This window comes from Nocardia donostiensis (assembly GCF_002081715.1).
GTDB classification, from domain to species: domain Bacteria; phylum Actinomycetota; class Actinomycetes; order Mycobacteriales; family Mycobacteriaceae; genus Nocardia; species Nocardia donostiensis.
Genome location: NZ_MUKP01000010.1, coordinates 55,110 through 112,780, shown reverse-complemented (window position 1 = coordinate 112,780; position 57,671 = coordinate 55,110). Strand labels below are relative to the sequence as shown.

At 64.6% G+C, this 57,671-nt stretch carries 48 protein-coding genes (2 of these 48 cut by a window edge); 35 read left to right on the top strand and 13 right to left on the bottom strand.

Translation table 11 applies throughout. The annotated features are described in order from the left end of the window. A protein-coding gene (locus B0T44_RS28410) for an MFS transporter (RefSeq protein ID WP_081511841.1) crosses the window boundary here: on the top strand, positions 1–2,580 show its end. Its footprint begins 46,263 nt before the window's first position; the window shows 2,580 of its 48,843 coding nt (coding positions 46,264–48,843); its start codon lies off the left edge, out of view; its stop codon occupies positions 2,578–2,580. Between the two features lie 26 nt (positions 2,581–2,606). On the opposite strand, the gene B0T44_RS26475 is transcribed toward B0T44_RS28410, so the two are convergent. Beyond that, positions 2,607–3,425: a hypothetical protein gene (locus tag B0T44_RS26475; RefSeq protein WP_139347626.1), complete on the bottom strand. Its 819-nt coding sequence runs from the start codon at positions 3,423–3,425 to the stop codon at positions 2,607–2,609. 469 nt (positions 3,426–3,894) lie between these two features. Here B0T44_RS26475 and B0T44_RS27085 point away from each other — a divergent pair, with 469 nt between their 5' ends. From B0T44_RS27085 to B0T44_RS09370, 11 genes are all read left to right on the top strand, one after another. Continuing rightward, positions 3,895–5,820 carry a hypothetical protein gene (locus tag B0T44_RS27085; protein WP_175647904.1) on the top strand — a complete coding sequence of 642 codons (1,926 nt, stop codon included), beginning with the start codon at positions 3,895–3,897 and terminating at the stop codon, positions 5,818–5,820. After that, positions 5,817–6,605, top strand: coding sequence for an ESX secretion-associated protein EspG (locus B0T44_RS27080; protein WP_077114437.1), 789 nt, complete (start codon positions 5,817–5,819; stop codon positions 6,603–6,605). The genes B0T44_RS27085 and B0T44_RS27080 overlap by 4 nt, the downstream gene beginning before the upstream one ends. Before the next feature lie 142 nt (positions 6,606–6,747). Further along, complete coding sequence (locus tag B0T44_RS09410) at positions 6,748–7,062, top strand: hypothetical protein (RefSeq protein WP_077114439.1); 315 nt, start codon at positions 6,748–6,750, stop codon at positions 7,060–7,062. 8 nt (positions 7,063–7,070) lie between these two features. Then, the gene (locus B0T44_RS09405; protein ID WP_254854113.1) at positions 7,071–7,358 is read left to right on the top strand and encodes a YbaB/EbfC family nucleoid-associated protein; all 288 of its coding nucleotides are present in this window, start codon (positions 7,071–7,073) and stop codon (positions 7,356–7,358) included. Positions 7,359–7,539: 181 nt separating this feature from the next. Then, positions 7,540–7,797 (top strand): hypothetical protein, encoded by a 258-nt coding sequence (locus B0T44_RS09400; RefSeq protein WP_081511848.1) that lies wholly within the window; start codon positions 7,540–7,542, stop codon positions 7,795–7,797. After that, positions 7,794–9,116, top strand: a complete 1,323-nt coding sequence (locus B0T44_RS09395) for a hypothetical protein (protein WP_077114445.1) — start codon at positions 7,794–7,796, stop codon at positions 9,114–9,116. The genes B0T44_RS09400 and B0T44_RS09395 overlap by 4 nt, the downstream gene beginning before the upstream one ends. A gap of 13 nt (positions 9,117–9,129) precedes the next feature. After that, positions 9,130–9,429 (top strand): PE family protein, encoded by a 300-nt coding sequence (locus tag B0T44_RS09390; protein WP_077114446.1) that lies wholly within the window; start codon positions 9,130–9,132, stop codon positions 9,427–9,429. Between the two features lie 12 nt (positions 9,430–9,441). Beyond that, positions 9,442–10,416 carry a PPE domain-containing protein gene (locus tag B0T44_RS09385; RefSeq protein WP_077114448.1) on the top strand — a complete coding sequence of 325 codons (975 nt, stop codon included), beginning with the start codon at positions 9,442–9,444 and terminating at the stop codon, positions 10,414–10,416. Continuing rightward, positions 10,413–11,204: an ESX secretion-associated protein EspG gene (locus tag B0T44_RS09380; protein WP_077114451.1), complete on the top strand. Its 792-nt coding sequence runs from the start codon at positions 10,413–10,415 to the stop codon at positions 11,202–11,204. Before B0T44_RS09385 ends, B0T44_RS09380 begins: the two co-directional genes overlap by 4 nt. 80 nt (positions 11,205–11,284) lie before the next feature. Further along, complete coding sequence (locus B0T44_RS09375) at positions 11,285–11,584, top strand: WXG100 family type VII secretion target (RefSeq protein ID WP_077114453.1); 300 nt, start codon at positions 11,285–11,287, stop codon at positions 11,582–11,584. Positions 11,585–11,622: 38 nt separating this feature from the next. Continuing rightward, positions 11,623–11,937: a hypothetical protein gene (locus B0T44_RS09370; protein WP_077114454.1), complete on the top strand. Its 315-nt coding sequence runs from the start codon at positions 11,623–11,625 to the stop codon at positions 11,935–11,937. 72 nt (positions 11,938–12,009) lie between these two features. Here the strand turns inward: B0T44_RS09370 and eccE (B0T44_RS09365) are convergent, their stop codons facing one another. Beyond that, positions 12,010–13,728: a type VII secretion protein EccE gene (gene eccE / locus B0T44_RS09365; RefSeq protein WP_077114456.1), complete on the bottom strand. Its 1,719-nt coding sequence runs from the start codon at positions 13,726–13,728 to the stop codon at positions 12,010–12,012. Between the two features lie 138 nt (positions 13,729–13,866). Between eccE (B0T44_RS09365) and eccB (B0T44_RS09360) the strand changes: the two genes are divergently transcribed. Beyond that, entirely contained in the window at positions 13,867–15,303 is a 1,437-nt protein-coding gene (gene eccB, locus B0T44_RS09360; protein ID WP_342749189.1) for a type VII secretion protein EccB, read from the top strand. Between the two features lie 42 nt (positions 15,304–15,345). On the opposite strand, the gene eccA is transcribed toward eccB (B0T44_RS09360), so the two are convergent. After that, positions 15,346–17,163, bottom strand: coding sequence for a type VII secretion AAA-ATPase EccA (gene eccA, locus B0T44_RS09355; RefSeq protein WP_077114458.1), 1,818 nt, complete (start codon positions 17,161–17,163; stop codon positions 15,346–15,348). A 119-nt stretch (positions 17,164–17,282) separates the two neighbouring features. On the opposite strand from eccA, the gene eccD (B0T44_RS09350) reads away from it, so the two are divergent. Genes eccD (B0T44_RS09350) through eccCa (B0T44_RS09340) form a run of 3 tightly spaced genes read left to right on the top strand, consistent with a single transcriptional unit; the run spans position 17,283 to position 24,307 of the window. Beyond that, the gene (gene eccD / locus B0T44_RS09350) at positions 17,283–18,755 is read left to right on the top strand and encodes a type VII secretion integral membrane protein EccD (protein WP_077114460.1); all 1,473 of its coding nucleotides are present in this window, start codon (positions 17,283–17,285) and stop codon (positions 18,753–18,755) included. A 14-nt stretch (positions 18,756–18,769) separates the two neighbouring features. Next, positions 18,770–20,182 carry a type VII secretion-associated serine protease mycosin gene (gene mycP / locus B0T44_RS09345; protein WP_077114743.1) on the top strand — a complete coding sequence of 471 codons (1,413 nt, stop codon included), beginning with the start codon at positions 18,770–18,772 and terminating at the stop codon, positions 20,180–20,182. A gap of 3 nt (positions 20,183–20,185) precedes the next feature. Next, positions 20,186–24,307: a type VII secretion protein EccCa gene (gene eccCa, locus B0T44_RS09340; RefSeq protein WP_077114462.1), complete on the top strand. Its 4,122-nt coding sequence runs from the start codon at positions 20,186–20,188 to the stop codon at positions 24,305–24,307. A gap of 88 nt (positions 24,308–24,395) precedes the next feature. Here the strand turns inward: eccCa (B0T44_RS09340) and B0T44_RS09335 are convergent, their stop codons facing one another. Continuing rightward, positions 24,396–24,983, bottom strand: coding sequence for a GNAT family N-acetyltransferase (locus B0T44_RS09335; RefSeq protein WP_077114465.1), 588 nt, complete (start codon positions 24,981–24,983; stop codon positions 24,396–24,398). Further along, positions 24,980–25,789 carry a GntR family transcriptional regulator gene (locus B0T44_RS09330; RefSeq protein ID WP_077114467.1) on the bottom strand — a complete coding sequence of 270 codons (810 nt, stop codon included), beginning with the start codon at positions 25,787–25,789 and terminating at the stop codon, positions 24,980–24,982. Before B0T44_RS09330 ends, B0T44_RS09335 begins: the two co-directional genes overlap by 4 nt. A gap of 171 nt (positions 25,790–25,960) precedes the next feature. Here B0T44_RS09330 and B0T44_RS09325 point away from each other — a divergent pair, with 171 nt between their 5' ends. Further along, complete coding sequence (locus B0T44_RS09325) at positions 25,961–26,461, top strand: DUF4254 domain-containing protein (RefSeq protein WP_077114469.1); 501 nt, start codon at positions 25,961–25,963, stop codon at positions 26,459–26,461. 90 nt (positions 26,462–26,551) lie between these two features. Here B0T44_RS09325 and B0T44_RS27960 read toward each other — a convergent pair whose 3' ends face one another. After that, entirely contained in the window at positions 26,552–29,938 is a 3,387-nt protein-coding gene (locus B0T44_RS27960; protein WP_254854114.1) for a nucleotide-binding protein, read from the bottom strand. Positions 29,939–30,281: 343 nt separating this feature from the next. On the opposite strand from B0T44_RS27960, the gene infA reads away from it, so the two are divergent. The 9 genes from infA (at position 30,282) to B0T44_RS09270 (ending at position 36,068) form a co-directional block, all read left to right on the top strand. Further along, complete coding sequence (gene infA / locus B0T44_RS09310; protein ID WP_003886926.1) at positions 30,282–30,503, top strand: translation initiation factor IF-1; 222 nt, start codon at positions 30,282–30,284, stop codon at positions 30,501–30,503. Between the two features lie 104 nt (positions 30,504–30,607). Beyond that, positions 30,608–30,721, top strand: coding sequence for a 50S ribosomal protein L36 (gene rpmJ / locus B0T44_RS09305; RefSeq protein ID WP_025347279.1), 114 nt, complete (start codon positions 30,608–30,610; stop codon positions 30,719–30,721). 266 nt (positions 30,722–30,987) lie between these two features. Beyond that, positions 30,988–31,359 carry a 30S ribosomal protein S13 gene (gene rpsM / locus B0T44_RS09300; RefSeq protein WP_077114478.1) on the top strand — a complete coding sequence of 124 codons (372 nt, stop codon included), beginning with the start codon at positions 30,988–30,990 and terminating at the stop codon, positions 31,357–31,359. A gap of 10 nt (positions 31,360–31,369) precedes the next feature. Then, positions 31,370–31,783, top strand: a complete 414-nt coding sequence (gene rpsK / locus B0T44_RS09295) for a 30S ribosomal protein S11 (RefSeq protein ID WP_077114480.1) — start codon at positions 31,370–31,372, stop codon at positions 31,781–31,783. Positions 31,784–31,804: 21 nt separating this feature from the next. Further along, on the top strand, positions 31,805–32,410 hold the full coding sequence (gene rpsD / locus B0T44_RS09290) for a 30S ribosomal protein S4 (protein WP_077114482.1): 606 nt from the start codon (positions 31,805–31,807) through the stop codon (positions 32,408–32,410). A 102-nt stretch (positions 32,411–32,512) separates the two neighbouring features. After that, the gene (locus B0T44_RS09285) at positions 32,513–33,571 is read left to right on the top strand and encodes a DNA-directed RNA polymerase subunit alpha (protein ID WP_077114744.1); all 1,059 of its coding nucleotides are present in this window, start codon (positions 32,513–32,515) and stop codon (positions 33,569–33,571) included. 51 nt (positions 33,572–33,622) lie between these two features. Then, entirely contained in the window at positions 33,623–34,144 is a 522-nt protein-coding gene (rplQ, locus tag B0T44_RS09280) for a 50S ribosomal protein L17 (RefSeq protein ID WP_077114484.1), read from the top strand. Positions 34,145–34,233: 89 nt separating this feature from the next. Further along, positions 34,234–35,133, top strand: a complete 900-nt coding sequence (gene truA / locus B0T44_RS09275) for a tRNA pseudouridine(38-40) synthase TruA (RefSeq protein ID WP_077114486.1) — start codon at positions 34,234–34,236, stop codon at positions 35,131–35,133. A 104-nt stretch (positions 35,134–35,237) separates the two neighbouring features. After that, entirely contained in the window at positions 35,238–36,068 is an 831-nt protein-coding gene (locus tag B0T44_RS09270; RefSeq protein WP_077114488.1) for an LLM class F420-dependent oxidoreductase, read from the top strand. A gap of 69 nt (positions 36,069–36,137) precedes the next feature. Here B0T44_RS09270 and B0T44_RS09265 read toward each other — a convergent pair whose 3' ends face one another. After that, positions 36,138–36,440, bottom strand: coding sequence for a metal-sensitive transcriptional regulator (locus B0T44_RS09265; RefSeq protein ID WP_077114745.1), 303 nt, complete (start codon positions 36,438–36,440; stop codon positions 36,138–36,140). A 251-nt stretch (positions 36,441–36,691) separates the two neighbouring features. Between B0T44_RS09265 and B0T44_RS09260 the strand changes: the two genes are divergently transcribed. Next, complete coding sequence (locus B0T44_RS09260) at positions 36,692–37,501, top strand: S-methyl-5'-thioadenosine phosphorylase (protein ID WP_077114490.1); 810 nt, start codon at positions 36,692–36,694, stop codon at positions 37,499–37,501. 34 nt (positions 37,502–37,535) lie between these two features. Continuing rightward, positions 37,536–38,096 (top strand): NADPH-dependent FMN reductase, encoded by a 561-nt coding sequence (locus tag B0T44_RS09255; RefSeq protein WP_077114492.1) that lies wholly within the window; start codon positions 37,536–37,538, stop codon positions 38,094–38,096. 99 nt (positions 38,097–38,195) lie between these two features. Here the strand turns inward: B0T44_RS09255 and eccE (B0T44_RS09250) are convergent, their stop codons facing one another. Beyond that, positions 38,196–39,839 (bottom strand): type VII secretion protein EccE, encoded by a 1,644-nt coding sequence (eccE, locus tag B0T44_RS09250; protein WP_077114494.1) that lies wholly within the window; start codon positions 39,837–39,839, stop codon positions 38,196–38,198. A gap of 112 nt (positions 39,840–39,951) precedes the next feature. On the opposite strand from eccE (B0T44_RS09250), the gene eccB (B0T44_RS09245) reads away from it, so the two are divergent. Further along, positions 39,952–41,424 carry a type VII secretion protein EccB gene (eccB, locus tag B0T44_RS09245; RefSeq protein WP_077114746.1) on the top strand — a complete coding sequence of 491 codons (1,473 nt, stop codon included), beginning with the start codon at positions 39,952–39,954 and terminating at the stop codon, positions 41,422–41,424. Between the two features lie 434 nt (positions 41,425–41,858). Here the strand turns inward: eccB (B0T44_RS09245) and mycP (B0T44_RS09240) are convergent, their stop codons facing one another. Together mycP (B0T44_RS09240) and eccD (B0T44_RS09235) are read right to left on the bottom strand one after the other, a co-directional pair. Continuing rightward, positions 41,859–43,226 (bottom strand): type VII secretion-associated serine protease mycosin, encoded by a 1,368-nt coding sequence (gene mycP, locus B0T44_RS09240; protein ID WP_077114747.1) that lies wholly within the window; start codon positions 43,224–43,226, stop codon positions 41,859–41,861. A 41-nt stretch (positions 43,227–43,267) separates the two neighbouring features. Continuing rightward, positions 43,268–44,710, bottom strand: coding sequence for a type VII secretion integral membrane protein EccD (gene eccD, locus B0T44_RS09235; RefSeq protein WP_245839000.1), 1,443 nt, complete (start codon positions 44,708–44,710; stop codon positions 43,268–43,270). 192 nt (positions 44,711–44,902) lie between these two features. On the opposite strand from eccD (B0T44_RS09235), the gene eccCa (B0T44_RS09230) reads away from it, so the two are divergent. The 4 genes from eccCa (B0T44_RS09230) (at position 44,903) to B0T44_RS09215 (ending at position 51,174) form a co-directional block, all read left to right on the top strand. Beyond that, positions 44,903–48,937: a type VII secretion protein EccCa gene (gene eccCa, locus B0T44_RS09230; protein WP_077114498.1), complete on the top strand. Its 4,035-nt coding sequence runs from the start codon at positions 44,903–44,905 to the stop codon at positions 48,935–48,937. After that, entirely contained in the window at positions 48,937–50,397 is a 1,461-nt protein-coding gene (locus B0T44_RS09225) for a type VII secretion-associated protein (protein ID WP_077114500.1), read from the top strand. The genes eccCa (B0T44_RS09230) and B0T44_RS09225 overlap by 1 nt, the downstream gene beginning before the upstream one ends. A 128-nt stretch (positions 50,398–50,525) precedes the next feature. Then, the gene (locus tag B0T44_RS09220; protein ID WP_077114502.1) at positions 50,526–50,861 is read left to right on the top strand and encodes a WXG100 family type VII secretion target; all 336 of its coding nucleotides are present in this window, start codon (positions 50,526–50,528) and stop codon (positions 50,859–50,861) included. A 28-nt stretch (positions 50,862–50,889) separates the two neighbouring features. Further along, positions 50,890–51,174: a WXG100 family type VII secretion target gene (locus tag B0T44_RS09215; protein WP_077114503.1), complete on the top strand. Its 285-nt coding sequence runs from the start codon at positions 50,890–50,892 to the stop codon at positions 51,172–51,174. Between the two features lie 92 nt (positions 51,175–51,266). On the opposite strand, the gene B0T44_RS09210 is transcribed toward B0T44_RS09215, so the two are convergent. The 3 genes from B0T44_RS09210 to B0T44_RS09200 all read right to left on the bottom strand — a co-directional run bounded on the left by B0T44_RS09210 (position 51,267) and on the right by B0T44_RS09200 (position 55,366). Next, positions 51,267–52,814, bottom strand: coding sequence for a serine/threonine-protein kinase (locus tag B0T44_RS09210; RefSeq protein ID WP_077114505.1), 1,548 nt, complete (start codon positions 52,812–52,814; stop codon positions 51,267–51,269). Between the two features lie 81 nt (positions 52,815–52,895). Further along, entirely contained in the window at positions 52,896–54,101 is a 1,206-nt protein-coding gene (locus B0T44_RS09205; RefSeq protein ID WP_077114507.1) for a DUF7373 family lipoprotein, read from the bottom strand. Positions 54,102–54,157: 56 nt separating this feature from the next. After that, positions 54,158–55,366 carry a DUF7373 family lipoprotein gene (locus tag B0T44_RS09200; protein ID WP_245838998.1) on the bottom strand — a complete coding sequence of 403 codons (1,209 nt, stop codon included), beginning with the start codon at positions 55,364–55,366 and terminating at the stop codon, positions 54,158–54,160. A 297-nt stretch (positions 55,367–55,663) separates the two neighbouring features. Between B0T44_RS09200 and B0T44_RS09195 the strand changes: the two genes are divergently transcribed. After that, complete coding sequence (locus tag B0T44_RS09195; protein WP_077114748.1) at positions 55,664–56,365, top strand: lytic transglycosylase domain-containing protein; 702 nt, start codon at positions 55,664–55,666, stop codon at positions 56,363–56,365. A 140-nt stretch (positions 56,366–56,505) separates the two neighbouring features. Then, positions 56,506–57,671 carry the 5' portion of a phosphopyruvate hydratase gene (gene eno / locus B0T44_RS09190; RefSeq protein ID WP_077114511.1) on the top strand. Its footprint extends 121 nt past the window's final position, so 1,166 of the gene's 1,287 nt are visible here — the first part of the coding sequence; it begins with the start codon at positions 56,506–56,508; the stop codon falls past the right edge of the window.

The window sequence follows — 57,671 nt, the reverse complement described above, 5'->3', positions numbered from 1 at the left end:
AGCCCGGAACCGTTGCATGGCCACTGGGATCCGCAGCAACGACGCTGGTCCGAGGCTTCCCCTGCACCCATGGCTCTCGGTGGTCTCGAAGCGGGTAAGGCTATTACAAGGCCCCCGAGCGCGGAGACCGCCGGGACCGCAACGCCGGCGCCTCCGGGCGTGCGCCGCATCGAGGGCACTGGCGCGGCCCAACCATCGACGATCGCACCCGACCCGGAGTACATGGAGCAATGGGACCGGCTTGCGGTGGAGGTCTACGACGATCACAGCTTGGACGCTTATCTCACGCTATTGACCTATGATGATGAGATATCGGTTCCGGATAAATTGGCAATACTGCACCGCGATCTGGACAAGTTGGGGTACGAAGCTACCGTTATTTCCGGTGTAGACAACAAAACTCTGAGATTCTATTCCCATCAAACGGGTGAGGAGTCTGTTCATGCCGCCGCACTCATCCTTGATCCGGAAACGACTCTCGATCTGGCCTTCCAACCTCTGCGTGCCTACGAGTCGCATCGCTTGAACGCACATCAATCGCATTTCGCCTACCTGGGCGAACGACCAGAAGGGATGACTGCCGCGGAAGCCAACGCGGCGGCCTTTTGGTGGTGGACGTACGGTAAACCTCCGCAGGAGGTTTCACGCCACGATCTGGTGCGAGGTCTGCTCGAGATCCATTCCGAGCCGCTGCGCATGGCCCTGGATGTACGCCGCCGCCTCATCGAGGATTGTGGAATAGATCCTCGCCGCATTCGGCTGGTGCACGGCGGGGAAGGGCGAGACGCGTCCTACAGCAGAACCCAGTGGGTGCGCGCCAACCTGTTCGCCTTGAGTCGTATCCGCGATAACCCGCGACAGGCTCGCGACACGCTGGTCGCCGCCATGCTGGGCGAAGGACGCCAGCCGGAGTTCCGGAGTGCACGTGCCGGAGCCGAGTTGGAGCGACTGTTTAATGTGCACGAAGGTGATGGATCAGGACCCAAGAAGTACACACTGCTGTGGATCCGCGACTCGCGACCGTCCGGCACTCGTGGGCCCGAACTGGACACCCGGCCGGAGTACATCCGCCAAATCATCGAAACGTTGCGCGAGCGCCAGCCTGATCGAGAGATCGTGCTGATCGGGGATGATCTGTTCGAAAGACGGACCGGCTTGCACGAAACATGGCAGCGGGCGGGGGCCCTGGACGACGTCGACGTGCGAACCCTCACCAGATTCTGGGTCCCCCGCAGCCTCTCCCGAGCCGAGCAATGGCTATTCTTCCACCGTCTGGCCACCCAGCGCGATGTGGTACAGATCGGAATGGAGAGCGGAACGTTGGAAATGCCGATCATGCTCGGCGTTCCGACAGTGTATATATCGGCGCGAGAGTATACGGGCAACAAGGCCAACCGGTGGGCACATTACTTCGAACCGTGGGTATATGGTCGAACAGTTCAGGTCGTCGACGACTCGGGCAACTATATATACGACCCCGCGTCGGGACTGCCGAAGACCGAGTTCCGTCCGTATGGTGATCCGTTGCCTGCGCCACTGGCGACCATCGAACGCGTACCGGTCGGCCCCGATCTACCCGACCCGTCGAACCGTAACGAGCACCCGATCGCCGTTTACCACTATTCGAAGGTCTCACTGACCACCACTCGGATCATCGACCTCATCACGAGTGCCGCGCTGGCTCGCTGGTCCGGCCGACTTGGGCGGTCCGCGGGCCTCAGGAGTGCCGAGTGGGAGCCCTGGACCGAGCGAGACTGGCAGACCAGCAGGTTCTACGCCGACCAGTTGCACCGTTGGCTGCATACTGAGGCGGCCACCTCAGCGGAACATGCGAGAAAATGGGACGCTATCCGCTTGGCATTGAAAGGTGTTGTCGAACCGGGTTACACCGGCGACGAGACCCGGTTCATCTACCTTGGTACGTCTATTGTGCACCCGTATTTCGAGCTGTATTCCGATCACCCCGCGCCTGCTGATGGTGCTTTCCGAATTTCCGAGGCATACGCACAGGCCCCGCAGGCACGTCCCGCTGCCGTAGCGGAACTACTGAATGACATGTTCGCCTCCGCGGGGATTGGGGAGCAGGCCCTGAATGCCCTCTCCGCCTTCCGTCTGGAACCATCCGAGCTGGACCATCTCCATGAGGCCATCGACAGGGTTGTCTCCCGGAATTCGATCTTCCCGATTGCCCCCTTCGTTGCGCCGCCCGGCGGTTCCGCGTGGGATGCTCCTGGGGCCGTGCACCACTCGATGCGCCCCTCCATCGACAGCATCCAGCTGCCGGACTATTACCTCACATATATCCTGGACGGGCGGGGAGGCGGCGGCGGCCATCGCCACGGAGCCGGTGTTCCCGGGAAGACGGAGTTCCCCGCCCGTTGGGACGATGAGACTGTCGTCCGGTACCTGGTGGACATAGCCCGGGCACCGGACCGGGCGCTTTTTCAATCGAATGGCCGTTGGAATGTGGTCGGCGCGCGCGATGACGTGACTGTGAACGTGATCATCAGGACGGACGGCCGCATCTGGTCGGCTTTCCCCTTAAGGGGTCGGGGCGTCATACAAAATCCTCGGGAATAACAACGGGTCTGATCACCCGGCAGTGTTCATTGAGTTCGACCGACGATCTCGGCCGCTATTTCACTACTCACTCGGTTCTTGGCCGGCTCCGGAATATCTTCACCTAATTCCACCAGCAGATCAGCGATCCGCGCACGAACGTCGGAAACCTTTTCAGGAAACGACAATTCGGCGTAAGCGCGCAAATTTCGTGACGACAGATACCGCAGCGGAAGGCCGGGCATAAAGTAGTCGAAGAAATGATCACCATTGCGGGGGAGATCGTATGTTTCGGACATCGCGATCAAATCGTCGAAGAGCGCATGCAAATTAACCATATCGCGGCGAACCGCGTCGGTGAAAACCCGACTTATGTCGTCTTTCGATGCCCACTCCGCAACAAGGTCGACTATCACCCTGTGTGGGGTGGTGACCGGAACTCCCTCATATACTGTGACATCATCAGGAGTTAGAGGTGCTACGTCGATCCGCATTGCATGCGGAAAATCCCGTTCTTTTTCAGACGTGAAACGCACGACCGGCGATGAGACAGCTCCAATGCCCAATAGAGCGCATGCCGACTCGTGAGACAGGACCGCGTCCTCGGCAGGGGAAGTAGGCCGTTCCCAACTGAACAACTCCGGCTCGAGCGCGAGCCAGGCGGCATATGGATACGCGTATCTGGGCCCGTACGAGCTTCCGGAAAGCTGGTACACCGACCAATCCAGCTCGTGTATCAGGCGGAATCCCTTGAACCGATCGAGCATCGACTCGTCGAGGCCCGCGCGCTTCGCCTGTGCTGCTGTGATCAGGCCATGCTGCCGAATTGCCGCGACCGACAACTGTTGAAATCGCTCTTCCCACATGGATCCGCCCGCGCGCCGACAATGGATACATTCAAAGGTACTGTAGTCGACCGATTCGCTGTGTCACGAACGCACTGACCGCTCGGTGCGTAGGGACATCGCTGCCCGATCGGCTGGGTGGTGGTTGTGGTGAGCCATTCGCGTACTGCGTCGGCTCCCTGGCCGGCGAACTGTGGCATCTACAGGACTGGCCGCGCCCGTGAAGCTGCGTCACGTGCACATGCTGTCGGACACCCTGCAGCCAGTGCTGGGAAAGTGACGGGTAGGCCGGGTCGCCTGCTGTGGGATGCTGTGGGTCTGGCGGCTGCCGGGTTCATCCGGTTCCAGCGCGCGTTCGCGCGGTCCCCACGGATAGACAGCAGCATCCGTCGGCAGCGCTCACGCCGCGATCCCCTCGGATCCGTGACACTATGTAAAGCGGTGGCCCGAAGTGGGCTTCGCGATGATCTCGAGAGGTGAGGAGTCACCCGTGGCGCCGACAGACGTACCGTCGTGGGGGAATCTGAAGGACATGGCGTCCAGTGGCATGCTGCAGCTGGAGGACAGCGCTGTCGACGACTGTATCAAAGCGACCAATGCCGTGGTCGGTCGTCTTCTTGCGTTGCGGGCGCATATCGCTCGGCTGTCCGATATGGCCGCGTTCGCGCCCAGCCTCGGCTCGAGCAATACGCTTGCTCAGAAATTCGTCAAAAGCGCGGAAGTGCTCGACGATATTCTGAAGGATCATCTCGCAATACAACGAGACATGGCGGACACCTTCCTTGCCGCCGGGAAAGCGTACATCAGGGCCGAGGTCGACAGCGCGGAGCAGCTCGACCGAATCCGATCATTGAACGACATACCGCCGATAACAGATAAGCCGGGGACGTTCAAAAAAGATCCGAAATCGATTGAGGCGCAGTATGTCTCGCCAGGGTTTTTGGGCTGGAAGAAAAAAGAAGACGGAAAGATCAAAAACCCCAACGGATACGCCAACGGCGCGTTCGTGGGAGACCTTCCCAAGAAGTTGAAAGGCTATTCGGGAAGCAAATTCCTTGGGACGCCCGCGGAAGGTGAAAACCCACAGGCGTGGGATTACAACCGTTTCTACTCCATCGGTCAGGAGATCGATTGGGAAACAGCTGCGAACCGTGCGGGCCTGTGGAACTGGATGGCCGGGGAACTGGACGACGTGTTCACGACTTTCGTCAACGACGTCGGTGCGGTGACGAATGGGGGAAAATGGCACAGCGACGGTGCAGCTGCCGCGGGAAGCGCGACGAATCAGTATGTGAACGACACTCAGGACCTCAGAGAGAAAATGGGCCTGATCGGCGCAAACCTCTCGTACACCGCAGGGTGGCTGCAGCTCACGAAGTCCAGCATGCCGACCAGCCCCCAGGACATGTCCGGGCAAGAAATACAGCAGCCGTCGGGGACCGTGGTATCGGCACCGGGAGCCGGCGCTCCGGTGGGTACCGAATATCCTGACCAGACTCCTATTTATCGAGCGAATTTCAAGAACACGTATCTTGTCGGCCTTCCCGAATCCGATAGCTCCGTGCCGGATCTTCCCTTCCCGAAGAGTCCGGTGTCTGGAGGATTGAAGGGCGACTCCGGGCCATCGACCACATCGGGTGGTCCCGGCCTCGGTCCTGGCACCGGCCCTGGCACTGGTCCCGGCCTCGGCCCTGGCACTGGCCCCGGTATCGGTCCAGCGATCGGTGGGAATGCGACATGGCAGGGGCCGGTGTCCTCGATCGGTCAGCAAACTCCCTCGCAGGCAACTGGCCCGTCAGCGCAGGAGGTGGCACGGCAACGGGCTGCGGACGCTCAGTTTCAGCGCGATCAGCAGGCAGCGGCACAGCGACAGGCAGCAGCGCAGCGACAGGCCGCGGATCAGGCAGCTCAACAGGCGGCGCAACAGGCTGCTCAACAGGCCGGGCTCGCCGGACAACAGGGCCTACAGCAAGCGATGTCGGCTGCGCAACAGGCCGCGCAGCAGGCGATGTCGGGTATGCAACAGGCGGCGCGGCAAGCTGGAATGCCGGGCCTGCCCGCGGGTGTGGATCCCAAAACGGGCCTTCCCAAACTGGGTGGCACCGCGGGTGCAGGTGGCAACGTGAGCGGTGGGGTGGGGTCGAGCCCCGTGGCCAAAGAACTGAGTCAGACATCGAAACTGTTCCCACGAGCAAACATCGCCGCTGGTCCGGCCGGAACTACCTGGGGTGGGCGCGCAGGTATGACCCCGCTCACCGGTATGCCGGGCTCTCCGGGTGCCGCCGGTGCGCCAGGACGAGGCGCGGGACAGGGGGACAACGAACACAAGCGGCCCACCTACCTCGAATCCACCGAACACCTCGAAGAGGCGCTCGGGGAAGCACCGAGAGTCGTCAAACCAGTAGTGGAGAAATGAATCGGACCTGGGAACTCACCGATCTGGAATTCGTTGTCGCCTGGGAGGATGTGAAAGGAGATTTTTTACCTCATCCCTTCGTGTTCACCAGCCGCACGCCGCTGTGGAACGATTATCTGCGTGAGCAGCGCGAGGTCAGGGAAAACCTGAAAACGAAGCTGGACGGTTCTTTTTCCGAGGTGCTCGACATGCTCGCCCAGCCGGATATCCGCCTCGAAGTGGCCGGCTGGGACAGCCGCAACAGCGAGGATCCGAAGAGCTGTATCCGCATCATCGCCGCCCGGCTCGACGCTCGTGCGGTCCTGGCAACTCAATTGCCCGGAGAGACGGTGCGACACAGTGGTGGTTACACGTTCACCGAAATAGACCCGCTGTCGCTGGCCGATGCTGTCGTGAAGGCTCTACCCGAAGCCGGAGCAGGGCAACGCCCTGAAGTGGTGCTCGCAGCTGCCGCCACAACCGAAGCCGGTTTCGACTATTCCTACCAGGAGTCGGAAGTGTTCGATTCTTTCGATGACTCGATCGGGCGCCGCTCCGACGATTTCCTGGCCGCGCCGACCGCGTTGATGGGCGTGGTCAGGGTTGTCCAGGGCCGGTCGAGATTCGGCCCACGGGGCATTGTCAGCCGCACCCTTCGTTGGCGAGATCTCGTCGACGACGGCCGCTACCTGATCACCGAGGACAACCCGCCGGTTGCCCGCGGGGCCGACGCCAAGCGGATGACGGCAACACTGAACTCCGAGATCGCTACCGTGATATCGGCAATCAAGGATCAGCGAGTCTAGCTCCGATCACCGCGGTTTCTCTCGCGTCTTCATGGCAGGCGGGCTGACGATGTGAGATGTTGTCAGACCTCCCAAACATGGTGAGTACGGGTGCGTCTAGAGGCCTACACTTGTCGAGCAGCACGAGCGGATGAGAGATGACATGTGGTCGGTCACGTCCAAGAGTGGGTCGATCTCGATCGAGACCACCGAACAGGGTTTGCCCGTTGGTATCAGGGTCGAACAGGATGAGTTGCACCGCCCGCCGGCGGAGTTGGCGGCCGAAATCGTCAGATTGTGCAGACAGTCGGCGAACCGAGCGGGACTGGCGCGCCGAGCGGAGTTGGCGGCGGCGGGGCTGTCCAGCGACGTCCTGGCGCTGACCGGGCTGCCGAAACCGGAAGACGTCGCCCAGCAGGAACTGGCCGAGGAAGCGGAATACGAAGTCGAACCGCAGAGTTGGTTGAGGTCGGTATGAACCAGGCGATGGACGAGTTGGAGGCCCGCGCGAACCGGACATTGAACCGGTTGCGTGATCTTGCCGATCAAATGGCCGAGGTCCGGGTCCGTGAGACCTCGTCGGACGGCGCGATCACGGTGGTGGTCGACGGCAACGGCACGCTTCAGGATCTGACGTTGTCGACGGCGATTGCGAAATTGACGCCTGCGGAGTTCGAGCGAGTTCTGGTCGGCACGGCCGGACGGGCGGCGCAGCGTGCCTTCGCCGAACGTGGCGACCTGGTCAACGCATTCAACGAGGAACTCCGGGAGTAGTCGGTCGAGGCTCGTAACGGATGGTTAGACGAGTATTGGCCGGGCGTTCGCTGACCCAGTGGGCCGGACGGCCGGTAAACTCCACGATAGATCAATTATCTTCCAGCAACCGAGGATTCCGATGAACGAGCTCGTAGTTACATCCGATGCGATCCGCCGATACGCGGATGCATCGGCGACCATGGCTGCCGATGTTCTGGTTGCCGGAGCGACGAATCAAGCCGCTACCCTCGCTGCTGCGGTCCCGGTCTTCGGGCTGATCGGCCAGGATTTCCTGGCCGCCTTCGCGGTCGCCCAGGCGAACAATTTGTCATCGACCACCGAGCTGGCCTATGTGCATGCGATGACAGCGGTGGCAGCACATGAAAGTGCCGCCTTGTACGACAGTACTGAAGCCGCGTCGGTATCGGACTTCGAGACGATCAACAGAAGCATATGACAGCGCCTCTCGACCAGTCGGTGCTGGACGTTCTACGCCAGAGCGCGGTCGGGCCCATGCTCGATCGGCCGGTGAACGATGTGCTGAAGGATATGGGGCTACCGCCGCTGCCGGAGATCACGGGATTACCGCCCCTACCAGAACTTCCGCCGCTACCGGTCATCGATCTCAGTGTGCTTGCCAAGCCACTCACCGATTTGGCCAGTAGTTTCGGTACCGGGCAGCTTCCCGCCGCCGCCCCCGCCGATGCTGAAACCCCGGCGGCCCATCCGGCCGGGGCGCCGCCTCCGATCGACCCCGCGCTGGCGCTGTCGCAGGTGTCCACCGTGGTGCAGACAGCGATGTCGCTCGGTGCGTCGGCGCTGCAGATGGCCATGTCACTGTGGCAGGGCATGGGGGCTTCCGCGGCGGGTGAGAAGGCGGGACAGGCCGCCGCCGACGGCGCGGCGATTTCCGCGCAGAGCGCACAGACCTCGGCGGGTGTCACTGCCGCGGCGGGCAGTGTGTTCCAAGGCGCGACGATGATGTCTGCGATCATCGCGAAGTTCATGTCCTCGCTCGCGGCATCGGCACCTTTCCTCGGTACACCGCCCGGCCAGGTCTTCGTGGTCGCGCTGACCACTGAGACACTCGCGGAGGCGACCGCAGTTGTCGCAAAAACCCGTGGTGAATTGACAGTGCACAGCGGGGCCATGACCCAGACCGGAACCAAGGTGCCGGTCACCGGTGCGCCGAGGAATGTGGACCCTACGCAGACCATCCAGCAGTTGATGCAACTGGTTCAACCGTTGACCCAAATGGCGACAACGGGCGCGCAGGCGCTGCAGAAAGCGCAAACGGCTCTGAACCTCCCGAAATCGGTGACCGACCCCGAGGACAAGGAGCGGCTGGAGGCCGCGCGCGGCGGGCTCGGTGCCGCGGGCGGCGCTCCGGGGGGTGTTGGTGTCGGCAGCGCTGCCGCCCAGCCACGCCCGTTGACTCCGTGGGCAGGTGCGCGGGCAGGAGGCTCCCTCGGCTCCGCCGGAACCAGCGTGCCGGTCGGCACCGAGCCGGCTGTGTCTTCGTCGGCTTCTACCGCACGCAGTGTGACGTCCGGCCCGAGCATGATGCCGGTGGGCGGCGCCGCGAGTGCAGCGGGTATGGCGGCACGTTCTGGAGAACAGTCGACCGAAGGCCTGCGCGGGCTGCTGGTGACCGAGCAACACGGCAACGAGGTGGTCGGTGAGATCGAAGGTGCCTCGCTGCCGGTTGTCGGCGGGAACGAACGTGTCACGGCCCCCTCGGATTCCGACCCGCCGGACAAGGCGCTCACCCTCTGATTAGGAGCAGACCATGGAATTCGAACCCGCCGGGGCCCGGCGGTCGGCGACAGCGTTGGATGCGCTCGCAGCCCGGTTGGAAGCCGATCTGCAACGGCAATCGCCTGCACTGGCTGTCGTTCCCGCTGGCACAGACGAAGTGTCGGTGCGCGCTGCGCAAACACTGCGTGGCGTCGCCGCTTCCTACGACGAAGCGGCTGCCGCGGGCATTCTGGAGATCAGGAAACTGGCCGCTGCTCTGCGTTCCCATACCGACGGGCTGGTCCGGATGGACGACGACAACGCGAGCAGTTTCAGAGCAGCGACTCAATAGCGAGGTACGTTCGTGGTCGAACCTCCGGTAATCGGGTTCACCGGCGTGGTCTGGCCCGCCAGACCCACCGAGCAGTTGTCCCGCGATCTGACGACGGGACCGGGGGCAGCGCCGATGGCCGAAGCCAGTGTGGCGTGGACGCACCTGGCGGCAGCATTCGGAGCGGCGGTCGCAGAGTACGAACACATAGTGGCCACGCTCCGAGAATCATGGCGCTCGCCGGAGAGCGAGCCGGCACTGGAGCGGATCACGCAGCTGCGCGACTGGCTCGTCGAAGCGGCCGCAGCCGCCGGCCAGAACGCGGTAAGAGCGGGTAATCAGGCGGCGGCCTACGAGGTGGCCAGACTCGCGATGCCGCATATCGCGGAAATCGCTGCACTGGAAGAGCTGAAGCAAGGTATCGAGCAGGCAGGGGCGGCGCTCGGATCGCCTCTGGTCGCGGCTGCCGCCGAGATAGAGGGCGAGCAGGACATCGCGAAGGCCAGCGCCGCACGGGTTATGCAGAGTTATGAGTCGGCGACAACGCCCCTGGCCGACCCGTGGCAGCACAAGCAGCCTCCGGTCATCGCCACCAGCGCCGCACTGGAGGCGGAACAGGCCGCGGCCGAGCAGTCGACGAGTAAGCAGATGCGGCCGGGGACGCCGTCTTTCTCCTTGCCGGGGTCGGTCGTTGCGGGCGCGGTTCCCCGCGTACCCGGCGCCTTCCGCGCGCCGACGGTCGTCCATTCGGTGCCGGAGGCCTCGGTGCTGCCTGGTCAGTCCTCCGCGGTGCACACCGAGCCCGGTGGGCGGAGCACGATACCGGGAGCGAGTGTAGCGCCGGCCGCTGCCTCGACCGATGCACATTCGACGAGTCGTGCGGGCGCGGTATCTACCCGGCCAGGGCGGGAATTCGACGTCGAGGCCGGTGTCGACGCGGCACCACCGGTGGTGGGTGGTGTTGTGGAAGCGCCCTCGCGCGCAGCGGCCCCGGAGCAGACGTCATGACGGCCGCAGTGACCAACGATGGCCTGCTCGCGTTATCGGATCTGCTCGGTGTGCAGACGCTGCCGCTCGTCCTGGGAATAGGCCCGCAGCAGAGCACGGTCGATGCCTGGGAAGCGGCGCGCGCAGACGCCCTGACCGAGCTGCGTCGTTCCGGTCTGCTCGACCAGCACGGCGACGTCGCGATCGATCTCGCCGATGCGCTGCGCATTCTCGCCCAGCCCGACTGTGAGCTCGCCGCGCGTATCTACACCGAATCGGGTGTACTGCGGCTCTGCTTGGTGCGACGGGGAACTCAGCACGCGGTGGCGACGCGTACCGGCGATACGCTCATGGTTGGTACCACCTGGGCCGACTCCAACGGCACCACATTGGTTCGGCCGTTACTCGACCTGCTCGGCCCCTGCCCGGCGGCGCCGGTGCCGACCGTCAGCGCACCCGCCCACGAACTACGGCAACGCCTGGACGAAGCCGATGGTTCCAGCGACTACACCCGGATCTTTCATGGGCTCGGTGTAGACGAACGGGATGCCATCGAATTCGGTCTGGCACTGTCGAGTTGCCGCGCGCACGCCGAGATCGTGGCGATTGCCTACGACGGCGGAGTGACCACGCGAGCACCAGGAGCGGTGGCTGTTTACGACACCTCACGAGGGCGTATCGTCGCCAGCCCCGGTACTGCCCCGGACCGGCAGGTCTGGTCTACCTTCGGCTCGGGCACCGATCACCGGGTCGCGCAGGCTGTTGCCGCGCTCACCGAATCGTTGCCCGGAGGAAGGTGGTTGCCCTAGTCGACACCATCGGAATGACGAATCGATCGACGCGAAGAAGCCAAGAACACCACTGCGAGAAGACATGGAGAAAGTGAACAATGGCTGACCAGCAGAGCTATAGCGACAAGGAAGCTTCCGACGTAATCAACGAATTCCTGGACGCCATCAATGGTATCCAGACGACGATCGGCAGAGTGCAGGAGTCCTTCGACGCCGCCCGCGCGGGCTGGCAGGGTGAGGCTGCCATTGCCGGTCAGCGGGCTTCGGAGAGCTGGCAGGAAGAAACCGGACGAATCAATCAGAAGATCGAAGCGGTGAAGGAAAAAGTGTTCGAAGGTAATACGACCTACAAACAGGTCGACCCGACAAACGTCGAAGCGTTGACCAACCTCATCTGACGAACAAATTTTCAGGACAATCTGCAAGAGAGGACGACATGGTCGACGATAGGATGCTGTACACCAATGCTGTTCATCAGCGGTTGATCAGCGAGATGGATGGTTACTACAAGGACCTGAACGGTTTCAAGGACGCGCTGGTGGCGGCCAGAGACAAGCTGATCAGGGTTGCTTGGGAAGACAACGATGCGGGCGAAGCGTTCAAGACCCGGATGGACCTGCTGATCGGTGCGGATGGTAACGGCGGCGAACTCGGCGACACCCATACGCATCTGGAGAAACTTCGTGACGCCATCGATGTTGCGTTCAATAACGCCAAGGCCGCAGACATGAAGGTGTACAACGCTTTCTGAATTCTGGCGGTCAATTACCGACAAATCCCGGTCTCAGCGGGCCGGGGTTTGTCGTATCGAGCGCAGTGACTCTCAGGCGGCTGCGATTTCTGTGTACAAATAGCGCATCTCATCCGGGGTCGCGACCATATGCACCGTCGTGGTGTCGTCGGCTGTGTGCACGGTGACCAGGCTCGCGGTCTGGGGGTCCTCGACCAGCACGACGTCCGGGTTGAAGGTGTCGTCGCCCCGCGTGGCGCGCAGCACCATAACGGTGGCATCGGAGTGATGCATAGTCGGTGGAATGCCGTCGAACAAGACCACGGTCGCGGATCGATACGAACTGGCCTGCTGAGACCCGGCCGACCACGACGCCAGCGACAACGCGTGTGGCGCGCCCACCCTGTCCACCATGGAGCGCCAGGCTTCATGACGATTGGTGTGCACCACGACGGTGGCGCCGAGCGCGATCGCGCGCAGAATCACCTGTTTGGCGATGAGCAGCTCGCCGACGATCTCGACCCGACGCACATACTGACCCACCAGTGGCAGTGCCACGCCCTGCCCGGACGAATCGGCGCCGATCACCTGTCCGCAGCCGATGACCGGGGTGAGCAGATCGGACAGTGAATCCGGCGTGCCCAGATAGTCCTCGCTCGGTAGTCCAGGCCCCCGGCTGCTGATCGGTAGCTGATCCAGCAGGGCGCGGCGTTGCTTGCCGGATATCGGCAGCAGACCTGGGACCGATATCCGGGGAGGCTCGTCGCGTGCGTCGAATCGTACGGACGCGGACACCGAGATGGTGGCGGGGCCGGTGCGTGGCTGATGGGCCGGTGCGCCGGTCGCCCGGCGCAGCCGCAGGGTTACCGTTGTCGACAGGCTCGGGGTAGCCCAGACCTCGGCGAGCCCGCGGGGGCCGAGCGCCTCCGGTGTCATCCGGTAGGTCACGAAATGTATTCCGTTGTACTCGACGCCGTGCGGTGTTTCGGTCAGCTGAGTGAGGTCGGCGTTGTGGGTGAGCTGGTGTACTGCAGCGGTGATCTCGGCAGCGGACAGCACCGACACGGTCAGATCGTGGGCGGCGAGACGGTTTGCCACGCGTTGGGTGGCCACGATCGCGGAGCGCAGGGTCCCGGTCGAACCGCCGCCACGCCGGTCTACCGCTGGCGCGTTGGCCAGCGGATCCAGCCGTAGCACCACCCAGGCTGTCCGATGTGCGACAGCGGGCAGCGGGCCGAGGATCTGCTCGTAGATGCGCGCGACCGGCCCCGCATCCGAGGTGCGCGCGCCCGTGCTGATCACATCGATCGAGGCCAGTTCGATATCGAATTGATCCAGGCAGCGAGCAATCTCCGGTAGCGGAACCATATCGCCGGTGTTCAGGCCGCTCGGACTGAGCAGCGTCACGGTGTGTGGCGCAGCGTCGATGCGCAGCATGGTGATCAACCGCTCTCCGTCCCAGCGCATGCCGTAACTGCCGCCACCGGGCACCGGCACATCGAACGGGGCATGGTTGTCGCCGGTCGACCGGTGTCGTAACCCGTGCCACCGGAAGGCGAACTCGTCGGCGATGAAGGCAGCCAGACAGGTTCCGCGGAAGGGTACGAGCGCGATCGGCACGATGAGAGCACCGCCGACCGCGGCGGCGTAAATCGGCGCCCCCGACGCGATCGCGATCAACGCTATCGCGTTCGCGACCAGCAGGACAGGAACCACGTGGCGTAGCGGAAGCATCCGGAACAACCAGTGCTGGGGTGAACTCAGCGGCAGGGCCGAAATCTGCGCCACCGGGTCGGCTGTCGTTGTCGCCATGGCCTCATCATGGACTGAACTTCCCTGGCTTCGCTACTGTAGTCCCCTGAGTTGGTGGCGCTCTCGAAGAACGAGCGCGTGCACCGGCACCATCTCGATTCATCATGTGTTTCGTTCGGAGGTTACGTGCCGGCCCAGTTGACAACACGTGCCCAGGTCAACGGGTACCGGTTTCTGCTGCGTCGCTATGAGCACGCGCTGGTTCGTCGTGATGTGCGGATGCTGCACGACCCGATGCGATCGCAGTCCCGGTCGCTGCTCGTCGGTGCGGTGCTGGGTATCTTGGTCGTAGCCGGCGCGGCGATCATGGCCTTCCTGCGGCCGCAGGGCGCCGTCGGCGACTCGAAGATCGTGATGGCCAAGGAGAGCGGCGCGCTGTACGCCGTTATCGATAGCACCCTCTATCCTGTGCTGAACCTGGCATCGGCCCGGTTGGTCACCCAGAGCGCTGAGTCCCCGACATCGGTGAAAGAATCCAAGCTCGGTGATCTGGCGCGCGGGCCGCTGGTCGGTATCCCCGGCGCGCCTGCCGCACTTCCCGGATCCTCGGCGGGCGCCCGCTCGATCTGGACATTGTGCGATACCGTCGAGTTGTCGACCGCGGGCAGCGTGATCGGTTCGGCGGGGGCAACTTCCACGGTGATCGCAGGCAGGCTGGGCGACGAGGAGGGCGCGGCCAGGCCGATACATTCCGCGGAAGCGCTGCTGGTGACGCGGGAAGACAAGACGTTTCTGCTGTTCGACGGTAAACGCGCGGAGGTGGATCCCAAGGATTCGGTGATGGCCAAGTCACTCGGATTGCACAACGCGCAGCCCAGACCGATCAGCGCCGGACTGTTGAATGCCGCAACACAGGTGCCCGCGTTGTCGCCGCCGCGTATCGAACACGTCGGCGAACCCGGGCCGGGCCGGCTGTCCGATATTCCGGTCGGTGGCGTCGTTCGAGTGCGCGGTGTGAGCTCCGAGGAGCTGTACGTGGTGCTACGCGAGGGCGTGCAGCGGGTATCGCCGTTTGCTGCCGAGGTGATCCGCAGCGCTAATTCGCAGGGCATGAGTGAGATCACCACGGTCCCGCCGGACCGGCTCATCGATGTCCCGGTGCGCGATTCGCTTGCGGTCGAGCATTTCCCCTGGGAAACCCCGACAGTCACCGCTGCGGAGGATGCTCCGGTTGGATGTATCTCCTGGGCCGCGGAGACCGAAGGACCCGCGCCTACCGTGTCGATCCTGGCGGGGCGTGAGCTGCCGCTGCCGACCTCGACGGTGCCGGTCGAACTCGCGACAGCGGACGGCGGCGGTGACCGCCTCGATGCCGCCTACATCCCGCCGAGCACTGGCGAGTATGTCCAGACCACTGCTATGGACCCGGACAGCCCACGCCGCGGAAGCCTGTTCTATGTGGGCGACAACGGTGTTCGTTACGGGGTTCCTGACACGGAAACCGCGGCGATACTGGGGTTGGAGGAGAAGCCGCGACTTGCCCCCTGGCCGATCGTCGGTCAGCTCGTTCCGGGACCGACGCTGTCGGTGCTGGACGCCAGGGTGCGTCACGACACGCTTCCAATGGGGAGCTGACCACCACCGAACTGCCGCGACAGCGAGATCCGCCCGCCGGGCTCAACGCAAGGTCGACAGAACGCTGGACAGGGCGTTGCGCATGTCATCGGCTTCGATACGCATGAGCATGGCTTCGTCGATATTGTTCAGGTCCACGTTCTCATCGTTGGCAAGTCGGAACTCACGTTCTTCCTCGGCTGTCTCGATGACGTTGCGGATGAAACGCCCGTTCCCTGCTATATCGATCCCGCGCCGTGCTTGGCCGGTCTGGTCGGCACTTTCCTGGTTGTAGAGTTCTGCGCAGGCCTGGGTGAGCAGGGCCAATGCGTCGTCGGCGAGTTCGGAATCTCGTTTGCGCGCCATGAACTGCCCGATCGCGCCCAGTTCGTCGGGGGTGTAGGAATCGAATTTGATCCGCTTGGCGAATCGGGAGGCGAGACCGTCGTTGGCGGCGAGTAGCCGATCGATCTCGCCGTCGTACCCGGCGATGATGACCACAAGCCGGTCGCGGTCGTCCTCCATCCGAGCGAGCAGGGTATCCACTGCTTCACGCCCGAACGCGTCACCACCCTGCAGGCCCGTCTGGATCAGGGTGTAGGCCTCATCGATGAACAGCACGCCGTCCATGGCGCTGTCGATCAGTTTGGACGTCTTGATCGCGGTACTGCCCAGGTGCTGACCGACGAAGTCGGCGCGCTTGGCCTCGACCAGCGAGTCCGTCTTCAACAGGCCCAATCCGCAGTAGATCTTGGCGACGACCCGGGCGACCGTGGTCTTGCCGGTGCCGGGTGGCCCGGTGAAGGCCAGATGCTGACCGCGCGGCACGCTGGCCATGCCCTTGGTGGCACGGATCTTCGCCAGTTGAGCGGTGGCCTGTAGCTTGGCCACCTGCGTCTTGACCGCCGCCAGCCCGATCTGGGCGTCGAGTTCGGCCCGCGCGGCCGCGAGAACCAGCTTGGCCTTGTCGTCGCGTTCCTCACGGTCGAGCTGCTCGGTCGAGGGCGCCGACGCCGGGTCCCAACGGTCGGTGCGTGCGTCTATCTGCTCCTGGGTGGTGATGGTGAGGCGATACTTGCGGTCCCGCATGGCCTTGGTGTTGGCCTCGAAATCCGGCGCTTCCGAATACACCTTCTCGAAGATCGCTTGCGCTTCGGTCTCGTTGCCGGTTTCGCGCAGACACAGGCCCCGGCAGAACCGGGCGGTGAGAGCGGCCGAGGGGATGGGCCCCTGTTCGGCCTGTTCCATGCGGCGGATCGCCTCACCGAACAGACCGAGCTGGGCACATGCGGTACCGACCATCACGTGTGCGGCCGCGGCCATGAACGGATCGTCCCATTCCGCCGAGCCAGCCAGCACCGTCATCACATCGGACCAGCGTTGGGTTCGGTAATGCATCGTCGCGCGAACATAGGCGCAGATGCGGTCATCGATATCGCGTTCGGGATGGGAGAGCTGGGATTTCCGATGGTCGGCCAATTCGTCGAGTACACGCTCGGCCTCGTCGTAGGCGCCCTCGGAGATCAGTAAGGAAGCCTGGGCCAGCCAGATCTCGGTATAGCTCGCCAGCGGGTAATCGATGTACTGATCGACTACGAATCGCCCTCCCAGCTCGCGGGGGCGTAGTCCGAGGCGCCGCTGTTCCCGGAGCAGGGAAGTGGAGCTCGTCCGGTGCAAATTGAACAGGACTTCGCGGGTCACCTCGCCCGCCGTGGCCCGGCCGAGCCAAGCGTCGCACATATCGGGGTCCCACTCGGTTGCCCGGGTGAACGCCAACTTGGCGTATTCGAGGTCTCGGACGGATTCCTGTCCGTCGACGGAGAGACCCAATGACAACACGCCGGCATCGAAGGCGCGTTGTGCTTGGCGGTTGCCGGTCATGCGGGTAGCCCCCAAAGCCTACGGAAATTGCCAGTTCTCGCTTAGCATACCGGGTGCGTTGGGTATAGATTGATGGCGTTACCAGCTCGACAGCATGAACCTAGGGAGTCAGAGAGCTCGTGAGCGAGTCGTCGACCAGCGGCATGGAGGCGGCTGATCCGGATCTGTGTCGAGTCTCGATAATCGGCGGCAACACCCAGGTGGATTTGGGGTTGCCTGCAACGATACCGATCGCCACGTTCATTACAGATGTGGTCGATCTCATCGAATCCCGTACTCCGGACCTCACCGAACACGATGGTGGCGCACCACCGCGCATGGCGCATTGGTCGCTTGCCCGTATCGGTCGCGATCCGATACCGCCGAACCAAACCTTGATCGATGCCGAGGTATTCGACGGCGAGCTGCTCGTGCTTCGTTCGGTGACAGCAAAGGAATCGCCCGCACTGTTCGATGACGTCATCGACGCCGTCTCCAAGCTGACGACGGAATCGTTCCGCGGTTGGTCACCGGCCGCGGCGCGCTGGACGGGCCTGATCACAGCACTCGTCGGGGTGCTCGCGGCTATCGGACTACTCACGGCGGCGAAGCAGGACGGTGCGGGAGTGTACCTGGGCTTCATCCCGCTGGGTGCCGGTATCGCGGCCTTGGCCACAGCCGTGATCGCGGTCCGGAGATATGCCGCCGTACTTGTCTCGGTCATGTTGTCGCTGTATACGGTACTGCTGTTTTTCGCGGCTGCGATGTTGTTCGTGCCAGGAGATCCGGGCACCCCACACCTGCTGTTCGCCTGCGCCGCGGCGTTGGTCGTCGCTGCGGTTGCCTACAGTGTCACCGGTGTCGGCGCCATGCTGTGTGCCGCGACCATCACCACGGTATCGCTCGGGGGGATCGCGGCTTTTGTGCGCATGGTGTGGGGCATCGAGGTGCCGAAGATCGCCGCGGGAATTCTCGTCGTCGCGTTGATCGTCATCACCCTGGCGCCGCGGATCGCGGTGGCGGCCGCGCGGCTGCCGATACCGCCGGTGCCTACCGCTGGTGCCGCCATCGACCCCGCCGACCACGAGCCGCGGCCGACTATCGAAGACATCGGCGCGATCGGCGCGACCGCACTACCGTCTGCGGCGGGTCTGGAATTACGGGCGAACGCGGCAAACCGATACCAAACCGGCCTGTTACTCGGTTGCGTCCTCGCGGCAGGCTTCGGCGCAGTCCTCGCGGCCGACCCGATGGGGTCGGCGCGTTGGCAGGGCATCGCGCTCGCGGTGGTCGTCGGTGTCATTCTGTGCCTGCGCGGGCGTTCGTTCGCGGATCTGGTCCAGGCATGTGTGCTGATCGGTGGTGGCGCGGCAACCCTGCTCGCGGTGCTGATCGGGTTGGCTCTCGGCCAACCGGCCGACCTGGTGCCGATCGCCGGGATAGTACTCGGTATGACGGTGGTGGCGCTGGGCTTCGGTGTGATTGCGCCGCACACCGAAATGTCGCCGGTGATGCGCAGGACGGGCGAGATCATCGAATACCTCCTGATCGTCACCGTCATTCCGCTGGTGTTGTGGATCATGGATATCTACTCGGCGGCAAGGAACCTGTGATCAGGGCAGGTTTCATGAACATTCCGTTACGGCTGGGCGCTGCGGTGCTGGTGTTCGGTCTCAGCGCGATCGGATTGCCTGCCCCCGCTTCCGCATCCGGGCCCCCCGCAATCGACGAAGCGGCTCTCGGGGCAGCGATAGCCGCTGAAGCCAAGAGCGGGCCGCCCGAGGCGACCGAGCAGAGATCGGTATGCGCCGAGCCGATACTCAGTGGCGCCCCGCCGAAGGATCCGCCACTGCCGCAACGGCTTCTCGACCTTCCTGCCGCATGGCAGTTCAGTCGCGGTGCCGGCCAGAAGGTCGCGGTGATCGACACGGGCGTGAACCGGCATCCACGGCTGCCCACGCTGGTGCCGGGCGGAGATTTCGTATCGAATTCGGACGGCACCTCCGACTGCGACGGACACGGCACGTTGGTCGCGGGTGTGATCGCTGCGCAGCCGAGCCCGGACGATGGGTTCGCAGGTGTCGCGCCGGACGCCCAGATCATCGCCATCCGGCAGCTCAGTCTCGCCTTCGAGGCGAAGGAACGAGCGAGCAACGACGAGCCAGGGCGAATCGCCTCAGCCGGATACGGGAATGTGCTCACCCTGGCCGCCTCGGTCATCCGTGCGGTCAACCTGGGGGCAACCGTGATCAACATATCCGAAGTCGCCTGTGCGCCTGCGGGTTCGGATACCGCGGACGCGGCGCTCGGTGCCGCGGTGAAATACGCTTACGATCGAAATGTGGTCGTGGTAGCCGCCGCCGGTAACCTTCAGCAGGGTGGCAGCTGCGGCGAGCAGAACAGCGGGGTGGGATGGGGTGCGGTCCGGACCGTGGTGAGCCCAGCTCGGTTCAGCCCCTACGTGCTTTCGGTGGCCTCGGTGGAAGCCGATGGAAAGCCGTCGGAATTCTCTATCCACGGCCCATGGTTGGGGGTCGCAGCCCCGGGCCGCGGCATCGTCTCGCTGGACAGTAAACCCGGCGGCACCGGTCTGGTTGATTCCGTCCAGACCCGTGAAGGTATCGGAACCATTGACGGGACGAGTTTTTCCAGTGCTTTCGTTTCCGGCCTTGCCGCGCTGGTCCGAGCCCGATTTCCCGAGCTGTCGGCCCAGCAGGTGATCGACCGGATAACGCGGACGGCGATGCAACCGGGGACCGGCCGAAACGACCGAGTCGGTGCCGGTTTGGTCGACCCACTTGCGGCCCTCACCGCACAGCTACCCCCACAGCCGATCGGAGAGGGCGCCGACGTGCCCCGTGCCCTGCCTGCACCTGCGCCCACACCGTACATCGATCCTGCCCCGCGCAGAGTGGCCACTATCGGGACGATCGTCTTGCTCGCGCTACTCGGCATCGGATACGCGTTGTCCATTCCGTTCCGCACCCAACGCGGCAGTGTCGACCCAGCGGAGGCTACCGAAGCCGGAGAAGGATTGTAGGGCATGGCTACCGAAGGATTTGTGCGTCGTCCGCGGATTGCGCCGCCCCGTGCACCCGGCGGTGAGGTGGCGCTCAGTGCGCCGCCGGAGATTCCTCGAGCTGTACCCACCGGGCTGCTCATGAAGCTGATGCCCGTCGTGATGGTCTTCGCCGTGGTCGGCATGATCGCGATGATGGTCGTGATGGGCCGGAGCCTGCTGACCAACCCGTTCATGATGATGTTCCCGATGATGATGATCATGTCGATGGTCGGCATGATGGCGGGCTACCGGGGCGGTGGTGGCACGAAGATGGCCGCCGAACTCAACGAGGAGCGCAAGGACTACTTCCGTTACCTGCACCAGGTGCGTAAAGACGTCGGCAAAACCGGTCGTTCCCAGCTGGAAGCGCTGACGTGGAGTCATCCCGAGCCCGCCGACCTGCAATCGCTCGTAGGCACCCGGCGGATGTGGGAACGGCGACCGAACGACCCGGATTTCGGGCATGTGCGGGTCGGAGTCGGTAGTCATCGCCTGGCGACCAAGCTGGCTCGGCCCGAAACCGGTCCACTGGAAGACCTGGAGCCGGTGTCCACGGTGGCGCTGCGTCGGTTCGTCCGTACCCATTCGGTAGTACACAACCTGCCTACCGCGATCTCGCTGCGCGCTTTTCCCGCGATCAACATCGAAGGCGACGCTGCCGAGGCCAGGACTCTGGTCCGGACGATGTTGATGGAATTCACCACGTTGCACGGGCCGGACCACACCGCGGTCGCCATCATCTGCGCCGACCCGGACGATGCGACATGGGAATGGGCGAAATGGCTGCCGCATCTGCAGCACCCGGTCGACCGGGACGGGCTGGGGTCTCGGCGGATGATGTACCAATCGCTGGCCGAACTCGAAACCGCCATGGCCGCCGAGCTACTGGAACGTGGTCGCTTCATGCGCAATGCGCAACCGACCGCGGGCCGGGTGCACCTGCTGGTAGTAATCGATGACGGGTACGTCAGCGGCACCGAGCGCATCGTCAGCGACGCGGGGCTCGACTCGGTCACCGTCCTCGACCTGACCGCACCACAAACCGGGCTGGCAGTCCGCCGCGGACTGCAACTGGTGGTCAAGGGCGGAATGGTCGCGGCAAAATCGGCGGCGGGCACCGAGGAGTTCGCCACCGCGGATACGGTTACCACCGCGGAGGCGACAGCCCTGGCCAGGAAGCTGGCACGCTATCGGGTCGCGACAGCGGCTCAGATCGTCAGCCTCGGCGACGAAACCCGCACTGTCACGGGCCTGATGTCGCTACTGAAGGTGCCCGATGCGGCACAGATCGATCCCGCTGTTGTCTGGCGTCCCCGCAGCGACCGTGAGCGGCTGCGCGTACCGATCGGGGTAACGCCGGACGGCACACCGGTCGAGCTGGACATCAAGGAGTCCGCCGAGAACGGTATGGGACCACACGGGTTGTGCATCGGCGCGACCGGATCCGGCAAATCGGAATTCCTGCGGACGCTGGTGCTTTCGCTGGTGACATCGCATTCGCCCGACCTGTTGAATTTGGTACTCGTCGATTTCAAGGGCGGCGCCACCTTCCTCGGTCTGGATTCGTTGCCTCATGTGGCAGCGGTCATCACCAACCTCGAGGAAGAACTCTCGATGGTCGACCGGATGCGAGATGCGCTGGCGGGTGAGTTGAATCGCCGACAGGAACTGCTGCGCTCCGCGGGAAATTTCGCCAATGTCACCGAGTACGAGAAGGCACGCGCTGCGGGCGCACAGCTGGATCCGCTTCCCGCACTGTTCATCGTGGTCGACGAGTTCTCCGAACTGCTGTCCCAGAAGCCCGATTTCGCCGACCTATTCGTGATGATCGGACGACTCGGCCGGTCGCTGCGGGTGCATCTGCTGCTCGCCTCCCAGCGCTTGGAGGAGAACAAACTGCGTGGGCTGGACAGCCACCTGTCCTACCGCATCGGCTTGCGTACGTTCTCGGCCAATGAATCGCGCGCGGTGCTTGGCATTACCGACGCCTACCATCTGCCGAGTGTGCCCGGTTCGGCGTATCTGAAGAGCGATGCCGATGACCCGCTGCGGTTCAACGCGGCGTATGTCTCCGGGCCGTATGTCTCTCCACGCGGCAGTCAGCGAATCGACGGACGTACCGTCGGCGGCCAGTCTCCACTGGTCTTCCGCGCGGGGGAGGTGGCAGCCCCGGTATCCGCGGGTACCCCCGGTGCCGGTGCCGGTGCCGGTGCCGGTGCCGGTGCCACTAGCCGTGGCCTGCCCGAACTGCCGCCTGCCCCGAACGGTTTGGAGCTACCGCCGCCGCCGGGCGTTGCCGAGCCGGACGCATCCACGGCTCCGGCCGAAGGTGTGCCCGCGACGCTGCTACAGGTGGTCGTCGGGAGGCTCACCGGGCACGGACGGCCGGCACATGAGGTATGGCTACCGCCGCTGGACGAATCGCCGTCGGTGGATATGTTGCTCCCTGATCCCGACTGGAAGTCCCCGACGAACCGTCATGGGCAGCTATGGATGCCGATCGGCGTCATCGACAAACCCTACGAGCAGCGCCGCGACGTACTGATCATCGACCTGTCCGGTGCCCAGGGAAACCTGGCCGTGGTGGGCGGACCGCAGTCCGGCAAATCGACGGCTCTGCGTACCGTCATCATGGCCGCGGCGGCCACCCACACACCCGAGCAGGTCCAGTTCTACTGTCTGGACTTCGGCGGCGGCACGCTGGCCGGCTTGGCCGATCTACCGCATGTGGGTTCGGTAGCGGGGCGCATGGAAGTGGATCGGGTGCGCCGCACCATCGCCGAGATGACGACACTGCTGCATCAGCGCGAGGAACGTTTCCGCGACCTCGGTATCGAATCGATCACCGAATTCCGCAGGCGTAAGGCACGCCTCGGTCAACTGTCCGAGGCCGAACGGTCCGCCGACCCGCTCTCGGAGGATCTGTTCGGCGATGTTTTCCTCGTCGTAGACGGGTGGCCGACCATTCGCGCCGAATTCGACGCGCTAGAGCCTGCGCTCAACGCACTGGCTTCCCAAGGCCTGTCCTACGGCATTCATCTGATGCTGTCGGCTAATCGCTGGGCCGAAATCCGTCCTGCTGTCAAGGATCTCATCGGCACCAGGCTGGAGTTGCGTCTGGGCGACCCGTCGGAGTCCGAGATGGATCGGCGTACTGCGGTGCTGGTCCCCTTGGGACGGCCGGGGCGTGGGTTGACGCCCGATCGCCTGCATATGCTCGTCGCGCTGCCTCGACTGGACTCCGACTCCGACCCGGATACGCTCCCGGAGGGAGTCGGTGCCGCGAAGCGGCAGCTCAATGAGCTCTACGGTGCTGGGAGGCGAGCACCGCAGGTGCGTATGCTTCCGCTGGAAATACCACGCGAACAGGTGCTGGCAGCTGTTCGTGGGCACGGGATCCAGCTCGGGCCGACCCGTGTGGCAGTCGGGATCGGCGAGTCCGAACTGCAGCCGCTCGTGCTGGATTTCGATGCCCAACCGCATTTGATGGCGTTCGCCGACGTCGAGTGCGGTAAAACGACGCTGCTGCGCAATATCGTCATGGGTTTGGTCGAGAATTCCAACGCCGACCAAGCGCGGGTCATCCTCATCGACTACCGGCGTACGATGCTCGGCGTCATCGAGGGTGATCAGCTCGCCGGTTACTCGACCTCATCGCAGACATCGGTCCCCATGATCAAGGAGGTTGCGGGCTACCTGACCAAGCGGATGCCCGGCTCGGATATCACTCCGAAGCAGTTGCGTGAGCGCAGTTGGTGGAGCGGCCCGGAAATCTACATCATTGTCGATGACTACGATATGGTCGCGGTGGGTCAGAACCCATTGGAGCCGCTACTCGAATTCTTGCCGCAAGCACGTGATGTCGGTATGCACCTGATCGTCGCCCGTCGCTCTGGCGGAGCGGCGCGTGCGCTGTACGACAAGGTGCTCGGCCGGATGAAGGACCTTTCGGTCGATGCGCTGCTCATGAGTGCCCCCAAGGACGAAGGCAAGTTCCTCGGCGATATTCGTGCAACGAAACTCCCTCCTGGGAGAGGTAACCTCGTTTCCCGCAGCAGGGCTGAGCCGGAAATGGTCCAGGTGGCTTACCTGCCGCCGGTGTAGCGAGCAATGTGAACATCGCTCTGACGTGGCGGGTGGTCCGGACGTAACGAGTGGCTCGTCTCTGGCGGCGGAAGGACGGTAGGCGCGGCTACCCGACGACGGGCGAGTAAGCGATTCGTGGCGGCGACAGCCTTCGCCGATGCGGTAACGGCGGCCAACTGTCGGCTCGGCGTTCGAACAGTGCGCGGGAAGGTCCGTGGTGGGCCGGGCCCGCAATCCTGACGAGTTGGAAGCCAGCCCGCCGGTAGTAGGCGTGCAGCTCGCTGTTGGTGGTCCAGGCGTCCAGCCGTACCCAGTTTCGGTTCCGCTCTCGGGCGAGTGTCGCGGCGTGGCGCAGTAGGCGGCCACCGATATCGAGTCCGGCGAACCGCAGGTCGACGATCATGAAATGGACGATCACCGCGTCGTCGAGCTCGTCGAGCGTCCAAAGGCCTTGATCAGCACGGTGGTTCACCGTGATCGTGCCCGCAGGCCTGCCGTGCACCTCCGCGATCCAGGTTTCGCGGCGGTCGAGGGACTGGCCCACGGCTTGGGCGAACTGTTCGATGGGTAGTCCGCGGCCCTTGACGGTCCACTGATCCGAGCCGCGCGCCGACAACCACGCCGTGCGCTGGATGCGCAGATGACAGATCAGGGCGAGGTCGCCGAGTAGCGCTGGACGGATGACCACCGTCATGGGCGCGCGATACCCGGACGATAGGCGCCACCGAGGACCCGCCGGATCACCGCGGTGCCCTCCTCGTCGCCCAGTTCGTATGCCAGCCGATTGCTGGCGGCGATGGAGCGATGCCTGGTGGCGCGGGTGACGCGGTTGTGGTTGGCGCCGATGCGCAGATGGTCGAGCAGTACGGTGCCGGTCGCTACCCCGAGTACCGCGGCTTCTTCGGCGGAGGCGGGGCGGGCGACGACGGTATCGCGGTGCGCGGTTTCGCCGTGACCGCGATCGGCTAGCCTGCGGGTGGTTCCTTCGGCGATATCGTGCGGCGAGTCGATCCCGGTGGCCTCGGCCAGATCCCGCGGATAGAAGCTCACCTCCCACGACCAGGGCTCATTGTCGAGATATTGCACCACGGTCCGGGCCAATACCCACGAATCAACCGGGATGTCGAGCCACTGCGCCACCTGTGGGTCGGCCGGTTCCATCCGGGCGCTGAACTCCTTGGACGGCTCCCTGTCGGCGGCGCGGGCGATCTCTTCGAAGATGTCGTGCGCGGCACGCGGGCGGTTGGGCCGGATATGGTCGGTGACCACCGATTCCAGCACTTCCTGGTTTCGGACCAGCGTTCCCCGGGAAGTAGCTGTATAGACCAGATTTTCGGTGACGAGCACTTGAATCGCATTGCGAGCGGTGGTGATGGAGACCTGCATCTGCTCGGCCAGTTCGGCATGGCTGGGCAGTCGATCCCCCGGCTTCCATCTGCCTGCGCGGATCTCCTCGCGGAGGAGGTCTGCGATCCGGAGATACGTCGGACCGTCCGCCATCTTGCTCCTCGGTTGGTCTGCAGGTACTGAAGTGTACCCGTTTCGGCTTTCTTCGGTCCGATAACGCTTGACAGGTGTCTTCGGAGGTTTATTGTAATGAACGTACTGATCCGGTGTTGTGCGGCTACTGACGGCGAGGCAACCGTGGCAGGTTCGGATACAACAGTCGTAATGGCTATTCCCGGCGCCCAGGGGGGTGTCGAACCGGTAACGGAAGCCGGATTTCCCGGTCCGTTACCGAACTCAGATCTACTGGTCAGAGCGTGCAGAGGCCATCGAGTCATCGGCGGCCAACTGCTCTGGTATGCACGCGACCTAGCGGTGCTACACGAGCGGCGGCTCGTCGGCCGCGGCGGATCGATCGTTACCGATCCCGCCCGGCTGATCGAAATCGAGCGCCGCCGAATGGAATTGGTGATGGCGATCGACGACTGGGTGGTGCGCAACGTACCGCAGCACCGGCTCGGCGCCACGTTGCACACCGAAACCATCGGCGCGGTCATCGACCGCTTGGCGGAGGCATCGGTGCGCGCTCATCACGCATTGATGACTCTGGACGCCGATGACGAACTCCTACACGGCGCCTGGCATCATCTGGCCGAATTGACCGACGCCTACGACGATCTGGTTCGCGACGTGCTCGCAGGCAGGCGGCGTCTTCCCGAATGGTGAGCGCATTGCAGTGCTGCTGACGAAGACCGGTCCCCGCTGATCCTGGCGGGGGCCGGTCTTTCGGATGCCGAGGCGAACCGAGCTCGGACCTCAACCCTGGTAGCGCCGGTGATCAGTGGCGAAATCGTCGGCCACCGTCGCCGCGAGTTCCACATATGCCCGTTTGGTCTGCTTCTGCAAGCGGGCGAGGTCGATTTCCGCCCCCTCAGACATATGCGGGTCGAATGGGATGATGTGTACCGCCCGGCAACGCGTCAAGAAGTACTCACGTAACTGCTGGATACCGACATTCGGCGAGCCTGCACGCGGGGAATTGATCACCACCACGGCATTGCGCACCAGATGGTCGTGGCCGTGTAGCGACAACCAGTCCAGGGTGGCCGCGGCACTGCGCGCGCCATCGATCGCGGGGGAGGAGATCAGCACCAGCGAATGTGCCAGATCGAGCACACCCGCCATCGCCGAATGCATCAGGCCGGTACCGCAGTCGGTGAGGATGATGTTGTAGAACCGCTGCAGAATACGCGCGACCGAGCGGTACTCCTCTTCGCTGAACGCTTCCGATGCCGCCGGGTCGCGTTCGCTGGCAAGCACCTCCAGCCTGCTTCCCGATTGCGAGGTATGCCTGCGCACATCCGAGTAACGCTGGATCGCCGGATCGAGCAGCAGATCGCGCACAGTGGACCTGGTCTGCAACGGCACCCGCTGCGACAGGGTGCCGAAGTCGGGGTTGGCGTCCACAGCGATCACCCGGTCACCGCGGATCGACGCGAAGGTCGAACCGAGACCCATGGTGGTGGTGGTCTTGCCGACACCGCCCTTCAACGACAGCACCGCTATGCGGTAGTCGCCACGAACCGGCTGCCTGATGCGCGCCACCAGTTCCTGCAGGCGACGCTCCTCGGCGGAAAGCCCAGGGTTGATGGCGCCGCGGGATGCATGATGCACCGCCTTGCGCCACCCCGAATTCGGCGCCTTCTTCGCCCGCCGCAGGGGAACATTGTCCAGCGAGGGCGGCCCGCCCCATGCCGAAGGCGGTCCCGCTTGTCCGTGTGGTCCTGGGGTCTGCCATTGGCCGCCGACCGGGGACGATTGCTGACCCTGCCCCGCCTGACCACCTGGCCCCGCGTGCCCCTGCGCGGTTCGATCGGGTCCGTAGCCCTGCTGGCCGGCCTGGCCTTGCCACTGCTGTTGCTGGGCGGGCGCACTGCTGTTCCACTGCTGGACCGGCGGTGCCGTATTCGGCTGCTGCGTGCCCTGATGCTGCGACACCGCGCGCTGGTCCGGCGCGGAACGCTGGTCGCCGGGCATACCCCACTGCGCGGCCTGCGGCACGCCGCTTTCCGGAGCTCGAGCCGGGAACTGCTGCCCCTGGCCGGGGGGCTGTCCCGGTGGCATGGGCGCGACCCGATGGTCACCGGAGTGCGGCGGACCGCCCCACCGCTCCCCGCCGGTACCCGGACCAGGATCGCTACCTGCCCGTGGGACGCCGACCCAGTCGTCGCTGCTGATCGGCCGACCGATCGGAGCAGGCGTGCCGTCCGGGCCGGGGGTGGATGCCTGCGGAATCTGCTCCTGGGGTCGGCCCTGCTGCTGCGGTGCGACCGGGTGCTGAGGCGAGCTGTGATGCTGAGCGAGGTTCGGCTGGGCCGAGCCCTGCTGCGGGAACGGCCGCGGCTGTGTTGTGCCCTGCTGGGGTTGCGACGGTCCCTGGTGAGTCGGGCTCGGCTGGACTGAGCCCTGTGGTTGGGGCGTGCTCGGCTGTTGGGATGGGCCCGGCTGTTGTGGCGGGGCCGGTATCGGCGGTGGAGTCCACCCACGGTCGTTATCCGAGGGAGCCGGGGCTGGGCCGGGCGCCACGGGGGGAATCTGCTGGGCGTGCTGTTCCGGTGCTGCCGCAGTAGTGGAATCACGCGGCGGCACCGGCGGGTTCACTGCCGGCGCGGCCGCTTGCTGATCAGCAAGCGGTGTGCGAACCGGGGGTGTGCTCGTTTCATCGTGGACGACACCCGAATCGGTCTCGTCTGTACGCGCGGACGGGCTGTCCGGTCCGGGGGCGGGGGTCGCTGCGCCGACCTGGTTCGCGGGTGATTCGGTACCCGCAGCGTCAGCTGTTGTGTTGTCCTCCGGATCCGGAAGCGCGGCCGACTCCTGCGGCAGCGGAAGATCGGGCAGCCGCTGCAGCGGCTGTTGCACCACGGGTTGGGCGGGGGCCGCCGATGCGTTGTCGGTCTCCGTTCGCGCCGTTCCGCTCTCGGATATCGCCTGCCCCTCGGCTGCGGAGCCATCCGGGGCCGTGAGCCAGGGCGGCGGTGCGTCCGATCCGTGCGCCGGAGCGGGCTCGGGTGGTGTCGCCGGGGCCGTGTCGCTCTGCCCGCGGGGGCCGTCCTCATGGGACGCCGATTGTTGCGGTATCGACGCCGGGCCGGTTACGCCAACACCGTGGTCGCCGTCGGTGGCCGGTGTGCTCGGCGGGCGCATGCCCTGCTCCGAGTGTTCGCTCGTGGCCGCCGGGCCGCCTACCGCGGGCCTGCCTTGGAGCCCCGACGCTTCCGCGTGGCCACCCTGGGAGGACGCCGACCAGCCCTGGGTCTGGCCCGCGGGTGCGACATGGTCGCCGTGCGCGGTGGGAGGTCCGGTGTGCTCGCCCTGGAGCGCGGGATCGCTCGTGACCTGGCCTTGGTTCGCGGCCTGGCTGGTCGGAGGCTGGTCGGGCAGCGGCGGTGGTGGCGGGAGGTCGGGGCGCTGAGCGAAGCGGGACGCTGCTTCCTGTGGCGGTTCCGGCTCGGTGGAGCGTCGCGCGCCGAGCGGACGGAAACCGTCGGCCGGTTGGCTCGGCTGCCGTATCGGCAGGTCCGGCAGCGCGTGTTCGCCGCTGTGCTGCGGTCCGGAGGTTGGGGCCGGTGCCTGGAAGCCGCCTCGTGGCCCACCTCCGCCCGCACCGCTCTGATACGGATCGTGCTGGAACTGGTCGGGCGCGACCGGCGGGTGCGCCTGCTGGGGCGGAGCTGGCGGAAGCGTTTCCGCGGGGCCGGATTGCCATCGACCGCCCTGACCGAGCCTCCCGTCGGGGGTCGGGCCGCCCGGGTACTGCTGCGCCGCATCAGGGGTTTCGGGCCGCGGCGCACCCCAATGATCGTCGGGACGCGCGCGACCGCTCTGGTGCTGGTTCGGCAGCAGTTCGCCGACGCGATCCTGCAGGGACAGTTCGTTGCCCTTGTCGCCCTTGTCACGGCGTCGGCCCTTGCGGCGCTTCTCCTGGCGAGAGCCGGGGTCGGGGCGGTCGTTTTCGGCGCCACGCCGTTTGAAAAGGCCCTTCTTGGCTGCGGGAGCTGCGGGAGTTTCCTCGATGAGTTCTTCGTGGGGAAGGTTCTGTACCGGAGCTTCGTAACCGACGTGGACCTGGCCGGTCTGGGTGACGTCACTCTCGGACAACCATGGTGGCAGCATGGGGAGGCCGTCGTTGTTACGGCTCACACGTCCCCCTCCTGGTCTGCTTGGCCTCGGGCATGATCAGTTTACGCGACCGTGCCGCCCCTTCAGGGGGGGCAGGGAGTGACGCGGCGAACAGGCTGTTGCAGTGGGGTCTTTTTGCCCCATCCGATACCTGCCGGTAAGCTTGAGCGGCGGTGCATCCAGGCGCCGCCTGTTCGCGTGCTACCGGTCAGGATTTCGGCTCCGAGCTTTTGGGGGTCGTCTCGGAGGTTTCAATCCTCGGAGGCTGAGGAGCTCTCAGGAGTACTCAGGAGTTCTGAGAGGTTTCACTCGGGCAGTCCCAGGTAGTCAAACCAGGTTGAGTGTAACCGGGATCGCGGAGGACATGGCGAAGAAAGACGGGGCCATCGAGGTCGAGGGTCGGGTTATCGAGCCGTTGCCGAATGCGATGTTCCGTATCGAGCTCGAGAACGGGCACAAGGTTCTCGCGCACATCAGCGGCAAGATGCGGCAGCACTACATCCGCATCCTTCCGGAGGACCGCGTGGTCGTCGAGCTTTCGCCCTACGACCTGTCCCGCGGCCGTATCGTTTACCGCTACAAGTGAGCGAGTGAGCCAAGTGCTCACTCACCGAAACTTCCCCGGTCGCACCCGACCGGGGACAACTGTGTTCGTACCCGGGTACGAACCACAACAAAGATTGGACGGACGTGAAGGTTCAGCCGAGCGTCAAGAAGATCTGCGAGAAGTGCAAGGTGATCCGGCGTAACGGCCGGGTCATGGTGATCTGCGACAACCTGCGGCACAAGCAGCGTCAGGGCTGAGTTACCCAGGCCAGTCGGGCTCGACCAGTCGGGTGAGTCCCGGTCACCAAGCCAAGCACCGAACGCGGTTCGGATTGGCAACTACAGAAGAACTCCCAGCTCCAGCCGCACACTGTGGTTTTTCGGCAACGAGGTTTTCGGCAACGATGCCGTACGGCTTCGACGCCGAAGGTGTGTGTGCCCACCCCCGGAACGGAGGCCGGGGCCCCACCAGACGAGGGGACGGACAGGGAGCAGACCTCCGCCACGATTAAGGAAACTGCCACATGGCACGTCTCATGGGCGTCGACCTCCCGCGCGAGAAGCGCATGGAGATCGCGCTGACCTACATCTACGGCGTCGGCCGTACCCGCTCCAAGGAGATCCTGGACGCCACCGGCGTCAGCCCGGACCTGCGGTCCAAGGATCTCAGCGATGACGACCTGACCAGGCTCCGTGACTACATCGAGGCTTCGGAATTCAAGGTCGAAGGTGACCTGCGCCGCGAGGTCCAGGCCGATATTCGCCGCAAGATCGAGATCGGCTGCTACCAGGGCCTGCGGCACCGCCGCGGGCTACCCGTGCGTGGCCAGCGCACCAAGACCAACGCGCGCACCCGTAAGGGTCCCAAGCGCACCGTCGCAGGCAAGAAGAAGTAGGGGATAACCGATGCCTCCCAAGTCCAGGACCTCCGGTCCGAAGAAGAGCCAGAAAACGCGTCGCCGGGAAAAGAAGAACGTTCCCCACGGCCACGCGCACATCAAGAGCACGTTCAACAACACGATCGTGTCGATCACCGACCCGACCGGCAACGTCATCTCCTGGGCGTCGTCCGGCCATGTCGGCTTCAAGGGCTCGCGCAAGTCGACCCCGTTCGCCGCACAGCTCGCCGCCGAGAACGCTGCCCGCAAGGCGCAGGAGAACGGCGTGAAGAAGGTCGACGTGTTCGTCAAGGGCCCCGGTTCGGGCCGCGAGACCGCGATCCGTTCACTGCAGGCCGCGGGCCTGGAAGTGGGCACGATCTCCGATGTCACCCCGCAGCCGCACAACGGCTGCCGTCCGCCCAAGCGGCGTCGCGTCTAGCGGGAAGGAAGGTAGAGCACAATGGCCCGTTACACCGGACCCATCACCCGCAAGTCGCGTCGCCTGCGCGTCGACCTGGTCGGCGGTGACCAGGCTTTCGAGCGTCGCCCCTACCCGCCCGGCCAGCACGGCCGCGCGCGGATCAAGGAGAGCGAATACCTGCTGCAGCTGCAGGAGAAGCAGAAGGCTCGCTTCTCCTACGGCGTCATGGAGAAGCAGTTCCGCCGGTACTACGAAGAGGCCAACCGCCTCAAGGGCAAGACCGGTGACAACCTGCTCCGTCTGCTCGAGACGCGTCTCGACAACGTCGTCTACCGTGCCGGCCTGGCGCGCACTCGGCGGCAGGCCCGTCAGCTGGTGAGCCACGGCCACTTCCTGGTGAACAACAAGAAGGTGAATGTCCCCTCCTTCCGTGTGACCCAGTACGACATCATCGATGTCAAGGAGAAGTCGCTGAACACGCTGCCGTTCCAGGTGGCGCGCGAGACCCATGGCGACCGCCCGGTCCCCGGATGGCTGCAGGTCATTCCGGGCCGGCTGCGGATCCTGGTGCACTCCGAGCCCGAGCGTGCTCAGATCGATGTTCCGCTGCAGGAACAGCTGATCGTCGAGTTCTACTCGAAGTAACGGCTGGTGCCGCTGGTGCGTGGTCGCCCATCCCGGGCGATCACGCACAACCCCCAGAACGAGGGCGTCAAATAGCGGGCGCCCACAAGGAGGATGATCCACATGCTGATTTCCCAGCGTCCGACGCTGACCGAAGAGGTCGTCGCCGAGAACCGCTCCAGGTTCACCATCGAACCGCTGGAGCCCGGCTTCGGTTACACCCTCGGCAACTCACTGCGGCGCACCCTGCTGTCCTCGATTCCGGGGGCCGCGGTGACCAGCATCCGCATCGACGGAGTTCTGCACGAGTTCACCACCGTTCCCGGTGTGAAGGAAGATGTCACCGACATCATCTTGAACCTCAAGGGCCTGGTCGTGTCCTCGGAGGAGGACGAGCCGGTCACCATGTACCTGCGCAAGCAGGGCCCGGGGACCGTGACGGCCGATGACATCGTGCCGCCGTCGGGTGTTGTCGTGCACAACCCGGATATGCATATCGCCACCCTGAACGACAAGGGCAGGCTGGAGATCGAGCTCGTCGTCGAGCGCGGTCGCGGTTACGTCCCTGCGGTGCAGAACAAGGCTTCCGGTGCGGAGATCGGCCGGATCCCGGTGGACTCGATCTACTCACCGGTCCTCAAGGTGACCTACAAGGTCGAGGCCACCCGTGTCGAGCAGCGCACCGACTTCGACCGGCTCATCCTGGACGTGGAGACCAAGAACTCCATCAGCGCGCGGGATGCGCTCGCTTCGGCGGGCAAGACCCTGGTCGAGCTGTTCGGCCTGGCCCGTGAGCTGAACGTCGAAGCCGAAGGCATCGAGATCGGTCCTTCGCCTGCCGAGGCGGATCACATCGCCTCGTTCGGGCTGCCGATCGAGGATCTGGATCTGACGGTCCGGTCCTACAACTGCCTCAAGCGCGAGGGTGTGCACACCGTCGGCGAGCTGGTGGCACGCACCGAATCGGATCTGCTGGACATCCGCAACTTCGGCCAGAAATCCATCGACGAGGTCAAGGTCAAGCTGCACGCGCTCGGCCTGTCCCTCAAGGACAGCCCGGCTTCGTTCGATCCGTCCAGCGTGGTCGGCTACGACGCGAACACCGGAACCTGGTCCGACAGCGGCACTTTCAGCGATAACGACGGCGGCGAGCAGGACTACGCCGAAACCGAACAGCTCTAGGCCCGACCCGGGGTAGGCGCCCCGGGGGGTCTTATACAAGGAGAACCCACAATGCCCAAGCCCAAGAAGGGTGCTCGCTTCGGCGGGTCGGCGTCGCACCAGAAGGCGATTTTCGCCAACCTGGCCACGGCGCTCTTCGAGCACGGTCGGATCACGACCACCGAGGCCAAGGCGAAGGCGCTGCGCCCCTACGCCGAGCGGCTCGTCACCAAGGCCAAGGCCGGTACCCTCGCCGACCGGCGCGAGGTGCTCAAGGTGATCCGGAACAAGGACGTCGTGCACGATCTCTTCGCCGAGATCGGCCCGTCGTTCGCCGGCCGCAACGGCGGCTACACCCGGATCATCAAGACGCTGCCCCGCAAGGGTGACAACGCGCCGATGGCGATCATCGAGCTGGTCCGGGAGCAGACCGTGACCAACGAGGCCGATCGTGCCCGCCGTGTTGCCGCGTCGCAGAAGACTGAGCAGCCTCAGGAAGCGCCTGCCGCCGAGGACAAGACCGACGAGGCGGCCGAGGCTCCTGCCGCCGAGGCCGAGACCGCCGACGGCGAGAAGGCCGACGACAAGGCGTGAGTCGGTCATCCGACTTGCGTCGGTAATCGCCGTACGAGCCCGCCGCCCGAACACCGGGTCGGCGGGCTCGTTCGTTTCCAGGAGGCGTGATGAATGTTGCGGATCGTTCGCCGGCGGATACGCCTGAGCCGGCCCAGGGCGCCGGCAGCCCCGGCGCGCCGTCACCAGTACGGGTTCGACTTGACATCAGCTACGACGGCACCGATTTTCTCGGCTGGGCGCGTCAACCCGGGCTGCGGACCGTACAGGGTGTCCTGGAGGAGTCGCTGAGCAAGGTGCTGCGCGAGCCGTTGCAGCTGACCGTGGCCGGGCGAACCGATGCGGGTGTGCACGCCGAAGGGCAAGTCGCGCATTTCGATACTTCCGCTGATATCGACGCCGACAAGCTGCTGCACCGGATGGCGCGGTTCCTGCCGAAGGATGTTCGTATCACCGGTATCAGTCAGGTGAGCACTGATTTCGATGCCAGGTTCTCCGCGATCCGGCGCCATTACGTGTACCGCCTGACCACCGCGCCCTACGGGGCCTCGCCGTTGTCGGCACGCAGCGTGGTGCCCTGCCGTCCGGTGGATCTGGAGGCGATGCGTGCCGCGTCGCGGACACTGCTTGGGTTGCACGATTTCGCCGCCTTCTGCCGCCGCCGCGAGGGCGCGACCACGATCCGCGAACTACAGCGTTTCGACTGGGTCCGTGCGGGTGAACAGCTTTGCGCGTATGTCAGCGCCGACGCGTTCTGCTGGTCGATGGTCCGCAGTTTGGTCGGCGCGGTTCTCGCGGTGGGGGAGGGTCGCCGCACGCCCGGCTGGGTGGCCGGTCTGCTCGAAGAACGGCAGCGTTCCAGTTCGGTGACCGTAGCCCCCGCCCACGGACTCAGCCTCATCGCCGTCGACTATCCCGAGGAGGGGGAGTTGGCGGCACGGAACGCGCAGACCAGAGAGATGCGTTCGGTACCGGTGTCCGCAGGAGGATGCTGCGGCGGAGCGGAGTAGCCGCACGGCTGGTTGGCGAGATCGCCGAACGGGTATCCGGCCGTTCGGTAGCCTGCGGGGCGGCGAGCGTGGAATAGCGAACACTGCGAGGAGGTTCAGCGGGTATGGCATTCAACGGTCTGGGACGCTTTGGAGTGTGGCGCTTCTACCGGGGGTTCACCCCGGAGGAAGCAGCTGAACTGGAGAAACTCGGTTACAGCGCGCTGTGGCTCGGCGGCTCGCCGCCCGCGGATCTGCCGGTTGTCGAATCGCTGCTGGAAGCGACCGACACGTTGCAGGTCGGCACCAGCATCGTCAACATCTGGACCGTTCCGGCGAAGGATGTCGCCGAATCGTTCCATCGGATCGAGCAGCGGTTCCCCGGTCGTTTCCTGCTCGGAGTCGGCGTCGGTCACCCCGAAGCCAACGCACCGTACCGCAAACCCTATGACGCGCTCGTCGAATACCTCGACGAACTCGACGCGGCCGGGGTGCCGAAGAACAGCCGCGCGCTGGCCGCGCTCGGTCCCCGGGTACTGGAGCTGTCCCGCGACCGCAGCGCGGGCGCCCTGCCTTACCTGGCCCCACCGGAGCACACCGCGAAAGCCCGTGAGGTGGTCGGTTCCGCGCTGCTGGTCGCCGAGCAGAAGCTGGTGCTCGACAACGACCCCGAACGCGCCCGCGAAGTCGGCAGGCAGGCCGTGCACATGTATCTCGGCCTGCGCAACTACCTGAACAACCTGCGCCGCTTCGGTTTCACCGAGGAGGACCTCGCCGAACCCGGCAGCGACCGCCTGATCGACACCCTCGCCGTGCACGGCACGCCGGAACAGATCGCCGCCCGGCTCATTGCGCACCTGGATGCCGGCGCGGACCATATCGCCCTGCAGCCGCTCGGCGACGATTATCTCGGCGCCCTGCGTACCCTGGCGCCTTTGCTCACCAAGACTTCCTGACCCGCCTCCGCGAGAACCGCACTGGCCCCGATCAGCCGTATGACCGATCAGGGCCATGGTGGGCGTCCGCTACCCGCTGATGCGAACCAGGCGGGCGATGGCGTCGGTGGCCTCTTTGATCTTGGCCTCGGCCTCGGGACCGCCCGCGACCGCCGCGTCGAGGACGCAATGGCTCAGGTGGTCTTCCAGCAGGCCCATCGAGACCGCCTGCAGGGCCTTCGTCATCGCAGCGACCTGGGTGAGGATATCGATACAGTATTTCTCTTCCTCGACCATGCGCTGCAGGCCGCGGGCTTGGCCCTCGATGCGGCGCAGGCGTTTGAGGTAGTCGTCCTTGGCGGTGATGTAACCATGCCCGGCGTGCTCGGTCATGTCGACGGTATGCTCGCCGGCCGAGGAAGTATCGGCGTGGGTGGATCGGGTTGAGGTCACCGACTGTCTCCTTGCTGCCGGTTCGGTCGGCATCGGTTTCTTATACCCCCCCAGGGTACAGGGGGTGGGGTGGGTTGTCACGAGACGCCCGCAGGTCGAAGGGTAGCCGCGTCCGGCCCTGCTGTGCAGCTGCAGGACCCGCAAGGCGCCCCGGCGGCGAGCACTGCCCGCGCGGCGAGAGAATCAGCGATATGACTTCGCAGCCGCGCCCCGCGCTCGCCGTCATCGGCGGCAGCGGTTTCTACGACTTCTTCGATGACGAGGCCCACACCGTCGAAGTGGACACCCCATACGGTGCCCCGAGTGCCCCCATCGCGATCGGGACGGTCGAGGGACGCGCGGTCGCCTTCCTGCCGCGCCACGGCCGCCGCCACGAATACTCGCCGCACACGCTGCCGTACCAGGCGAATATGTGGGCGTTGCGTTCGGTGGGCGTACGCCGGGTGCTTGCCCCGTGCGCGGTGGGCAGCCTGCGCCCCGATTGGGGGCCGGGCACGGTGGTTGTGCCCGACCAGTTGGTCGATCGCACCTCGGGGCGCGCCCAGACATATTTCGACGGCGGCGGGGTGCACGTCTATTTCGCCGACCCGTACTGCGCGCAACTGCGCGGGGTTGTGGCGTCCGCGGCGAGCGACCGGATGCCGGTGCGTGAATCCGGGACCATGGTCGTGGTCGAGGGACCGCGGTTCTCCACCCGCGCCGAAAGCCGCTGGTTCGCCGCCCAGGGCTGGGAGCTGGTGAACATGACAGGTCATCCGGAGGCTGTGCTGGCCCGCGAACTGGAAATGTGTTATGCGCCGGTCGCTTTGGTGACCGATCTGGACGCCGGTGTGGCGGACGGCGACGGGGTGCGCGCAGCGGATGTGTTCGCCGAATTCGAACGCAATATCGGCCCGTTCAAACAGTTGATTCGGCAAGCGATATCGGCTGTCGAGGACAACGACACCTGCGAGAGCTGCCGGGTACACGCGGGAGTGTCGCTGCCGTTCGAGCTGCCCTGAACCGCAGCGGGTGCGGCGGAGGTAGGCTCGCGCCGTGGACACCCCGCTGCGACTCGAGGTCATCGTGGCCAGTGTGCGGCCGCAACGGTTCGCTCCGATCGTCGCCGACTGGTTCCTGCGCACCACGCGCGCCCACACCGAGTTCGACACCGGGGTCATCGATCTGATCGACACTCCGCTACCGCTCGATCTCACCGACACCCCCGACGTGCTGCGCTTCCGTGAGCGTCTCGCCTGCGCCGACGCGTTCGCTGTCGTCACCTCCGAGTACAACCACGGCTACCCTGCCTCGCTGAAAACCGCGTTCGACAGCGCCAAACACGAATGGCGCGCGAAACCGATCGGTTTCATCTCCTACGGCGGACTGTCCGGCGGTCTGCGCGCGGTCGAACAGTTGCGGCAGGTGGTTGCGGAAATCCATATGGTGTCGGTCCGTGAAACCGTGAGCTTCCATCAGGCCAAGAAGAAGTTCGATGCGGCGGGCGATACCGACGACGGTGCAGCCATCGATGCGGCGGAACGCATGCTGCGCCAATTGAACTGGTGGGGAAGGGTATTGCGTTCCGCCCGGTCCGAGGATCCTTACCCGGGCTGAACCGAAGAAATGGCTGTGCGTCTCGTGATGATGCTGGTCGATCGGGGCTTCTCGGACTAGAAGGCTTGCACGGATCGGCGGCCGAAAGACCCGTGCTCGTTACTGGTGCGCCATCGTGCGCTGCCCGCGCGGTTGGCCGATATAGGTCGACTCACGCGGAATCGACACCAGGTTGAGGTCGACCTGCGTGGTTCCGGTCCGCAACACCACATGGTTGCCGATGGCCCCGGGTTGATGGATCGCCAGGTCCGGTTTGGTCGCAGGCCAGCCCATCGGGTCGCCGGTGAGGTAGATGGTGGTGACACCGGCGTGCGGGGCTGGCGCGAGCACCCCGTCGACCACAGCGGCGGTGAAACCGGCATCCGACTGGTGGGTTTCCACGGCGATGGTCAACCGCTCCGGGTTGCCGATGGTGCTGACCAGGTTTTCCCAGGCGTGCGCGCGGTCGGTGCGGATCAGCACCCGTTCGCCGACGGCGAGCGCACGGAACACCAGCTGCTGCGCCAGGTACAGCTCACCGGCCACATACACGGTGGAGATACCGGCGCCGATGATGCGCACCGCGACGCCGTTGCCCTCCGCGTCGGAGCCGATCAGCTGGCCACAGCCCGACGACGGCAGATGCAGCGCGCCGATGGTGTCGATCGGATACTCGCTCATCGGGACGGTGTCGTCAACACCGGGTACCGCGATCGGCAGATGGGCGAGCAAACTGTCGCGGTGGCGTCCGTTCATCGACACCATGCCGTCGATATCGAGCTGGTCGGGCAGATCGCGCGCGGTGAGCCGCCAGGCCGCACCGATTTTCACCGATTCCGCCGACCGGCCCGGCCGCAGCCGCACCGCGACCGTGGTACCGCGCGACGGGGCGACCCAGAGTTGAGCGAGCACATCCGAGCCGAGATGTTTCGGATCGATCGCGCTACCGACGTTGACATTGTTGCCGAGTTCGGCGTACCGCCAGCGATGAGTAAGTTCGCGCGGGTCGAAGCCCTCGGTCAGCTGCAGGACCGCCCGGCGGATCTCGGATGCGGTGAGGATGCGGGCGTTGCAGTCGGCGTCTTCCAGCGTGCGCATGATGCGCTGGGTCGCGATGGTGACCACCCGGGACGCGCCCTCGTTGCCGCCGCCGCGCCTGGCCACCGCGCCCGGACAGGCCACGGCATCGAAACTGATGGCCAGCCACACCGTCCGGTGCGCGGTAGCGGGCAGCGGGCCGAGCAACGATTCGTAGATCTTGCCCGCAGGCGTGCCCGCCCGGCTGCGGTGGCCGTGGCTGATGATGTCGATCCCGCTGAGCAGAATGTCGTGCTGGGTGAGGCACTGCGCCAGTTCGGGCAGCGGCAGCAGATGCGAGGCGTGCACGGTGCTGCGCGCGATCCGGGTCAGTCCGCCTTTCGGGGCGAGCACCTCCACGACGGTCACCACCCGGCTGCCGTCCCAGTACAGGCCGAGCGAGCGGTCGTCGGGGCCGCGGAAGTCGACCGTGTTACCGAGCTCGTAGTCGTGCTCGGCGAGATAACCGAACCAGGTGGCAGCCCAATCCAGCAGCACGCGTTTACCGACCGGCGTCAACGGCACCAGCGCGACAACCACCGCCACGCCGAGCGCGATCCACCCGTTGAGCCCAGCGACCAGGGCGATCACGCCAGCGAAGAGGCCGACGAGTTGCGCGATCAGCAGGTTCCGCAGCGAAATTCGACCAAGCAGTGGGTCCGGCCCCGCTGTAGCTGGTTCGGCCATCGTCGTCCCCCATGTACCCGGTGTCGGCCGATTCTTGTGGCCGAGCTGAACAAGAGTCCCCGGGAACTGTACTGTGTTCCGCGAACGCGAGCACTGTTCGGGGGAGGAAATCATGCCTTCAAAGCCCACTACCCGGTGGCAGGTCAGTGGTTACCGCTTTCTCGTGCGCCGGATGGAGCACGCCCTGGTGCGCAGGGATGTGCGAATGCTGCACGACCCGATGCGTTCCCAGTCGCGCGCCTACGCCGTCGGTTTGGTTCTGGCGATCGTAGTGCTCGCGGGCTGCGGTGTCCTGGCCCTGCTGCGCCCACAGGACAAGATCGGGAGCAACAAGATCCTGATCGGCAAGGAAACCGGCGCCGTGTACGTGGTGATCAACGATGTGGTCCACCCGACGTTGAACCTGGCCTCGGCGCGGCTGGCCGCCGGTGACGCGCCGAAGGCGGTGATCGTCAAGGAATCCGAGCTCGGCAGCAAGGCCCGCGGCCCACTGATCGGCATCCCCGGCGCACCCGGCGCGCTGCACTTCGACTCCTCCGGCAACGGCCGCCCATGGTCGGTGTGCGACACGATGAAGATCGACGGGAGCCAAGACATCACCACTTCGGTGATCGCAGGCGACCCCGAGCTCGGTGACAAGGCGTCGGCCATGGATTCCGGTAAGGCGCTGCTCGTCCAGGGCAAAGATCACACCTACCTCGTCTACGACAACAAACGCGCCCGTGTCGATATGAACGACCGCGCGGTCACCGACGCGTTGAAGATCACCGGTGCCAGCCCGCGTCCCGTCAGCGAAGGCCTGCTGAACGCGATTCCGGAAGTGTTGCCGATCGTTCCGCCGCGGATCGACGATCCCGGCGCCACCCCCGACTACCCGATCGGCGACCATCGCATCGGTGAAGTCGTGCAGGTGACCACCGGTGAGGTCGAGAACTATGTGGTGCTGCGTGACGGTCTGCAGCGCATCTCCGAGCTGACCGCCGACATCATCCGCAACTCGAACCCGCAGACCTCCGCCGACAGCACCATCGACCAGTCCCAGCGCACCAGGGCCAACGTCTCCTCGGCATTGCGCGTCGGCGACTACCCCGATACCGCGCCCACCCTGCTGCAAGCCAAGGATCAGCCGGTGAGCTGCCTGTCCTGGAAACCCATCACCGAGGCGAGCGAGAACTCCGGTAATCGTGCCGAGCTGTCGGTCATCACCGGCGTGAGCCTGCCCATGTCCGACGACGCGAAACTGGTTCCGCTGGCCCAGGCCGACGGTTCCGGCCCCAACGCCGACTCCGCCTACCTGGACCCCGGATCGGGCGCCTACGTGCAGACCACCGGTATCGAACCGGACAGTACCCGCAAGGACAGCCTCTTCTACATCGCCGACACCGGCGTCCGCTACGGCATCAAGAACGCCGAAGCGGTCAAGGCCCTCGGTATGCCGGAGCAGGCCGAACCTGCCCCGTGGCCGATCGTCGGCCTGCTCGCCGCCGGGCCGAGCCTCGGCCGCGAGGAAGCGCTGGTCGCACATGACGGTGTGGCGCCGGACCCGTCACCGGCGAAGGAACCGGTCGCCGCGGCCGAGAACTAGGGACCAGCATCGCGAGGCGATGCCGGGAACTTCAGCGGTGAGCCGAAGCGCTTCAACGGCCTTATGCGTGCCGCCCCTTGCGGAGGGGCCGTCGAGCAAGCGATGTGTCGTCACCGGGTAGGTAACGGAAACGGTCGGCCGCGGCTCGCTCGCTGCAGCGCTCGGAGAACCACAGTCGGTAGAAACACCTCTCAGAGGATCTGCTCCTGTGGTGTTACGCCGTGGCGGCGAAACTCCGCACTCCATAGGCCATTGAGCTGCAACGGTTTCGGCCACTGATGGCGTGAAGGCTGGTGGCGCTTCAGCCGTCGCACTGCCGCTGAGTAAACGCACTTGCCGCCGCTGACCCAACCGACCGCGTGGGGAGCAACGTTCAGCCACTCCATGTCACGATCTACTGGAGTGCGCTTGCGCTCAGTCGGCTGCCCGACGTGCTACATATCGTCCGACATCACACCGAACCGGCGGCGAATCGGAAACGACGCGAGGTAACCGAGAATCAGCCCTCCACCGATGATTCCGCTACCGACCAACGCCACATTACGAGCCGTATTGTCCGGCGGCGGTGGCGCGACCGGGACAGCCAGTTGCACACTCTTGGCCTGACTCGGTTCTTTGGGGGGCAGTGGGGTATCGGGCACTTCGTTGGTGAGGGCCGCGATCGGATCGACCGCGCCATAGCCCACGTAGGGGTTCCATCCTTCGGCAGGCGCGTGGGCGGTGGCCAGGATGCGTTTGATCACTTCCGCCGCGGACAGTTCCGGGAACCGGGAGCGGACCAGAGCGACCACACCGGAAACGTAAGGGGCCGCGAAACTGGTCCCCTGCAGGTTGCTGGCCTGACCTTGTGCGCCGTAGGTTCCGTTGGCGGTTCCGGGGCTGCGCGGGTCGAGCGAAACGATGTTCTCGCCGGGTGCGGCGATATCCACCCACGGGCCGGGCACGGTGAAGTCCGAGGGGTGGCCGGTGGGGCCGATCGAGCCGACGGTGATGACGTAGTCGTCGTAGCGGGCGGGAGTGACGTTGGTGGACAGGTTTTCCCACAGGTCGCCTGCCGGGTTCAGTGGATCGATGCCCGGGTTGCCCGCGCTGCATTTGTCGCTTTTGTTGCCTGCAGCGGCAACCACGACCACGTTCTTTTCCAAGGTGGCGTATCGCAGCGCGGCGCCCAATGGCCCATCAGCAGGGTTGTACGAGCCGGGAGTGCACAGCACGAGCGACATATTGATCACGGTGGCGCCCCGATCTGCCGCACGTCGCACCGCTGACGCGAGCGCATTGATATCGCCGTAGCCCTGCGGTGGGTCCTCAGGCCGTTGGTTTCTGGACGCGCCCTCCTTCTGGAACAGGGCACTGGTCTGCCGGATGCTCATGATCCGGGCATCGGGGGCGACACCCGAAAAACCTTGGCCGCTGACCTGGGTCGCACCGATTATTCCGGCGACGAAGGTGCCGTGTGCGTCGCAGTCACTGGTACCGTCACCGCCCGCGGCCACATAATCGCCCCCGGCGATCAAGTCCGGGAGGCGCGGGTGCCGTTCCACACCCGTGTCGATAACCGCGACGAGTTGCCCTGCACCCCGGGAAAACTCCCAGGCGCGCGGCAGATCCAGCGCGCGCTGCGCTTCTGGGACGGCAGCTCCATCACCGCCCGGCCGGGTACTCAGGCACGGGGTACTTGCCTTCTGTTCCGTCTTGTCCGGCGGCGTGGCCGGATCCCCCGGCGGCAGCAACCCCGGATTCACCGGTGGCGGCCGATCCGCAGCGGAAATTCCCTGACCGAGCCCCAATGACGCACTCACACCGAGCACCACGGCAACGGCCGCGGTGCGAAGATTCGCGTTCACAGCCCGCGGACGAGGGAGTAGAGCGAGGTAACCCAGAACACCAAAGGCAGCACCGCCGCGACGAAGCCGTACTCCAGCAGCTCCACACCGCGCCGCATCGGCGGAGTCGCCGACTGGTTCGGAATGATGATTCCCAGAATCAGTGCCGAGATCAGCACCGCCATCGCCGCCCCGAACACGGCCAGCGGCAGTTCGGTGACGAAAGCCGCTCCGATCAACATGATCAGTACGATCGCCGCACCACCGGCGATGAGCACGATGGCCTGTTCGGCGCCCGCATAGGTGCGGCTGCGGAACATCAGTACCACCGCGCAGACCAGCGCCAGCGCAATGCCCTGCCAGTAGTAACCGCCCGAAGTGGCGTCGGTGGCGGCGAGCGCACCGGCCGCGGTGACCAGCGTGGTGGCCGCGACCAGACCGCCCAGATACATGCGGGCGCGTTCGGATTTGGTGCGCAGCGCATCCAAGGTCGGCAGGGCGCGGTGATCGTCTGGGTCGTCCTCGCTCGGGTCGATCGGGGTACCCGGCGACGGAACCGGCGGCAGCGGCAGCTTCGACAAGAGCATGGACAGTCGCGGCGCCAGCGAAAGCCCTGCAAGGCCAAGCGCGGCGGCCACTGCGCCGATCGCCCGGACCGGTTGCTCGGTGAGCAACCCGACCAGCGCGGCCGGGACCGCGTACACGGCGAGGGCGCCCGCCCCGATGAACAATCCGAGGCCGACACCGGTGACACGCCAGGCCAGAATCGCGGTCGCGCCGACCAGCATCGAGCCGAGCAGGATGTTCGCCCAGCTGTAATGGTCGGGCACCAGCAGCATTCCCGAGGTGAATGCGGTCGGCAGCGCACAACCACCCAGGACCAGCGCGGTACCGGTGTCGCCGTACATCCGGCTGAGCACCATGCCCGCCACCACCAGCAGAATGGTCACGCCAAGCGCGATCGAACCCGTGATCCACCCCGCCATCGCATGCGGCGCTGCCAGCAGCCCGAGGCAGCCGACCAGCATAGTGAGCACAGCCAGGAGCGAACCGGTGATCCGCGCGGTTCGGGGTGTCCAGCCCTTGAAATGGTCGGCGTCGGCGATCGCGACGTTGTACATGATGTCGTCGAACAGTGGCGTCGGCGCGGTGTTGGCCGCGCTTTCCAGCATCAGCAGTTCGCCGTCACGGACGCCGTGCTCACCGAGGCTCAGTGAATTGGAGAACGGCGGATGACCGATCCGGGCCAGCACCCATTCGGCGGGCTCGAACCGTTCACCCTCGTTGTCGAAGTCGTTGGTGCGGCTGTGTTGGGCAACCATATCGACCACACTCGGAATGACCAGCGCGACCGGCACATCCACTGGGATCGCCATGTCCACCTGCGTGTGTTTGGCCAAAATGGTGACGCGGGTCAGATCCGGTGCGCGGACGATGCCGCGGGAGGAGTCTTCCTCCATATGGTCAAGTCGCGCGTGCGTCAAGGCTCCCCCAACTCGGTCGCTACCTCGTGTTTCCGGCACCCAACCAGGCCCTTCGGCGCTTGCACACCCGCCAGGCGGCCAGCAGAATGCTGGTCGAACTGTACGACATGTGGGCGGTTGGCTCTACACTGAGCCCGAACTACGCAGCCAAGAGGGGGATCTCGTCCGATGAGCACAGTCCGGTTCCAGCGGCGCGCGCGCCGGGAGATGCCGCGTTCGCCCGGCGGTGAGGTAACGCTGCAGCCACCACCGGAAATCCCCCGGGTCACACCGGGAAACCTGCTGCTCAAGCTCATGCCGGTGGTGATGATCATCGGCATGATCGGCATGATGGCGCTGATGTTCACACAGGGCAGCGGCATGATGTCGAACCCGATGACCATGATGTTCCCGGTCATGATGCTGTTCTCGATGGTCGGCATGTTCGCCGGTCAGGGCGGCGGAAAAGGCCAGAAGGCCGCCGAAGCCAACGAGGACCGCAAGGATTACCTGCGCTACCTCGATCAGGTCCGCAAAGACGTCGCCGAAACCGCCAAGCAGCAGCGCGCTTCGGTGGAATGGAGCCACCCCGAGCCCGGCCTGATCTGGATGCTCGCGGGTACCAGCCGCATGTGGGAACGCCGCGCAGGCGACAAGGACTTCTGCCACGTCCGCATCGGAACCGGCGGCCAACGATTGGCCACCCGGTTGATCGCACCGGAAACCGGCCCCGTCGAAGAGCTGGAACCCATCGCGGCGGTATCGCTGCGGCGTTTCGTGCGCGCCCATTCCACGGTCCCCGATCTGCCGACAGCGATCGCGGTCAAGGGCTTCGCAACCATCGCCCTCGACGGCGACCGGGCCCAAGCCAGGGACATGGTGCGGGCAATGCTCCTGCAACTGGCCATGTTCCAGGGCCCGGACCAGGTGCTCGTCGCCGTCGTCTGCGGGGCTGACACGGGCCGCGACTGGGAATGGACCAAATGGTTGCCGCACACCCAGCACCCGGACGCCCAGGACGGTATCGGCTCCCAGCGCATGTTCTACGGCTCGATCCGCGAGGCGATGTCCGGCCTGCAGCCGTTGCTGGCCAACCGGGTCCGGTACTCCCGGAACCAACCCGCCAACGCCAACATGGTGCATATCGTCATCGTCGTCGACGGCGGTCTGCTCGAGGCGGAGGAAGACCAGCTCCGCGAATCGGGTTATGAGGGCGTCACCATCATCGACCTGTGCGGATATGCGCCGCGCCTGGCGGTGTCGCGCGGTATCAAGATGATCGTGGAAAACGGCGAATGCGTCGGCCGCGGCGCCACCGGCAACCAGGAGCGTTTCGCGCTGATCGACCAGATCAGCCCGGAACAGGCCCAGCAGGTCGCCCGCAGGCTCGCCCCCTTCCGCGCCGCCACCCAGCGCAGCAGCGATGTCGAAGTCGAGGACACCGAGACGATCTCGACCTGGAGCCAGTTGATGGGGCTCGGCGATATCGGCTCGTTCAATCCCGAGCACGCGTGGCGCCCACGCTACGGCCGGGAGCGGCTGCGGGTCCCGTTCGGTGTCGGCGCCGACGGCCTGCCCGTTGTGCTCGATATCAAGGAGGCCGCCGAAAGCGGTATGGGCCCGCACGGCCTGTGCATCGGCGCCACCGGTTCCGGTAAGTCGGAATTCCTGCGCACCCTGGTGCTCAGCCTGCTGGCCACTCATTCGCCCGATCAGCTGAACCTGGTCCTGGTCGACTTCAAAGGTGGCGCCACCTTCCTCGGCCTCGACGGCGTGCCGCACGTCGCGGCCGTCATCACCAACCTCGAGGAGGAAGCCGACCTCGTCGACCGTATGCGTGACGCCCTGGCGGGCGAGATGAACCGCCGCCAGGAAGTGCTGCGCCAGGCGGGCAACTTCGCCAATGTCTCCGAGTACGAGAAGGCTCGCGCGGCCGGCGCCGACCTGGATCCGTTGCCCGCGCTGTTCGTGGTGCTCGACGAGTTCTCCGAACTGCTCACCCAACATCCAGACTTCGCCGAACTGTTCGTCATGATCGGCCGTCTCGGCCGCTCACTGCACGTGCATCTGCTGCTCGCGTCGCAGCGTCTGGAAGAGGGCAAACTGAAGGGTCTGGAAAGCCACCTGTCCTACCGAATCGGCCTGAAGACTTTCTCCGCCAACGAGTCCCGCCAGGTCCTCGGTGTCCCCGATGCCTACAACCTGCCGAACAGCCCCGGCGGGGGATATCTCAAATCCGATTCGGGCGAAATCCAGCGATTCCAGGCTTCCTATGTGTCCGGCCCCTACGTCGGCGGCGGCCCACAGCGCGATATCACCATCGCCACCCAGGCCGGCGAGATCGATGTGACAGCGCGCCCGTTCTCGGCGAACCACGTCGATTTCCGCTCCGCCGACCGGGTTCCGTTGCCCACCGTGCACAGCGTCGAACCGGAACCGCAGAGCGAGGACGGCGAGCAGATCTCCGACCTGGGGATGCTGGTGTCGCGTATCAGTGGCCACGGCCGCCCCGCGCACGAGATCTGGCTGCCGCCGCTCGACGAAGCGCCCACGCTCGACGAGCTCGTCCCGCGTTCGATCCTCACCGGCGAGTACTCCGCCGTGGCGACCCTGCGCGCGCCGATCGGCCTCGTCGACCGGCCTTACGATCAACGCCGCGACCCGCTGGTCGTCGACCTGTCCGGCTCCCAAGGCAACGTGGCCATCGTCGGCGGTCCGCAGTCGGGTAAATCGACCATGCTGCGTTCGCTGATCATGTCGATGTCGCTCACCCACACCGCCGAACAGGTGCAGTTCTACTGCCTCGATTTCGGTGGCGGCACCCTGGGCAGCCTCGAAGGCCTGCCCCATGTCGGCTCGGTCGCCGGTCGCCTCGACGAAGACAAGGTCCGGCGCACCATCGCCGAGATGACCACCATCGTCCGCCAGCGCGAACTGCGGTTCCGCCAGCTCGGCATCGAATCGATGGCCGAATTCCGCCGTCTGCGTGCAATGGATCCGGCAAGTAGCCCGGCCGCTGCGGGAGCACACGAGGACCCGTTCGGTGATGCGTTCCTCGTTATCGACGGTTTCGGTTCGATCCGGCAGGATTTCGATCCACTGGAACAGCCGATCATGAACCTGGCTGTACAGGGCCTGTCCTACGGTGTGCACGTCGTCATCGCGCTGTCGCGCTGGATGGAGGCAAGGCCCGCGCTCAAGGACCAGATCGGCACCAGGCTCGAACTGCGTCTCGGTGACCCCGCCGACTCCGAATTCGGCCGTAAGATCGCGGCCCTGGTCCCGCAGGGCCGCCCCGGCCGCGGTATGACCCCGGAAAACCTGCATATGCTCACCGCCCTGCCGCGGGTTGACGGCAACTCCAACCCGGAGAACCTGAGCAGCGGTGTCGCCGATGCGGTGAGCCGTCTCGCCGCGTCGACCCCGGGCCGGCACGCACCGCAGGTGCGGATGCTGCCCGACCGGCTCGACCGCCCCGATCTGCTCCGTGCGGTTCATGGCTGGCCCGGCACCGTCGACGGTTCCCGCAAGAACGCGGCCATCCCGATCGGTATCAACGAATCCGAGCTGGCGCCGGTGTTCCTCAACTTCGACGAGAACCCGCACTTCCTCATCTTCGGCGACACCGAATGCGGTAAGACCACGCTGCTGCGCGGCATCTGCCACGGGATCATGGAATCCAACCGGGCTCAGGAATCGGCGATCATCCTCGCCGATTACCGCCGCACGCTGCTCGGCGCGGTCGAGGGCGATCATCTGGCCGCGTACGCGACCAGCGCGCAGGGCCTCACCACCAACGTTCGCGATATCGCGGCCCTGCTCGAATCACGGATGCCCGGCCCCGACGTCACGCCGCAGCAGTTGCGTGACCGCTCCTGGTGGTCGGGACCGGATCTGTATCTGATCGTGGACGATTACGACCTGGTGGTCACCTCCAGCGGCAACCCGGTCGCGCAGATCGTCGAATATCTGCCGCATGCCAAGGATGTCGGTTTCCACCTGATCGTCTGCCGCCGATCCGGCGGCGCGTCCCGTGCCATGTACGAGCCGGTTATCTCGCGTCTGCGCGACCTGGCGACGCCCGGCCTGATCATGAGCGGTAGCCGCGAAGAAGGAAACCTGCTCGGCAATGTCCGGCCCAGCGCCATGCCGCCCGGCCGGGGCACCCTGGTCAGCCGCGCCGGCGCGGAACTGATCCAGACCGCGTGGATGCCGCTCCTGTGATGCCCACCGTCGAGCTGACCCTGTCCGAAAACCGTTTATGGGCGCGGAGTTCGAACACCCACGCCGACTTACCGCCGTCGGTGACGCCGGGCAGCGACGGCACCACGCTGGTCGTCGGTGAACCGCTGGCGCCACCGTCGATAACCAGTTCGGTGACCCAACTGCTCGCCGCGGACCGGATCGCCTACGAGCCGGGCATGCCAACTCCACTGGACGCCATCTCGGCCGTGTTCGCCCGGCTGCTGGCGGATTTACGGGTGCACACCCCGTGCGAACGGCTCACGGTGATATGCCCGACCGAGTGGGGCACTCGCCGCCGGACCACAGTTGCGACAGCCGCGCACCGTTTCGCCTCCGATGTCGTGTTCGAGGAGACGGCGATACGCACGGTGACCGCGGCCGAACGAAACCGTGACCGCCGCACCGTGGTGTTCGAATTCAGCATGCTCGCGACAACGGCGTCTTCGGTGATCCCGACGCACGAGGGCCTGCGGGTCGAGGCTTGCGAACACGAACCGAACCTGGCGGCCGCCGATATCACCGCCGACAGCCCGGCCATGGCGCAGCTGCGCGCCGTCCTGGACCGGCTGCTGGACGGAAAACCCGCCGACAGTGTGTTGCTCGTCGGTATCGGCGCCGACCCGGCGTTTCTGGAACTGTTCGGCGCGACCGTGACCGAAATATGCGGTCCCACCGCCGAACTGCGCACCGTGCCCAGCGCGGACCTGGCCAGAAGCAAGCAGAACGCCACCAGCCTCTACCAGCCCACCCTGGCCCAACTGCCCAGAAACGAATGGGTGCAGCCGCTGCGTGAACGCGCGGCAGCCACCCAACCCCCGCGGTCGAAGACCCCGCTGTACCTGGGCGCCGCGGCAGCCACAGTGATTTCCCTTGCTGCCCTGGGGGGTTTCGCCGTAATGAACAGCGGCGGCGACCAGGACGCCACCGCTGCCGCGCCCACAACGCCTCTCGCACCGCCACCGCAGCCCTCGCCGCAGCTCCCGCCGCCACCGACATCTGCGACCGCCACAGCCGACGAGCAAACCATCGGCCGCCTCCGTCTACAGATCCCGACCGGCTGGCACATCAAGGAGACCAGCACCCCCACGGAACAACGTCTGGAACTGGTCCCCGACAGCGGCCCCCGCGCCCGCATCACTGTCATCCAGCAGCCGATCGCCTCCGGTGTCGGCTACCCACAGGTCGCCGCCAACCTCGAAGCCCAGATGGCTGCGCGCCCAGTTGGTTCCGTCTCCGAGCTACGCCGCGACGTCGTCTACGCCGGCCGTTCCGGCCTTGCCTACACCGAACATCCAGAAGACGGATCCCGAGTCGACTGGCATGTTATCGTCGAACACAGCACCCAGGTCAGCATCGGGTGCCAATACCAGACAGGGGGGCAAGACTCGATTACACACGTCTGCACTGACTTCGCAACCACACTGGCGGTCAACCCATGACACCCGCCGAAAAATTTTTTCCACATCAAGGGAACCGATTGGGCATCCACCGCGTCCAATCTTCATGTAGGAGCAGTTCGGCCCTGCCAGGACAGGATGTCCGAACCCACTCATAAGTAGGAGGCAGCATGAGTAACGTCATTGCCGATTTTGGCGCAATGGAGGCTTCGGCCAAACACGTTGAAACCGTGAACGGCCAGCTCGCGACCGAGCTCGGCACCATCCGCAGCCTTGTCGAGGGTTCGCAGGGCAACTGGGAAGGCGCGGCGGCAGGGTCCTTCCGCAAGGTTATGGACGACTACAAGAACGCGTCGGATCGCCTGCATGTAGCGCTCCAAGAGATTGCAGACGCAATCCGGGAGAACGGCAAGGGTTTCGATGCCTCCGAACAGCAGAACCAGGACTCCATCCTGAAGGCGGGTGCCTCAGGCGATCTCGGCTCCAGCCTGAGTCTCAAGGTCTAATTACACTTCTTACTTGTCAGGAGAAAACATGAGCGTGAAGTACTCAGAGGGACAGCTGATTCAGCTCGCGGGCGACATCAGGACGTCGAAGAGCCGCCTGGTCGAGTCCCACGACGAACTCGCAGGGTATGTCAACCAGTTGGTTGCTACTTGGGAAGGTGGTGCGCAAGAGGCATACCGGGCCAAGCAGGCAAAATGGGATTCCGCCCACAACGATCTGCTGACGATCTTGGAGAACATTGCCAAGGTGGTCGAGGACGGCGCCATCAATATGTCCACCACTGACAAGAAGAACGCTCAGGCTTGGCTCTGAGTACGCACACCCGGTGGTGTGCTCCGAGGCTATAAGCCTCGGAGCACACCACTTTTCATGTGCTCCGAGACCCCGTCCGGCATTGGTTGATGTTAGTTGACTCGCCTTTCGAGGGTTGGCAGCACTTTCTCCAAGAGGATGTGCTCTGAATTCTCCGACCAGTTACGCATGGCGACGACAGCACCTGGATCATCGACTGCGATCACTTGTGCGCGTGATCTGGTGATATCCAGCGGAAGACCGGTCAACCCGCCTCCACCGGATGCGGCATCACTGCGTACCACCATAACGTAGGCATCGGACCCGCCGGAGTCGACGGTGAAGTTGTCTCCCGGATCACGGAGCGGCGGTTCGTCACCCTGTCTGGTGAAGTTGAAGTTGTATACGAAGCCGAGTTTTTCGATGAAGTCGGCTTGCGGAGTACCGGTGACGAACACTTGGAAATCAGTCGAACTCTTGTAATCGACGATAGTGATCTCTTTGCCGGCGAAGTCCGGATTGTCGGCCCTGGCCTGCTCGACGGATGGCGGTTGCGTTGCGGTGGTTTCTGCTGATGCTGCAGATTCGCCGCCCGACTCCTTATTGCCGGCGAGCCAGATTCCGCCACCGATAGCCAGCGCAACAACGACGGCTCCTGCACCTGCGGCAAGCGACCACTTCTTGCCGGATCGTCGTCTGGGCGCGGGAGCAGGCAATTCGGCTGCGCCCCCAGTGTTCTGGGGACTGGCATAGCTGATAGAAGCGGGCTGGCTGACCGGTACGGGGGACGCCGGCGCCGCTTGCGATCGTGCCGGGTATCGACCAGCGTTGAACGCCTCGTACGCCGCATCGGTGAACTCTCGGCAGCTGTTGAAACGTTCGACAGGGTTCTTCGCCATGGCTTTCGCGAAGACATGGTCGATCGCTGCGGGCAAATCGGGCTTTACCGAAGTCGCCGATGGAGGTGGCTCGTACAGATGCCCCATCATGACCATCGCGGGCTGCGGAGCAGGGTAAGGGTTTCGACCGGTCAACAGCTTGAACAGAGAACACGCCAAACTGTAGATATCGGCGCGGTGATCAAGGGCCTGCCCGGTGAGCTGCTCGGGAGGGGCGTAGGCGATCGTGGCCAGGAAGTTTCCGGTTTGAGTGAGCTCGCTGGCATCATCAGTCGCCTTCGCGACGCCGAAATCGGTCAGGTATACGCGTTCTTCATCTTCGGACTCGGAGAGCAGGAAGTTCGCGGGTTTGATGTCGCGATGCAAAAGGCCTTTACGATGCGCGAAATCGAGGCCCTTACCTACTTCGGAGATGATCCGAAGTGCACGTTGTGCAGGCATGCCCCGCGGATGTTTGGCTGCCAGAGCGGACGCATCGGTGCCGTCCACGTACTGCATGGAGATCCACAGTTGACCGTTCTCTTCGCCTCGGTTGAAGACAGCGATGATGTTCGGATGATCCAGCCCTGAGGCAAGGTTCGCTTCACGTTCGAATCGCGCGCGGAACTCGCTGTTGGAGGACAGATCCGCGCTGAGTACCTTGAGGGCGTCTTTCCGTGGCAGGCTCGGATGCTTGGCCAGGTAGACGGTTCCCATACCGCCCGCACCCAGCACCCGTTCGATGCGGTAGCCCCCCACGATGGTTCCAGGACTCAGCGCCATCTTCTACGAACTCCTGTTTATCAGTTGGATCCGGTCTGCCACCGGAACAGGTCGGTCCGCTGTCGACATCGAGCTCAGCTCCTACTGACCGTTAGCGAACAATGCGTACTGAGCGGCTGCACGCTGATGAACATCAGTGAGCTGGGCGGAACTCACATACCCGAGCAGGTTGCGGTAGCGCAATACACAGGTGAAACGTTCGGCGCCGTACGTCTGATCGTTTTCGACACATGCAGAGTCGGGGACTCCGGGTGGCGGATTGGTTCGCGTAATAAAAGGGTCGAGCATCACCACATCTTGTATAGCTTTGGCTGCAGCCACGACATCAACCGTCTGTATCGAAATTGTTCCGTCGGACAGCGCGAACACTTCTCCCTTGATTTTCTCCAGACCCCGCTCGGTGTATTCGCGGTTCTGGGCGGAGTGCAGGAAACCTTGTGGACCGAATATAGCTGCGCTATCGTTGTATGATGGTATTCTACTCTGAAGGGGATTCAATGTGCGGGCGAACAAACCTTCTGAATCCCAGTCGAGTTCCGCCATTTCCTCGTCGCTGAGTGGGTTCAGTGCGTCGAGCATCGGCAGTTGGACCTCATATGCCTTGGTTACGAGGTCTTCCAGGGAACCTAATTCAGGCGATGGGATCGACAGGAATAGAGCGATCACATACGGACCGTGAGCAAGAAAAGATCTGATCCACGGGGATCCTGGGCGCCAGTGCGCGTGAACGTCTGGAAATTCCGTGATCTGTACTGGCTGATTGGCTTCGCGATAGGTTTCGAAATCGGCATCGTACAATTCCCTTGAAGCCTTTTCGGCGTAGTCAGCGCTGAGGAACTGCATCACTGTACTGGCGATCATTGTGGCGTCCGGACCCACGGGCGCCTCCGGCCACTTGTTCGTGTACGAGGGCTCTTTGTCCGTGTTTCCGCCTTGGGTATGAAAACCGAATAGAAATTTATTACGCTCGGTGATCTCTTCGACTTTATCTTCTTTACCCAGAGTGTGTCCGCCGCCAATCGGGGGGAGTGTGCCGGGGCTGTATCTGCTCCCGTACTTCAGATCGGGGTCGATATCGTAGGCGGTGGCAACATGATCTGCCAAACGCATGCCAGCGATATAGGGATAGGTGTAGAAGCTCGGATAGTAGTCCTCGTAGGCATCGAGGGGAACAGTTGAATAAGGGCCTGTGTCCAGGGTGCGGACATCGATCTCAGCGGGAACCGATGTACCTTGTAGCGTGGATCCGCAGCCGACCGCGGTAACAGCCAGAAGAATGCTCGCCATGAGCGCGTATCCCTGACGTCGAAGGGTGGAAGCTCTGAGGGACCTCCGACCAGCCATTACTTCGCCTCCGTGAGTAGCGCGTACTGGGCGGATACCTTCTGGTGTACGTCGGTTTCTTGCATGGACCATACATAAGCCACATAACGCTCGTAAGGCACGGCGCAGTAAAATCTGGGTACGAAAGAGTTGTTCCCCGCATACTCTTTACATTTTGCCATGGGTAGCGCTTCAGGAGGAGCAGATCGCCGGTACTGCTTACCTGCAAGAACTTCTTCGACGAGGTTAGCGGCTGCATCCTTGTCGCGTGCGCGAAACAGTTTCGATCCGCGCTCCGCGTATATATCGACGCCTAGTTCTTCGAAAGTTTCTTTATCCTCGTCCGGTTTCTCCGATAAATGGAGAGCGCTACGTCCCGTGTACACGGCTGGGGGGTCGGGTAACGGGCTCGGATCTTCTCTCGGTAGGGTGCGCCCGAGTATTCCTTCGTTATCTGCTGGAAGTTCCGTCAGCTTATGCTGTGGTGTCGGAACGAAATGCTTCACTGCCGGAACTATGGTGTCAAGGCTTTTCTCGACCAGACTTGTCAGAGCGTTGAGGTCGACCTTTTCCAGCCAGCTTTTGAGATAGTCGTAGATCCAGGTGAAGATAACAAGGTTTCCGGTGGCGAACCATGATCCGATCGACTGGGTATTCGGCAACCAGTGCGCCGCAGCCTCTGGGTACTTGGGTATGTGGACTCGTTCGTTATGTTCCGTGTATTCGAAATCGACCCGCTCCAGATCTTTTGCGGCTTGAGATGCCTTGTGTTCATCAGGGAATAGCAACACTGCATTGATGAGGTGCAAACCCTGATTGCTGGGTGTGGTTTGCCCTTGGCTGATGAATCCGGAGATGAAGTCGGGTGCCGCCTCCGCAAATTTTGCGGTATACATTATCCCGCTCAGCGCATCGGGATGTATGTAAATGCTTTCAGATCCACTGTCTTTATAAGTGAACCTCGGGTCGATTTCCATTGCCAACGGCACATGCTCGGCAAGCCGCGTCGCCTCGACAACCCGGGCCTCATCCATGTTCTTGACCGTCCCGAAGACCTGGGGCTTGGTCGGATAGCCGCCCACATCGAGACTGTGGATATCGACCACCGGCTCACTGACTTTCGCAGTATCCCCACCGGTTCCACAACCGGCGATGATGATGGCGAGCGCACTGGCAATCGTTACGGCACGGACGGTATGGCCCGATTTCGACATTGTGCTGAGCAACACGTCCCCCCTTCGTTCGAGCGTACCCGCGGCATCCTACTTCACTGCGCCGTCGCCGTCGGGTCGAGTTCAGCGCCCAGCGGAGGGGAAGTCCCGCCCGCTGCTCCAGCGAATGCTGGTGCGCTCGCAGAGGTTTGAGATGTATGACGGTGCGTCCTGTGCAGGAGGCGTCGCGGTGTCGAAGGCACATCTTCGAGCCGCCCCGACGCTGTGCGCACGAACAAGTTCCGTACCGCGACCTGCCGCGCTCATCCAACCCACCTGGATGATGGAGGCGTGTCCTGGAAGAAACCCGCCGTTATCGCCGCCGCGATCACCGCTTTGGTGCTCGCTGCTTGCGGGGCGGAACGTGATCTTGTCCCGATCCCGGAAGGCATTCCGCCGGGGCCGGGCGCCCCGCTGCCGGTGATCGATATCGATGCCCCCGGCCGGACGGCAGTGCAGTTGCGGGCGTGGGCGAGTGAGCAGGCAGATGTGCTGGACATCCCGACAACGGCGTTGGAGGCCTACGGTTACGCGCAGGCGGTGATGCAGCGGTCTCGTCCGGATTGCGGGGTGGCATGGACGACGTTGGCGGGGATCGCGAGTGTGGAAAGCAAGCACGGCGGGCACGGTGGGGCCAGTATCGCCGACGACGGCCGGGTGGATCCACCGATCATCGGGATAGCTTTGGACGGTTCGCCGGGGGTGGCGCGGATCGAGGACACCGATGAGGGCCGGATGGATGGGGATCCGGTGCATGATCGGGCGGTGGGACCGTTCCAGTTCATTCCCGAGACCTGGAAGCGCTGGGGTGTGGACGCCAATGGTGACGAGGTGGTGGATCCGCACAGTATCGATGACGCCGCGTTGACCGCGGCGCTATACCTGTGCGCGAGCGGCGGTGTGCTGACGACGGCGGAGGGCTGGAGCAGGGCGTTGTTCACCTACAACAGGTCGGAGAGCTATATGCGGGAGGTGCGTGACCGGGCCGCGGCGTACAGCGTGGGCAGGCGGGTGTGACGGGCGACATACGGCGGTAGTGTCGAACAGGGCGGGCCCGGAGTGCCGGTTACTCGCGGGCCGGGGTGAACGATAGGCTCGCAGCGCACGGCCTCTTCCCTGATCACTACCGTGCCAGCAGCCGAAGGAGTGTTGTTTTCGTGGCCATCATCGAACAGGTCGGAGCTCGCGAGATCCTGGATTCGCGCGGTAACCCCACCGTCGAGGTCGAGGTCGCCCTCGACGACGGCACGCTGACCCGCGCGGCTGTGCCGTCGGGCGCATCCACCGGTGAACACGAGGCGGTGGAGCTGCGTGACGGCGGTGACCGGTACCTCGGCAAAGGTGTGCGTAAGGCCGTCGAGGGTGTGCTGGACGAGATCGCGCCCGCGGTGATCGGCCTGGATTCGGTTGAACAGCGCACCGTCGACCAGGTGCTGCTGGATCTGGACGGCACCCCGGACAAGTCGCGGCTGGGCGCGAACGCGCTGCTCGGTGTTTCGCTGGCGGTGGCTCGGGCGGCGGCGGAGTCGTCGGGGCTGGAGTTGTTCCGTTACCTCGGCGGCCCGAACGCGCATGTGCTTCCGGTGCCGATGATGAACATCCTCAACGGTGGCGCGCACGCGGACACCGGTGTGGATGTACAGGAGTTCATGGTCGCCCCCATCGGCGCGCCTACGTTCAAGGAGTCGCTGCGCTGGGGTGCGGAGGTGTATCACGCGCTCAAGTCGGTGTTGAAGGCCAAGGGGCTGTCCACCGGTCTGGGCGATGAGGGTGGTTTCGCGCCTGATGTGGCGGGCACCAGGGAAGCGTTGGATCTGATCAGCAGTGCGATCGCGAAAACCGGTCTGAAGCTGGGCAGCGATGTGGCGCTGGCGCTGGATGTGGCGGCCACCGAGTTCTACACCGCCAGCAGCGGTTACAAGTTCGAGGGCACGGTGCGCACCGCCGCCGAGATGGCGCAGTTCTATGCCGAGCTGCTCACCGCGTACCCGCTGGTGTCGATCGAGGACCCGTTGTCGGAGGACGACTGGGACGGCTGGGTCGAGCTGACCGATCAGATCGGCGACAAGATCCAGCTGGTCGGCGACGATCTTTTCGTCACCAACCCGGAACGGCTGGAGGACGGCATCGCCAAGGGCGCCGCGAACGCGCTGCTGGTGAAGGTGAACCAGATCGGCACGCTCACCGAAACCCTGGACGCGGTCGAACTGGCCCACCGCAACGGTTACAAGACGATGATGAGCCACCGTTCCGGCGAAACCGAGGACACCACGATCGCTGATCTGGCGGTGGCGGTCGGCAGCGGTCAGATCAAGACCGGTGC

What these genes read in the sequence shown, in the direction of transcription:
- truA (WP_077114486.1), top strand. Translation starts at nt 34,234, where the DNA reads ATGAATGTTGCGGATCGTTCGCCGGCGGATACGCCTGAGCCGGCCCAG.
- B0T44_RS09395 (WP_077114445.1), top strand. Translation starts at nt 7,794, where the DNA reads ATGACAGCGCCTCTCGACCAGTCGGTGCTGGACGTTCTACGCCAGAGC.
- B0T44_RS09270 (WP_077114488.1), top strand. Translation starts at nt 35,238, where the DNA reads ATGGCATTCAACGGTCTGGGACGCTTTGGAGTGTGGCGCTTCTACCGG.
- B0T44_RS09400 (WP_081511848.1), top strand. Translation starts at nt 7,540, where the DNA reads ATGGCTGCCGATGTTCTGGTTGCCGGAGCGACGAATCAAGCCGCTACC.
- B0T44_RS09330 (WP_077114467.1), bottom strand. Translation starts at nt 25,789, where the DNA reads ATGGCGGACGGTCCGACGTATCTCCGGATCGCAGACCTCCTCCGCGAG.
- B0T44_RS09285 (WP_077114744.1), top strand. Translation starts at nt 32,513, where the DNA reads ATGCTGATTTCCCAGCGTCCGACGCTGACCGAAGAGGTCGTCGCCGAG.
- B0T44_RS09260 (WP_077114490.1), top strand. Translation starts at nt 36,692, where the DNA reads ATGACTTCGCAGCCGCGCCCCGCGCTCGCCGTCATCGGCGGCAGCGGT.
- B0T44_RS09370 (WP_077114454.1), top strand. Translation starts at nt 11,623, where the DNA reads ATGGTCGACGATAGGATGCTGTACACCAATGCTGTTCATCAGCGGTTG.
- eccD (WP_245839000.1), bottom strand. Translation starts at nt 44,710, where the DNA reads ATGGAGGAAGACTCCTCCCGCGGCATCGTCCGCGCACCGGATCTGACC.
- B0T44_RS09380 (WP_077114451.1), top strand. Translation starts at nt 10,413, where the DNA reads ATGACGGCCGCAGTGACCAACGATGGCCTGCTCGCGTTATCGGATCTG.
- eccA (WP_077114458.1), bottom strand. Translation starts at nt 17,163, where the DNA reads ATGACCGGCAACCGCCAAGCACAACGCGCCTTCGATGCCGGCGTGTTG.
- eccCa (WP_077114498.1), top strand. Translation starts at nt 44,903, where the DNA reads ATGAGCACAGTCCGGTTCCAGCGGCGCGCGCGCCGGGAGATGCCGCGT.
- B0T44_RS09375 (WP_077114453.1), top strand. Translation starts at nt 11,285, where the DNA reads ATGGCTGACCAGCAGAGCTATAGCGACAAGGAAGCTTCCGACGTAATC.
- B0T44_RS09335 (WP_077114465.1), bottom strand. Translation starts at nt 24,983, where the DNA reads ATGACGGTGGTCATCCGTCCAGCGCTACTCGGCGACCTCGCCCTGATC.
- B0T44_RS27080 (WP_077114437.1), top strand. Translation starts at nt 5,817, where the DNA reads ATGAATCGGACCTGGGAACTCACCGATCTGGAATTCGTTGTCGCCTGG.
- eccE (WP_077114456.1), bottom strand. Translation starts at nt 13,728, where the DNA reads ATGGCGACAACGACAGCCGACCCGGTGGCGCAGATTTCGGCCCTGCCG.
- rplQ (WP_077114484.1), top strand. Translation starts at nt 33,623, where the DNA reads ATGCCCAAGCCCAAGAAGGGTGCTCGCTTCGGCGGGTCGGCGTCGCAC.
- B0T44_RS26475 (WP_139347626.1), bottom strand. Translation starts at nt 3,425, where the DNA reads ATGTGGGAAGAGCGATTTCAACAGTTGTCGGTCGCGGCAATTCGGCAG.
- B0T44_RS09220 (WP_077114502.1), top strand. Translation starts at nt 50,526, where the DNA reads ATGAGTAACGTCATTGCCGATTTTGGCGCAATGGAGGCTTCGGCCAAA.
- B0T44_RS09325 (WP_077114469.1), top strand. Translation starts at nt 25,961, where the DNA reads ATGGCTATTCCCGGCGCCCAGGGGGGTGTCGAACCGGTAACGGAAGCC.
- eccE (WP_077114494.1), bottom strand. Translation starts at nt 39,839, where the DNA reads ATGGCCGAACCAGCTACAGCGGGGCCGGACCCACTGCTTGGTCGAATT.
- B0T44_RS09265 (WP_077114745.1), bottom strand. Translation starts at nt 36,440, where the DNA reads ATGACCGAGCACGCCGGGCATGGTTACATCACCGCCAAGGACGACTAC.
- rpsD (WP_077114482.1), top strand. Translation starts at nt 31,805, where the DNA reads ATGGCCCGTTACACCGGACCCATCACCCGCAAGTCGCGTCGCCTGCGC.
- B0T44_RS09215 (WP_077114503.1), top strand. Translation starts at nt 50,890, where the DNA reads ATGAGCGTGAAGTACTCAGAGGGACAGCTGATTCAGCTCGCGGGCGAC.
- B0T44_RS09205 (WP_077114507.1), bottom strand. Translation starts at nt 54,101, where the DNA reads ATGGCGAGCATTCTTCTGGCTGTTACCGCGGTCGGCTGCGGATCCACG.
- mycP (WP_077114743.1), top strand. Translation starts at nt 18,770, where the DNA reads ATGAACATTCCGTTACGGCTGGGCGCTGCGGTGCTGGTGTTCGGTCTC.
- rpsK (WP_077114480.1), top strand. Translation starts at nt 31,370, where the DNA reads ATGCCTCCCAAGTCCAGGACCTCCGGTCCGAAGAAGAGCCAGAAAACG.
- B0T44_RS09405 (WP_254854113.1), top strand. Translation starts at nt 7,071, where the DNA reads ATGGACGAGTTGGAGGCCCGCGCGAACCGGACATTGAACCGGTTGCGT.
- rpsM (WP_077114478.1), top strand. Translation starts at nt 30,988, where the DNA reads ATGGCACGTCTCATGGGCGTCGACCTCCCGCGCGAGAAGCGCATGGAG.
- infA (WP_003886926.1), top strand. Translation starts at nt 30,282, where the DNA reads ATGGCGAAGAAAGACGGGGCCATCGAGGTCGAGGGTCGGGTTATCGAG.
- B0T44_RS09390 (WP_077114446.1), top strand. Translation starts at nt 9,130, where the DNA reads ATGGAATTCGAACCCGCCGGGGCCCGGCGGTCGGCGACAGCGTTGGAT.
- B0T44_RS09410 (WP_077114439.1), top strand. Translation starts at nt 6,748, where the DNA reads ATGTGGTCGGTCACGTCCAAGAGTGGGTCGATCTCGATCGAGACCACC.
- B0T44_RS09225 (WP_077114500.1), top strand. Translation starts at nt 48,937, where the DNA reads ATGCCCACCGTCGAGCTGACCCTGTCCGAAAACCGTTTATGGGCGCGG.
- B0T44_RS09210 (WP_077114505.1), bottom strand. Translation starts at nt 52,814, where the DNA reads ATGGCGCTGAGTCCTGGAACCATCGTGGGGGGCTACCGCATCGAACGG.
- eccCa (WP_077114462.1), top strand. Translation starts at nt 20,186, where the DNA reads ATGGCTACCGAAGGATTTGTGCGTCGTCCGCGGATTGCGCCGCCCCGT.
- eccB (WP_077114746.1), top strand. Translation starts at nt 39,952, where the DNA reads ATGCCTTCAAAGCCCACTACCCGGTGGCAGGTCAGTGGTTACCGCTTT.